The 57,352-nt window shown below is 72.0% G+C and carries 47 protein-coding genes (2 of these 47 only partly in view); 21 read left to right on the forward strand and 26 right to left on the reverse strand.

What is annotated here, in order from left to right:
• Window positions 1–783: the 5' portion of an arginine deiminase gene (locus KVT45_RS13585; protein ID WP_217547268.1), read on the reverse strand. 441 nt of this gene lie to the left of the window's left edge; 783 of the gene's 1,224 nt are visible here — the first part of the coding sequence; its start codon is at window positions 781–783; its stop codon lies beyond the left edge, outside the window.
• Window positions 784–911: 128 nt separating this feature from the next.
• On the opposite strand from KVT45_RS13585, the gene KVT45_RS13590 reads away from it, so the two are divergent.
• Window positions 912–1,946, forward strand: a complete 1,035-nt coding sequence (locus tag KVT45_RS13590) for an SPFH domain-containing protein (protein ID WP_217547270.1) — start codon at window positions 912–914, stop codon at window positions 1,944–1,946.
• On the forward strand, window positions 1,943–2,854 hold the full coding sequence (locus KVT45_RS13595; protein ID WP_217547272.1) for an NAD(+)/NADH kinase: 912 nt from the start codon (window positions 1,943–1,945) through the stop codon (window positions 2,852–2,854). Before KVT45_RS13590 ends, KVT45_RS13595 begins: the two co-directional genes overlap by 4 nt.
• A gap of 24 nt (window positions 2,855–2,878) precedes the next feature.
• On the opposite strand, the gene KVT45_RS13600 is transcribed toward KVT45_RS13595, so the two are convergent.
• Together KVT45_RS13600 and KVT45_RS13605 are read right to left on the reverse strand one after the other, a co-directional pair.
• On the reverse strand, window positions 2,879–5,425 hold the full coding sequence (locus tag KVT45_RS13600; RefSeq protein ID WP_217547274.1) for a polynucleotide kinase-phosphatase: 2,547 nt from the start codon (window positions 5,423–5,425) through the stop codon (window positions 2,879–2,881).
• Window positions 5,422–6,900: a 3' terminal RNA ribose 2'-O-methyltransferase Hen1 gene (locus KVT45_RS13605; protein ID WP_217547275.1), complete on the reverse strand. Its 1,479-nt coding sequence runs from the start codon at window positions 6,898–6,900 to the stop codon at window positions 5,422–5,424. Before KVT45_RS13605 ends, KVT45_RS13600 begins: the two co-directional genes overlap by 4 nt.
• A 140-nt stretch (window positions 6,901–7,040) precedes the next feature.
• Here KVT45_RS13605 and KVT45_RS13610 point away from each other — a divergent pair, with 140 nt between their 5' ends.
• Both KVT45_RS13610 and KVT45_RS13615 read left to right on the forward strand, forming a co-directional pair.
• Window positions 7,041–7,670, forward strand: a complete 630-nt coding sequence (locus tag KVT45_RS13610) for a TetR family transcriptional regulator (protein ID WP_217547367.1) — start codon at window positions 7,041–7,043, stop codon at window positions 7,668–7,670.
• Window positions 7,667–9,004, forward strand: a complete 1,338-nt coding sequence (locus KVT45_RS13615; RefSeq protein ID WP_217547277.1) for an FAD-binding oxidoreductase — start codon at window positions 7,667–7,669, stop codon at window positions 9,002–9,004. Before KVT45_RS13610 ends, KVT45_RS13615 begins: the two co-directional genes overlap by 4 nt.
• A 6-nt stretch (window positions 9,005–9,010) precedes the next feature.
• Here KVT45_RS13615 and KVT45_RS13620 read toward each other — a convergent pair whose 3' ends face one another.
• Window positions 9,011–9,682, reverse strand: coding sequence for an FMN-dependent NADH-azoreductase (locus KVT45_RS13620; RefSeq protein WP_217547278.1), 672 nt, complete (start codon window positions 9,680–9,682; stop codon window positions 9,011–9,013).
• Window positions 9,683–9,801: 119 nt separating this feature from the next.
• Between KVT45_RS13620 and KVT45_RS13625 the strand changes: the two genes are divergently transcribed.
• On the forward strand, window positions 9,802–10,749 hold the full coding sequence (locus tag KVT45_RS13625) for a LysR family transcriptional regulator (protein WP_254646710.1): 948 nt from the start codon (window positions 9,802–9,804) through the stop codon (window positions 10,747–10,749).
• Here KVT45_RS13625 and KVT45_RS13630 read toward each other — a convergent pair.
• The 4 genes from KVT45_RS13630 to KVT45_RS13645 form a co-directional block, all read right to left on the reverse strand.
• Window positions 10,736–11,143, reverse strand: a complete 408-nt coding sequence (locus tag KVT45_RS13630; protein ID WP_217547280.1) for a nuclear transport factor 2 family protein — start codon at window positions 11,141–11,143, stop codon at window positions 10,736–10,738. The two genes, KVT45_RS13625 and KVT45_RS13630, sit on opposite strands and share 14 nt — an antisense overlap.
• A 17-nt stretch (window positions 11,144–11,160) precedes the next feature.
• Window positions 11,161–12,084, reverse strand: coding sequence for an NAD(P)-dependent oxidoreductase (locus tag KVT45_RS13635; RefSeq protein ID WP_217547282.1), 924 nt, complete (start codon window positions 12,082–12,084; stop codon window positions 11,161–11,163).
• 17 nt (window positions 12,085–12,101) lie between these two features.
• A complete protein-coding gene (locus tag KVT45_RS13640) occupies window positions 12,102–14,858 on the reverse strand; it encodes a non-ribosomal peptide synthetase (RefSeq protein ID WP_217547284.1) in 2,757 nt (918 codons plus the stop codon).
• A 646-nt stretch (window positions 14,859–15,504) separates the two neighbouring features.
• Window positions 15,505–16,428, reverse strand: a complete 924-nt coding sequence (locus tag KVT45_RS13645; protein ID WP_217547285.1) for an LLM class F420-dependent oxidoreductase — start codon at window positions 16,426–16,428, stop codon at window positions 15,505–15,507.
• A 241-nt stretch (window positions 16,429–16,669) separates the two neighbouring features.
• Between KVT45_RS13645 and KVT45_RS13650 the strand changes: the two genes are divergently transcribed.
• Entirely contained in the window at window positions 16,670–16,831 is a 162-nt protein-coding gene (locus KVT45_RS13650) for a hypothetical protein (protein ID WP_217547287.1), read from the forward strand.
• Between the two features lie 10 nt (window positions 16,832–16,841).
• Here the strand turns inward: KVT45_RS13650 and KVT45_RS13655 are convergent, their stop codons facing one another.
• The 4 genes from KVT45_RS13655 to KVT45_RS13670 form a co-directional block, all read right to left on the reverse strand.
• Entirely contained in the window at window positions 16,842–17,300 is a 459-nt protein-coding gene (locus KVT45_RS13655) for a DUF6099 family protein (protein WP_217547289.1), read from the reverse strand.
• A gap of 184 nt (window positions 17,301–17,484) precedes the next feature.
• A complete protein-coding gene (locus KVT45_RS13660) occupies window positions 17,485–17,814 on the reverse strand; it encodes a nucleotide pyrophosphohydrolase (protein ID WP_217547291.1) in 330 nt (109 codons plus the stop codon).
• The gene (locus KVT45_RS13665; protein WP_217547370.1) at window positions 17,811–18,977 is read right to left on the reverse strand and encodes an AAA family ATPase; all 1,167 of its coding nucleotides are present in this window, start codon (window positions 18,975–18,977) and stop codon (window positions 17,811–17,813) included. Before KVT45_RS13665 ends, KVT45_RS13660 begins: the two co-directional genes overlap by 4 nt.
• Before the next feature lie 481 nt (window positions 18,978–19,458).
• Window positions 19,459–19,848: a cell division protein SepF gene (locus KVT45_RS13670; RefSeq protein ID WP_089104207.1), complete on the reverse strand. Its 390-nt coding sequence runs from the start codon at window positions 19,846–19,848 to the stop codon at window positions 19,459–19,461.
• Window positions 19,849–20,141: 293 nt separating this feature from the next.
• Between KVT45_RS13670 and KVT45_RS13675 the strand changes: the two genes are divergently transcribed.
• On the forward strand, window positions 20,142–21,839 hold the full coding sequence (locus tag KVT45_RS13675; RefSeq protein ID WP_217547372.1) for a hypothetical protein: 1,698 nt from the start codon (window positions 20,142–20,144) through the stop codon (window positions 21,837–21,839).
• A 160-nt stretch (window positions 21,840–21,999) separates the two neighbouring features.
• On the opposite strand, the gene KVT45_RS13680 is transcribed toward KVT45_RS13675, so the two are convergent.
• Window positions 22,000–22,515: a YceI family protein gene (locus tag KVT45_RS13680; protein ID WP_217547292.1), complete on the reverse strand. Its 516-nt coding sequence runs from the start codon at window positions 22,513–22,515 to the stop codon at window positions 22,000–22,002.
• Between the two features lie 99 nt (window positions 22,516–22,614).
• On the opposite strand from KVT45_RS13680, the gene KVT45_RS13685 reads away from it, so the two are divergent.
• The 4 genes from KVT45_RS13685 to meaB all read left to right on the forward strand — a co-directional run bounded on the left by KVT45_RS13685 (window position 22,615) and on the right by meaB (window position 28,200).
• Entirely contained in the window at window positions 22,615–23,112 is a 498-nt protein-coding gene (locus tag KVT45_RS13685) for a MarR family winged helix-turn-helix transcriptional regulator (RefSeq protein WP_217547294.1), read from the forward strand.
• A gap of 113 nt (window positions 23,113–23,225) precedes the next feature.
• Window positions 23,226–25,031 carry a methylmalonyl-CoA mutase family protein gene (locus KVT45_RS13690; protein ID WP_217547296.1) on the forward strand — a complete coding sequence of 602 codons (1,806 nt, stop codon included), beginning with the start codon at window positions 23,226–23,228 and terminating at the stop codon, window positions 25,029–25,031.
• On the forward strand, window positions 25,031–27,205 hold the full coding sequence (gene scpA / locus KVT45_RS13695) for a methylmalonyl-CoA mutase (protein ID WP_217547297.1): 2,175 nt from the start codon (window positions 25,031–25,033) through the stop codon (window positions 27,203–27,205). The genes KVT45_RS13690 and scpA overlap by 1 nt, the downstream gene beginning before the upstream one ends.
• Window positions 27,202–28,200, forward strand: a complete 999-nt coding sequence (meaB, locus tag KVT45_RS13700; protein WP_217547299.1) for a methylmalonyl Co-A mutase-associated GTPase MeaB — start codon at window positions 27,202–27,204, stop codon at window positions 28,198–28,200. Before scpA ends, meaB begins: the two co-directional genes overlap by 4 nt.
• Here the strand turns inward: meaB and KVT45_RS13705 are convergent.
• From KVT45_RS13705 to KVT45_RS13715, 3 genes are all read right to left on the reverse strand, one after another.
• Window positions 28,188–28,763 carry a sigma-70 family RNA polymerase sigma factor gene (locus tag KVT45_RS13705; protein WP_217547301.1) on the reverse strand — a complete coding sequence of 192 codons (576 nt, stop codon included), beginning with the start codon at window positions 28,761–28,763 and terminating at the stop codon, window positions 28,188–28,190. The two genes, meaB and KVT45_RS13705, sit on opposite strands and share 13 nt — an antisense overlap.
• A gap of 133 nt (window positions 28,764–28,896) precedes the next feature.
• The gene (locus KVT45_RS13710; RefSeq protein WP_217547302.1) at window positions 28,897–29,568 is read right to left on the reverse strand and encodes a hypothetical protein; all 672 of its coding nucleotides are present in this window, start codon (window positions 29,566–29,568) and stop codon (window positions 28,897–28,899) included.
• Between the two features lie 302 nt (window positions 29,569–29,870).
• A complete protein-coding gene (locus KVT45_RS13715) occupies window positions 29,871–30,626 on the reverse strand; it encodes a hypothetical protein (RefSeq protein ID WP_217547304.1) in 756 nt (251 codons plus the stop codon).
• A 278-nt stretch (window positions 30,627–30,904) separates the two neighbouring features.
• On the opposite strand from KVT45_RS13715, the gene KVT45_RS13720 reads away from it, so the two are divergent.
• Window positions 30,905–32,140, forward strand: coding sequence for an MFS transporter (locus KVT45_RS13720; RefSeq protein ID WP_308310717.1), 1,236 nt, complete (start codon window positions 30,905–30,907; stop codon window positions 32,138–32,140).
• Window positions 32,141–32,188: 48 nt separating this feature from the next.
• Window positions 32,189–33,112, forward strand: coding sequence for a LysR family transcriptional regulator (locus KVT45_RS13725; RefSeq protein ID WP_254646711.1), 924 nt, complete (start codon window positions 32,189–32,191; stop codon window positions 33,110–33,112).
• 74 nt (window positions 33,113–33,186) lie between these two features.
• Here the strand turns inward: KVT45_RS13725 and KVT45_RS13730 are convergent, their stop codons facing one another.
• The 4 genes from KVT45_RS13730 to KVT45_RS13745 form a co-directional block, all read right to left on the reverse strand.
• Window positions 33,187–33,651 carry a DUF5709 domain-containing protein gene (locus tag KVT45_RS13730; protein WP_217547305.1) on the reverse strand — a complete coding sequence of 155 codons (465 nt, stop codon included), beginning with the start codon at window positions 33,649–33,651 and terminating at the stop codon, window positions 33,187–33,189.
• 231 nt (window positions 33,652–33,882) lie between these two features.
• Window positions 33,883–35,127, reverse strand: a complete 1,245-nt coding sequence (locus KVT45_RS13735) for a serine hydrolase (RefSeq protein WP_217547307.1) — start codon at window positions 35,125–35,127, stop codon at window positions 33,883–33,885.
• A gap of 334 nt (window positions 35,128–35,461) precedes the next feature.
• Window positions 35,462–36,829, reverse strand: coding sequence for an aromatic acid/H+ symport family MFS transporter (locus KVT45_RS13740; RefSeq protein WP_254646712.1), 1,368 nt, complete (start codon window positions 36,827–36,829; stop codon window positions 35,462–35,464).
• A gap of 191 nt (window positions 36,830–37,020) precedes the next feature.
• Complete coding sequence (locus KVT45_RS13745) at window positions 37,021–37,740, reverse strand: TetR/AcrR family transcriptional regulator (RefSeq protein WP_217547311.1); 720 nt, start codon at window positions 37,738–37,740, stop codon at window positions 37,021–37,023.
• Between the two features lie 211 nt (window positions 37,741–37,951).
• Here KVT45_RS13745 and KVT45_RS13750 point away from each other — a divergent pair, with 211 nt between their 5' ends.
• The 3 genes from KVT45_RS13750 (at window position 37,952) to KVT45_RS13760 (ending at window position 41,920) form a co-directional block, all read left to right on the forward strand.
• A complete protein-coding gene (locus KVT45_RS13750) occupies window positions 37,952–39,214 on the forward strand; it encodes an alpha/beta hydrolase (RefSeq protein WP_254646713.1) in 1,263 nt (420 codons plus the stop codon).
• A gap of 243 nt (window positions 39,215–39,457) precedes the next feature.
• A complete protein-coding gene (locus KVT45_RS13755; protein WP_217547313.1) occupies window positions 39,458–40,792 on the forward strand; it encodes a PP2C family protein-serine/threonine phosphatase in 1,335 nt (444 codons plus the stop codon).
• Between the two features lie 102 nt (window positions 40,793–40,894).
• A complete protein-coding gene (locus KVT45_RS13760) occupies window positions 40,895–41,920 on the forward strand; it encodes an MASE1 domain-containing protein (protein ID WP_217547314.1) in 1,026 nt (341 codons plus the stop codon).
• Window positions 41,921–42,029: 109 nt separating this feature from the next.
• Here the strand turns inward: KVT45_RS13760 and KVT45_RS13765 are convergent, their stop codons facing one another.
• On the reverse strand, window positions 42,030–43,406 hold the full coding sequence (locus KVT45_RS13765) for a carboxypeptidase regulatory-like domain-containing protein (protein WP_254646761.1): 1,377 nt from the start codon (window positions 43,404–43,406) through the stop codon (window positions 42,030–42,032).
• A gap of 190 nt (window positions 43,407–43,596) precedes the next feature.
• On the opposite strand from KVT45_RS13765, the gene KVT45_RS13770 reads away from it, so the two are divergent.
• The 3 genes from KVT45_RS13770 to KVT45_RS13780 all read left to right on the forward strand — a co-directional run bounded on the left by KVT45_RS13770 (window position 43,597) and on the right by KVT45_RS13780 (window position 46,522).
• Window positions 43,597–44,223, forward strand: coding sequence for a TetR/AcrR family transcriptional regulator (locus tag KVT45_RS13770; RefSeq protein WP_217547317.1), 627 nt, complete (start codon window positions 43,597–43,599; stop codon window positions 44,221–44,223).
• 179 nt (window positions 44,224–44,402) lie between these two features.
• Entirely contained in the window at window positions 44,403–45,011 is a 609-nt protein-coding gene (locus tag KVT45_RS13775; protein WP_217547319.1) for a flavin reductase family protein, read from the forward strand.
• Between the two features lie 266 nt (window positions 45,012–45,277).
• The gene (locus KVT45_RS13780) at window positions 45,278–46,522 is read left to right on the forward strand and encodes an NADH:flavin oxidoreductase/NADH oxidase family protein (protein ID WP_217547321.1); all 1,245 of its coding nucleotides are present in this window, start codon (window positions 45,278–45,280) and stop codon (window positions 46,520–46,522) included.
• A gap of 207 nt (window positions 46,523–46,729) precedes the next feature.
• Here the strand turns inward: KVT45_RS13780 and KVT45_RS13785 are convergent, their stop codons facing one another.
• From KVT45_RS13785 to KVT45_RS13805, 5 genes are all read right to left on the reverse strand, one after another.
• The gene (locus KVT45_RS13785; protein ID WP_217547322.1) at window positions 46,730–48,901 is read right to left on the reverse strand and encodes a TerD family protein; all 2,172 of its coding nucleotides are present in this window, start codon (window positions 48,899–48,901) and stop codon (window positions 46,730–46,732) included.
• A gap of 72 nt (window positions 48,902–48,973) precedes the next feature.
• Complete coding sequence (locus KVT45_RS13790; protein ID WP_217547324.1) at window positions 48,974–50,350, reverse strand: MFS transporter; 1,377 nt, start codon at window positions 50,348–50,350, stop codon at window positions 48,974–48,976.
• Entirely contained in the window at window positions 50,347–51,558 is a 1,212-nt protein-coding gene (locus KVT45_RS13795) for a type III PLP-dependent enzyme (protein WP_217547326.1), read from the reverse strand. The genes KVT45_RS13790 and KVT45_RS13795 overlap by 4 nt, the downstream gene beginning before the upstream one ends.
• Window positions 51,555–53,255, reverse strand: a complete 1,701-nt coding sequence (locus KVT45_RS13800; protein ID WP_217547328.1) for an IucA/IucC family siderophore biosynthesis protein — start codon at window positions 53,253–53,255, stop codon at window positions 51,555–51,557. The genes KVT45_RS13795 and KVT45_RS13800 overlap by 4 nt, the downstream gene beginning before the upstream one ends.
• A gap of 17 nt (window positions 53,256–53,272) precedes the next feature.
• Window positions 53,273–54,874 (reverse strand): IucA/IucC family siderophore biosynthesis protein, encoded by a 1,602-nt coding sequence (locus KVT45_RS13805; RefSeq protein ID WP_217547329.1) that lies wholly within the window; start codon window positions 54,872–54,874, stop codon window positions 53,273–53,275.
• 535 nt (window positions 54,875–55,409) lie between these two features.
• On the opposite strand from KVT45_RS13805, the gene KVT45_RS13810 reads away from it, so the two are divergent.
• A complete protein-coding gene (locus KVT45_RS13810) occupies window positions 55,410–56,171 on the forward strand; it encodes a response regulator transcription factor (protein ID WP_217547331.1) in 762 nt (253 codons plus the stop codon).
• Window positions 56,168–57,352: the 5' portion of a HAMP domain-containing sensor histidine kinase gene (locus tag KVT45_RS13815; protein ID WP_217547333.1), read on the forward strand. 309 nt of this gene lie beyond the right edge of the window; the window shows 1,185 of its 1,494 coding nt (coding positions 1–1,185); it begins with the start codon at window positions 56,168–56,170; the stop codon falls past the right edge of the window. The genes KVT45_RS13810 and KVT45_RS13815 overlap by 4 nt, the downstream gene beginning before the upstream one ends.

Below are 57,352 nucleotides of genomic sequence, written 5' to 3' on the forward strand. Positions count from 1 at the left end.
GTCCAGGGCGACGATGGTCTGCGCCGAGCCGGCCGCGAACAGCTTGTGCGCGAGCATCTCGACGGCCTGCGGGGTGGTGCGCTCGCTCATGCCGATCAGGACCGCGCCGTTGCCGATCACCAGGACGTCGCCGCCCTCGATGGTGGAGGGGTAGGCGGCCTGCCCCTCAGACCAGACATGGAACGTTTCGCCACGGAAGAGGGGGTGGTGCCGGTAGATCGCCTCGAAGTGCACGGTCTCGCGCTGCCGGGCGGGCCAGCGCATGGCGTTGATGGAGACGCCGTCGTAGACCCAGGCGGAGGTGTCGCGGGTGAAGAGGTGGTTGGGGAGCGGTTCGAGGAGGAAGTCGTCGAGGTCCATGGCATGGAAGCGGACCGAGGTGGGCTCCTCGTGGGCGGCCAGGAACTCCCGCTTGGTCATGCCGCCCACCAGCGCCTCGGCCAGCTCGCCCGCCGGCAGCTTCTCGAAGGCGGTGCGCAGGTGGTCGGTGGCGAGGGGACCGTACTCCTTCTCGTCGAAGACCCGGTCCAGGACGAGGGTGCGGGCGGCCGGGATCCCCAGCGCCTCTTCGAGCAGGTCGCCGAAGAGATGGACGGCGACCCCGCGGTCGCGCAGCACGTCGGCGAACCCGTCGTGCTCGGCCCGGGCCCGGCGGACCCAGAGGACGTCGTCGAAGAGGAGGGCGTCCTTGTTGCTCGGGGTGAGCCTTTTGAGCTCCAGATCCGGCCGGTGCAGGATGACGCGGCGCAGCCGCCCGGCCTCGGAGTCGACGTGGAATCCCATGCCTCCATCCTGACCATCGCGGACCGTCTTCACCCCCTGCTCGACCGTTTCTTGTTCTCGTCCTCTTGACGACAACCAGGTTCCGAGATTATGGTCATCATGACTCTAAAGATGAGGGGGCGGATTCGATGACCGACATCACCCGGCGTCTGGGCTGGCGCCACCTGCGCGGGGCTCCGACGGCACACGTCAGACACCACCGGGACGGGAAGCTGCTGCACGACGGGCCGGGGCTCAGCTTCTGGTTCCGCGCGCTCACCGCGGCGATCTCCGAAGTACCGGTCGACGACCGCGAACTGGCGATGACCTTCCATGCCCGTACGGCCGACTTCCAGGACGTGGCGGTGCAGGCGACGGTCACCTACCGCATCGGCGACCCGGCGGTGGCGGCCGCCCGCCTCGACTTCTCGATCGACCCGGACACGGGTGTCTGGCGTGGCACCCCGCTGGAACAGCTGGGCACGCTGCTCACGGAGACGGCCCAGCAGCACGCGCTGGACGTGCTGGCCGGCACCCCGCTGTCGGAGGCGCTGGTCGACGGAACGGCCGCGGTCCGGGAGCGGATCGTGGCCGGCCTCGGAGCGGAGCCCCGCCTCCCCGCCACCGGCATCGAGGTGGTGGCCGTCCGGGTGATGGCACTGCGGCCCGAGCCGGAGGTGGAGCGCGCGCTGCGCACCCCGGCCCGCGAGCAGATCCAGCAGGAGGCCGACCGGGCGACCTACGAGCGGCGCGCGGTGGCCGTCGAGCGGGAGCGGGCGATCGCCGAGAACGAGCTGGCCAGCCAGATCGAACTCGCGCGCCGCGAGGAGCAGTTGGTCGACCAACGGGGCACCAACGCCCGCCGGGAGGCCGAGGAACACGCGGCGGCGGACGCGGTACGCGCGGACGCCGAGGCGGCACGCACGGTACGGCTGGCGGAGGCGGAGGCGGCCCGGGCGGTCACGCTCGCGCGGGCCGAGGCCGCGGGGGCGCGGGAGGTCGGCGAGGCGCGGGCCGCTGCACAGGAGGCCTGGCTGCGGGTGCACGGCGAGGCGGACGTGGCCACGCTGCACGCCCTCACCGGCACCCGGCTCGCCGAGAACCTGCCGCGCATCGACAGCGTGACCGTGTCGCCGGACGTGCTGACCGGGCTGCTCGCCAGGCTGGGAGGGGAGCGGGAGTGAGCCTCGCGCCGCGGGCCGTGCTCGTCCACCGGACCACGGAGTACGAGGAACTGGTGGCCCGGCACGGCACGCACGGCCAGGCCGCCTTCTTCCTCGCCTCCCGGGGCCGGGACATGGCCGAGGTCGCCGAACGGCACCGGCGCAGCCGGCGGGCGCTCGCGGAGGTGACCTCGGCGGTGCCGCTGGCCTGGCGCCAGGCCCGGGTGGAGCGGGCCGACCTGGACCGCTTCCTGTTCGCGCCGGAGGACGTGGTCGTGGTGGTCGGCCAGGACGGGTTGGTGGCGAACGTGGCCAAGTACCTGGACGGCCAGCCGGTGATCGGGATCGACACCGACCCGGGCCGCAATCCGGGGGTCCTGGTACGGCACCGGCCCGAGCAGGCGGCCGTACTGCTGGCCTCGGTCACGGCGACGGCCGTGGCCGCGGCCACGGGGGCCGACGAGCTGACGATGGTGGAGGCGGTCGCCGACGACACGCAGCGGCTCGTGGCGCTCAACGAGATCTATCTGGGTACCGCCGGTCATCAGACCGCCCGATACCGCCTGGGCCTCGAGAACGACGGGGGTGTCGTCGAGGCCCAGGCTTCCTCCGGGGTGCTGGTGGGCACCGGCACGGGGGCCACCGGCTGGCTGCGCTCGGTGTGGCAGGAGCGCGGCGCCCGGCTGCCGTTGCCCGCCCCCACGGAGGACCGCCTCCTCTGGTTCGTCCGGGAGGCCTGGCCCTCGCCGGCGACCGGGACCTCCCTGGTCGCCGGCGAGCTGACGGCCTCGGCGGCCCTGACCCTCACGGTCGAGTCGGACCGCCTGATCGCCTTCGGCGACGGCATCGAGTCCGACGCCCTGGAACTGACGTGGGGGCAGACGGTCCGGGTGGGGGCGTGCGCGCGGCGGCTGCGGCTGGTGGGCTGACCGGCCGGCCGGAGCCGCCGTCGTTCACAGCCGCGGGTCGACCGGTTCCGACTCCAGGGCCAGGACCCCGAAGACCGCCTCGTGCACGCGCCACAGCGGTTCGCCGTCCGCGAGGCGGTCCAGGGACTCCAGGCCGAGGGCGTACTCGCGGATCGCCAGGGACCGCTTGTGGTTGAGGAAGCGGCCCCGCAGGCGGGTGAGGTTGTCGGGGCGGGTGTACTCGGGGCCGTAGATGATCCGCAGGTACTCCCGGCCCCGGCACTTGATGCCGGGCTGGACCAGCCGGCCCTGCGGGTCGCGGACCACCGCGCCGGCCGGCTTGACGACCATGCCCTCGCCGCCCCGGCCGGTCATCTCCAGCCACCAGTCGACGCCGGACCGCACCGACTCCGGGTCGCCGGTGTCGACGTGCAGGCGGCGGGTGGTCTGCAGGAGACCCGTCGGGTCGTGCTCCACCAGCCGGTCCAGGAGGGCGAGTTGTTCGTCGTGCGGGAGCGCGGCGAGGCTGCGGCCCTGGACCGCGAGGATCTGGAAGGGGGCGAGGCGCACCCCGTCCAGGCCCTCGGTGGTCCAGCAGTAACGGCGGTAGGCGTCGGTGAACGCGGCCGCGTCGGCGGCGCGTTCGCGCTGCCGGGTCAGCAGACCGGTGACGTCGACGCCGCGGGCCGCCGCGCCCTCCAGGGCGGCCAGCGCGCCCGGGAAGACCGCGCCGGAGGCGGCGCCCACGGCCGCGTACTGGGTGCGCAGCAGCCCGGAGGCCTTGAGCGACCAGGGCAGCAGTTCGGCGTCGAGCAGCAGCCAGTCGGTGGCGAGTTCGTCCCAGAGGCCGGCCGCGTCGACCGAGGCGCGGATCCGGCCGAGGATCTCCTCGGTCACCGACTCGTCGTCGAAGAACGGGCGTCCGGTGCGGGTGTAGAGGGAGCCGGTCGGGCCGGGCGGGACACCGAAGCGCTTGTGCGCGACGTCCGCGTCCCGGCACACCAGCGCCACCGCCCGCGAGCCCATGTGCTTCTCCTCGCACACCACCCGGGCGACCCCGTCCGCGGCATACTGGGCGAAGGCCTCCGCCGGGTGCTCCAGGTAGCCCTCGACGTGCGAAGTGGCCGTCGGGGCCATGGTCGGCGGCAGGTACGGCAGCAGGCGCGGGTCGATCGCGAAGCGGCTCATCACCTCCAGGGCGGCCGCCGCGTTCTCCTCGCGGACCGCGATCCGGCCCTGGTGCCGCGTCTCGACGACCCGTCGGCCGTGCACGTCCGCCAGGTCCAGCGGGCGTCCGTCCTGGCCGCCGGGCGCCTCGGTGTGCAGCGGCCGGGCCGGTTCGTACCAGACCCGCTCGGCCGGTACGTCGACCAGCTCCCGCTCCGGCCAGCGCAGCGCGGTGAGCTTGCCGCCGAAGACGGCGCCGGTGTCCAGGCAGATGGTGTTGTTCAGCCAGCTGGCCTCCGGGACCGGGGTGTGGCCGTAGACGACGGCCGCGCGGCCCCGGTAGTCCTCGGCCCACGGGTAGCGCACGGGCAGGCCGAACTCGTCGGTCTCGCCGGTGGTGTCGCCGTACAGCGCGTGCGAGCGGACCCGGCCGGAGGTGCGGCCGTGGTACTTCTCGGGCAGCCCGGCGTGGCAGACGACCAGCTTCCCGCCGTCGAGGACGTAGTGGCTGACCAGCCCGTCGATGAACTCCCTTACCTGTGCCCTGAACTCCTCGCTCTCGCCGTCCATCTGCTCGATGGTCTCGGCGAGTCCGTGGGTGTGCTGGACCTTGCGGCCCTTGAGGTATCGGCCGTACTTGTTCTCGTGGTTGCCGGGCACGCACAGGGCGTTGCCCGACCCGACCATCGACATGACCCGGCGCAGCACGCCGGGGCTGTCCGGGCCGCGGTCGACGAGGTCGCCGACGAAGACCGCGGTACGGCCCTCCGGGTGGACGCCGTCCCGGTAGCCCAGCTTGGCGAGCAGGGACTCCAGTTCGCTCGCGCAGCCGTGGATGTCGCCGACGATGTCGAAAGGGCCGGTGAGGTGGGTCAGGTCGTTGAACCGCTTCTCGGTGACGACGGTCGCCGACTCGATCTCCTCGACGCCGCGCAGGACGTGCACCTTGCGGAAGCCCTCGCGCTCCAGGTGGCGGAGCGAGCGCCGGAGTTCGCGGATGTGGCGCTGGATGACCCGGCGGGGCATGTCGGCGCGGTCGGTGCGGGCCGCGTTGCGTTCGGCGCACACCTCCTCGGGCACGTCGAGGACGATGGCAATGGGCAGCACGTCGTACTGCTTGGCCAGGTCGATCAGCTGGCGCCGGGACTCCTGCTGCACGCTGGTCGCGTCGACGACCGTGCGGCGGCCGGCGGCCAGCCGCTTGCCGGCGATGTAGTGCAGGACGTCGAAGGCGTCCTTGGTCGCGCTCTGGTCGTTCTCGTCGTCGGAGACCAGGCCCCGGCAGAAGTCGGAGGAGATGATCTCGGTCGGCTTGAAGTGGCGCCGGGCGAAGGTGGACTTGCCGGAGCCGGAGGCGCCGACCAGGACGACCAGGGAGAGGTCGGTGACGGGCAGGACCCGTCCGGTGTGCTGTGACTCGGTCATGCCGCCTTCGCCTCCTTCGCGACGCATACGGTGGCCGTGCTTATTTCGAAAACGGCCATCTGGGTGGGCGGGCCGACCTCGGGGTCGTCCGGTCCGACGGGGGTGAACTCGACGTCGTAGCCGTGGAGTTCGGCGACCCGGTGGGCCCAGGCGCGGAACTCCTCGCGGGTCCACTCGAAGCGGTGGTCGCCGTGCCGGGTGTGGCCGGCGGGGAGGGTCTCCCAGCGGACGTTGTACTCGACGTTCGGGGTGGTCACGAGGACCGTGCGCGGGCGGGCGGCGCCGAACACGGCGTACTCCAGGGCGGGCAGCCTCGGCAGGTCGAGGTGTTCGATCACCTCGCTCAGCACGGCCGCGTCGTACCCCTTGAGCCGCTTGTCGGTGTAGGCCAGCGAGCCCTGGAAGAGCTTGACGCGGGCGGCCTGCCGCTCCCCCATGCGGTCCAGCTTGAGCCGCCGGGAGGCGATGGTGAGCGCCCGCATGGACACGTCGACGCCGACGATCTCGGTGAAGGACGGGTCCTTCAGCAGCGCCTGCACCAGCTGGCCCTGGCCGCAGCCGAGGTCGAGGACCCGGGCGGCACCGGCGCGCCGCAGCGCGTCGAGGATCGCCTCGCGGCGCTGCACGGCGAGCGGGGTCGGCTTCTCCTCCGTCTCGGTCTCCTCCGCGACCGCGTTGTCGATCTCCTCGACCTCGCTGTCGTCGGCCTCGGCGAGGCGCACCAGCTCCAGCCGCTCCATCGCCTCCCGGGTCAGCGACCAGCGGCGGGAGAGGTAGCGGCTGGTGATGAGCTTCTGCTCGGGGTGGCCGGGGAGCCAGCCCTCGCCCGCGCGCAGCAGCTTGTCGACCTCCTCGGAGGACACCCAGTAGTGCTTGGCGTCGTCGAGGACGGGGAGCAGGACGTAGAGGTGGCGCAGCGCCTCGGAGAGGGTCAGCGCCTCGGACTCCAGGACCAGGCCGACGTATCGCGAGTCGCCCCACTCCGGGAACTCGGCATCCAGGGCGACCGGCTCGGCGGTCACCGTCCAGCCGAGCGGCTCGAAGAGGTGCCGTACGAGGTCGGGGCCGCCGCGGGCGGGCAGCGCGGGCACCTCGACGCGCAACGGCCTCGGCTGTGCCGGGGCTTCGGGGCGGGCCTTGCAGACGCCGCGCATCGCGCTGGAGAAGACGTTGCCGATCGCCACGGCGAGCAGCGAGGAGGCTGCGTACGGGCGGTCGTTGACGTACTGCGCGAGCGCCGCGTCGGGTGCTCCGCCGCGTCCCTTGCCCTTGCCGCGCCGGACCAGCGCCACCGCGTCCACCTCCAGGAGCAGCGCCGCCGTGCAGCGCTCGGCGTCCGCCTCCGGGTAGAAGACGTGCGCGATGCCGTGCGAGGTGGTGAAGGTCTGCGCGTTGTCGGGGTGCTTGTGCAGCAGGAACCCGAGGTCGGTGGCCGGGGAGGCGGCGGTGCCGCTCGTGGAGATCGTCAGGAACACATGTCCGAGTCTCCCTGGTCCGGCGCCCCCTTGACCACTGGTTTTGTCCGTGCGCTGGTCCGCGGCACCGTCGGTTCGGCGGCGGGCCGCGCAGCCGCCGGGGGCCGCTAATGACCAGATGTACATTAGGGCCCGTGACCATGACGTCCAGCAGCAAGCCGCCCGCCCGGAAGCGGGTGCGGGCACCCGAGGCGCATCGCGAGGCGATCCTCGACGCGGCCCGCGCCGCGTTCGCCGAGCGGGGATACGCGCGGGCCACCATCCGGGAGATCGCCGGCCGCGCCGGAGTCACCCACGGCCTGGTGATGCGGCACTTCGGCTCCAAGGAACGGCTGTTCCTGGCCGCCGTGCCCGGCACCCGTGACCTGCCGGAACTGGTGCCCGGGCCGCCCGGGACCCTGCCGGACAGGATCGCGCGGGCCTTCGTCGAGCGCATGGAGCGCGCCGACAGCGGCGATCCGTTCCTCGCGCTGATCCGCAGCGCGGCCTCCGACGAGAGCGCCGCGACCGCCCTGTACACAGCGATGCGGCAGAGCAGCACGGAGGCCTACCGCACGGTGCTGACCGGGCCCGACGCCGACGAGCGCATCGACCTGCTCGGCGCGCATCTCATCGGGGTCGCCTTCAGCCGGTACGTGCTGCGCAGCGGGCCGGTGGCGGAGATGGAGCCGGAGCGGCTGGTGCGCTACCTGGCACGGTCCCTGCGCTGCGCGCTGGAGCCGCTCGGCGAGGCCGGATCCGAAGCCGAGGAAGGGAACTCCCCATCATGACGTCCATACTTCCGCCGGTCCCGCCGGTCCCACCGGTCCCGCCGTCCCTGGCCGGGCGGATCGTCGTACCGGACGACACCCGGTACGAGCGGTTACGGCACGGCTATGTGCACCGCGGCTCGCCTGCCGCCGTGCTGCTGCCCGAGGACGCCGGGCAGACCGCCGAGGCGCTGGCGTACGCGCGCTCGCTGGGCTCGGCGGTCTCGGTGCGCAGCGGCGGTCACGGCATCAGCGGCCGTTCCACCAACGACGGCGGTGCCGTCGTCGACATGTCCCGCCTCGACGAGGTGCGGGTGCTCGACCGGACCCGGCGGCGGATCCGGGTCGGGGCGGGCGCCCGCTGGGGCCGGGTGGCGCAGGCCCTCGCTCCGCACGGGCTGGCCGTCAGCTCCGGGGACACCGGTGACGTGGGGGTGGGCGGCCTGGTCACGGCGGGCGGCATGGGCTGGCTGGCGCGGCTGCACGGGCTGACCGTCGACCATGTGACGGCGGTCGAACTCGTCCTGGCCGACGGCACGTTCGTGCGGACGGACGCCGAGCGGGAGCCCGACCTGTTCTGGGCGGTGCGCGGGGCCGGCGGGAACTTCGGGGTGGTCACCGCCGTGGAACTGGAGGCCTACGAGACCGGTGACGTGGTCTTCGCCAACCTGGTCTTCGACGCGGGGGACGCGGCGGCGCTGATCGAGGCGTGGGGTGCGGTGCTGGAGGCGGCGCCGCGCGAGCTGACCAGTTTCCTAACGTTCATGCCGGGCGGGCCGGGCCGCCCGCACCTGGCGCATGTCGCCGCGGTGTACGCGGGGAGCGCGGAACAAGGCGCGGCCGAGCGGGCGCTGACGCCGCTGCTCGGCATCGGCCCGCCGGTCCAGCAGCGGGCGGTGCTCGCGCCGTACTCGGCGCTGGTGCCGGTGAGCGGCGTCGCGCACCACGGGCAACAGCAGCTCGCCGCCACCCGGTCCGGCCTGCTCGACCACCTCACCGCGGCCGCGGCACGGGCGGTCGCGGACGCGCTGGAGTCGGGGCAGGTGCTGATGCAGCAGTTCCGTTCGGTGGGCGGGGCGGTCAACGACGTGGACCCCGCGGCCACCGCCTACGCCCACCGCACCCAGAACTTCTCGCTGATGTCCGCGACAGTCCCCGAGCTGGAGAGCGGGCTCGACACGCACTGGGCACGGCTCGCCCCGCACCTGAACGGCATGTACCTCAGCTTCGACACCCGCCGTACCCGGCAGGTGCTGACGGAGGCGTTCCCCGAGCCGGCCCTGTCCCGGCTCCGCGCTCTGAAGGAGCGGTACGACCCGGAGAACGTCTTCGACCGCAACTTCCCCCTGAAGTGAGGAAGTTCAGGAGGCGCCTTGGGTGCGGGCACCCTCCAGCGCCTTCTGGTACGACGCCGCGGCCACCTCCTGGAACTGGGCGAGCCGGGGCACGTGCGCCGACTTGGTCAGCTCGGCGTGCAGGAAGGTGAGGTCGGTCGCGAGGCCGACCATGCCGAGGGCGGCCCTCAGGTACGGCTCCTGGTGGTCGGAGTCGTGGCGCGGCGTGCCGGGGCCGTAGGCGCCGCCGCGCGCCGAGGCCACCACGACCTTCTTGCCGGACAGCGGGCCCTCGCCGGTGGCCGGGTCGGCGATGAGCGGGGCGATCAGCACCCGGTCGAACCACGCCTTGAAGGTCGAGGGCACCGAGAAGTTGTACATCGGGACGCCGAGCAGAATGGTGTCGGCGGCGAGGAGTTCCTCGATCAGCGGCCAGGTGATCGCCCAACTGGCCTGCTCCTCGGGCGTGGTGGCCGCGTCGCGGGCCGCGGCGAGGTCGCGTACGCCCTCCTTCTCCAGTCGGTGCATCACCTCGATCTGCGCGTGGTCGACGTGCGGCACCGGGCCGGCGGCCAGGTCGCGGTAGATGTAGCTGCCGTCGGGGTTGGCCTTGCGCCAGGCCTCGGCGAACTCGCCCGAGATCTGGCGGGAGACGGAGCCCACGCGCGGGCTGGAGTCGAGGTGGAGCAGTGTGGCCATGGCGGAAAACCCCTGTCTGATCAGGTCGTTCATATCGGTCCGTGATCCATTGAAAGTCCGGGTGAGCGGGTTGTCCCGTAATCTGGCGTGGCAGTTCGTAACCGGAAGCGTTAGCGAGGATGACGGTGCTGGACGTACGGAAACTGGTTCTGCTGCGTGAGGTCGGCGCCCGGGGATCCATCGCCGCGGCGGCGCAGGCCCTGAACTACACCCGCTCGGCTGTTTCCCAACAGCTCTCCGCCCTTGAGTCGGAGACCGGTACCGCACTGCTGGACCGGGGCAGCAAGCGCGCCGAGCTCACCCCGGCCGGGCGGCTGCTGGTCGCGCACACCGACCGGATCGTCAACCAACTGGAGGCGGCCGAGGCCCAGTTGCTGGCCGGGGACGGCGAGATCGGCGGCGAACTGCGGGTGGGTGTCCCGCTGCACGAGGGGCCCGCGCTGCTGGTGCCGGCGCTGAACCGGCTGCGCGAGGAGCATCCGCAGCTGCGTATCACCCTGCACGGGGTGGCCCCGGACCAGGGGCGGCAGACGGTGCGGCTGGGCCGCCTCGACGCCGTCCTGGCCACCGGCTACCCGCGGGTGCCCGAGCCCCGGGTGCCCGGGCTGTACGAGGAGGAGGTGCTCAGCGACCGCGTCCGGCTGATCACCGCCCCGGGGCACCCGCTGGCCCAGGGCGGACGCCCCTGCCGGCTGGAGGAGTTCGCCGGGGAACCGTGGCTGCTCGACCGGACCTCGCAACTCGGCCGGCTCGCCCTGCACGCCTGCGCGGGGGCCGGATTCGTGCCCGACATAGTCTCCGACATCGGGGACATGCAGGCCGTGTTCGGGCTGGTCTCACTGGGCTGGGGCGTGGCGCTGGTGCCCGACCTGGTGCCGACCCGGCCGGGGCTTCCGGTCGCCCGGATCACCCCGGCCGGGCCCGAACTGACCCGCCGTATCACCCTCGTGGTGCGCGAGGGTGCCGTGCACAGCCCGCAGGTGGCCGTGCTGCTGCCGGCCGTGCGGGAGGCCGCGGCGGAGCTGACCCGGCGTCAGGACGCGGCCGGCCCGCTCAGCTCTCGATGACGCGGTGGAAGGCGACGGTGTCGAAGATGTCCTCCATCCGGACCGCACGCCCGTCGCGCAGCACCCAGGAGTGCGTGAACGGCAGTGACTCGGTGTGGCCGGAGAGGGAGACGACGTCCCGGTGGCCGAAGACGACCACCCGGTTCCCCTCGCGGACGAACTCCTCGGGGTGCAGCCGCATCCCGCCCAGCACGGTCGGCACGTGGGCCAGGAACTCCTTGACACCGGCGTGCCCGTGCTTGGTGCCGCCGAGGCCGTACTCGGCCATGCCGTCGGGGTGCACCCACTCGATGTCCGGGTGGAAGGCGTCGAGCAGCGCGCCCACGTCCCGGGTGGCGAAGGCCGCGTAGGCGGCGTGGATCGGGGCCAGTGGATCGTTGGCGTTCTCGGTCATGTCCTTCTCAGCCCTTCTCAGTCCTTGAGGTGCTCGGGATACAGCGCGGCCACGGTCCGCCGGATGCCCTCGCGCCAGGGCACCCGGCACGGGCCGGTGAGGGAGCGGCGCAGGGTGGGGTCGAACTGGTAGGTCTCCCGGGTGACCTCGCTCGGCACGAGGTTCGCCTCGACCCCGGTCAGCTCCTCCAGGTACCGGACGCAGTCGGTGATGCCGACCGGCTCGTCGCCGCCCCAGTTGGTCAGGGTCACCGGCACCGCGGCCGCGTGCCACAGGTGCGGGACCTGCTCCACGAGGTCGTCGGTGTAGAGCAGGGAGCACCAGTTCTGGCCCTCGACGGGGACCGGGATGGGCTCGCCGGCCAGCATCCGCTTGAAGTAGAGCATCGGGACTCCGCCGTAACCGCCGGGGCCGTAGGCGATGTTGAGGCGGGCGATGACGGTGGGCAGGCCGAGGGTGCGGGCGAAGGCGCGGACGGTGCCCTCGGCGGCGATCTTGACCACGGGGTAGGCGGGCAGCCAGTCGGCCTTGCCGTCCAGCGGGTCGGTCTCGGTGTACTTGTGGTCGAGGGTCTGCCGGGCGTAGAGGGCGCCCGTCGACACGTACAGGAAGGCCTCGGCGGTACGGCAGTGGGTCATCAGGCGCCCGGCGGCGACCGAGTTGACCTCGACGGCGGCGTTGAAGTCGCCGTCCTCGCCGCGCCGCACCGCCGAGTGGAAGACGTGCGTGAAGTCCTCGGGCAGGCCCTTGAGGGAGCCGTCGCCGGTGTCGTCCATGTCCCAGCGGAAGGTGCGGATGCCGTGCCGGGTGAGGTCGTCCTCGGCGCCGGGGGTGCCGAAGCGGCCGAGCGCCCAGACCTCGTTGTCCTGGGCCAGGGCCTTGGCCACCGGTCCGGCGACCTGTCCGGTGGCGCCGGTGACCAGGATCTTCTTGCCGTTCACTGATTCTCTCCCTGTGATCAGGCGTCGCCGAGGGCGCGGTCGAGTTCCTTGCGGAGGATGGACTGGAAGGTGGCCACGTGCTGCGGGCCCATCAGGGTGTAGTGCTCGCCGGGTACGTCGATGTAGCGGTTCTGCTCGGTGGTGTGCTCGTCCCAGCGGCGCAGCTCGTTGTTCAGCCAGTCCTCCTTGGTGCCGCGCAGCGGGATGGCGTAGAAGACGCTCATCGAGCGGACCTTGCCGCCGGGGGCGTATGTGCGGCCCAGGTTGGTGAGGCCGTCGGCGAGTTCGGCCCAGGCCCGGAACTTCTCGAAGGTCAGGTCGAGTTCGGCGAGCCGGCCCTCGGGCGCGTGGTCGACGAAGTACGCCAGCTGCTCGTCCTTCTCCAGGTGGCGCAGTTGCGCCGGGAGTTCGAGGGACTGCTTCTTGTCGATCAGCTCCAGGAAGAAGGCGAGGTTGGCGGCGGTCTCGACGAAGTCCAGTTCGTTCATGCGGTACTTGATGTGCGGGGGCAGGTTGAAGCTGCCGACGAAGTCGACGCGTTCGCCCTGGTCCTGGAGGACCTTGGCGATCTCGAAGGCGACGGCACCGCCGTAGGAGTACCCGGCGACCGCGTAGGGACCGTGCGGCTGCCGGGCCCGGATGGCCTTCACATAGGTGTCGACCATCTCGGCGAAGCTCTCGAAGGGCGTCTCGCCGGGGTTGAAGCCGCGGGCGCGCAGGGCGTAGAAGGGCCGGTCGCCGACGAAGTACTTGGCGAGGTTGACGAAGACGAGGACCTCGCCGACGCCCGGGTGGACGCAGAACAGCGGGGTCTTGTCGCCGCCCACCTGCATGGGCACGATCGGGTCGTACTCCTGCTCGCCGTGCGCGGCGCCGTCGAGGTGGGCGGCGAGGGCGCGGACGGTGGGGGCCCGCAGGACGGTGATGATCTGCAGGTCGGCGGCGCCGAGGCGCTGGGCGACCAGGGAGCGCAGCCGCAGGATGTCCAGCGAGGTGCCGCCGAGGTCGAAGAAGTTGGCGGTGGCGCTCAGCTTCTGCGGGTCGGTGTCGAACATCTCGGCGTAGATGCCCGCGAGGACCGTCTCGGTGTCGCCCTCCGGCGCGTTGTAGCCGCCGAGCCGGCGCAGCACCAGGTCGTCGACGGCGGCCCGGATCCCGTCGTAAGCCCCCGCCTCCAGGCGCCTGCGCATCAGCGAGCGCTGGATCTTGCCGAGGCTGGTCTTGGGGAAGGCGTCCGGGGGCAGCGGCAGGATGAGGGCGGGCCGGAAGCCCCAGTGCATCACGACGCTGCTGCGGACGGCGGTCAGCACCCGGTACAGGGCGAGTTCGTCGCCGTCGGCGCACTCCGGGTGGAAGGCGATCACCAGTTGCTCGGTGTCGCTGCCGGGGGCGCGGGTCGGGAAGGCGGCGACGTAGGAGCGGGCCACGTCGTCGAGGCCTTCGAGGACCGATTCGATGTCGTGGCTGAAGTAGTTGACGCCGTTGACGATGATGCTGTCCTTGCTGCGTCCGACGAGGGTGAGCCGGCCCTCGTCGAGGCGGCCGAGGTCGCCGCTGCGGAACCAGCCGTCGGGGGTGAAGGCGTCCTGGGTGGCCCGCTCGTTGTTGTAGTAACCGGAGGTGATCATCGGGCCGTTGAGCTGGAGCTCGCCCACCTCGCCGGAGGCCAGCTCGTGGTGGTCCTCCTCGTCGGCGATCCGGATCCGCAGTCCCTCGACGGGCCGGCCCAGGTTGGCGAACTCCTGGCCCTGGTCGGCGGCCGGGAACTCGACGGAGTAGATGCTCCCGGCGCAGGTCTCGGACATGCCGAAGGCGGGCCAGAGGGCGTCGGGACGCAGGCCGTAGCGGGCGAAGCGGCCGAGGAAGGTCTCGCCGGTGGTGCGGACGACGGCCTCGCCGCCGCTGATGATGTGCCGCAGCCGGGACAGGTCGAGGCCCGGGCCGTCCTCCTCGGCGAGCCGGTCGGCCTGCGGATTGATCAGCCCCAGCAGGAAGTTGGGGGTGAAGGTCATGGTGACGCCGAAGCCGGATATCAGCCGCAGGAAGTTGAGCGGTTCCTGGAGGACGACGGGTGCCTCGACGTGCAGTTGGGTGCTGCCCGCGTACAGCGGCAGCATGTGGCACTCCAGCAGGGCGGCGACATGGTCGAAGGAGACCCAGTTGAGGGTGGTGTCGGCGGCGGTCAGCCGGTGGTAGCCGTTCTTGCCTGCCATGGAGGCGAGCAGGTTGCCGTGCGAGAGCATCACGGCCTTGGAGTTGCCGGTGGAGCCGGAGGTCAGCACCAGGACGGCGGTGTCCTTCGGGTCGGCCTCGTGGAAGGCGTCGGCGGGCTCCGCGTACAGCTCCTCCAGGGCGACGACCGACAGGCCCTCGGTGCGCGGGAGTTCGGCGGCGAGGGTCTCGCTGGTGACGATCAGCGGGTGGTCGAGGAGGGTGTCGACATGGGTGAGCTGGGCGGCCCAGCGCTCCGGGTCGCCGCCGAGCGCGGCCATCGGGCAGGGCACGAAGCCGCCCAGCTGGCAGGCCCAGAACGCGGCGAGGAACTCCTTCGGCCGCTCAAGGAGCAGGACGGCCTTGTCTCCGGCCACGAGCCCGCGCTCGCGCAGGCCGCCGAGCACCGAGCGGGCCGCGTCGAGGAGTTCGGGATAGCTCTGGAAGGGCGCATCGGGGTCGGTCGCGGTCCGGGGGTAGCGCAGTCCGGACGCGGCGTGGTTCCGGGCGGCGTCGCGCAGCAGGTCCACGATGGTGCGGGTGGTGGATACGGCTGTGGTCATGACGGTGCCTTCTCTTCCTGTCGCGTCGACGGCCGGGTGTGGTGGCCGTATACGGGTGGCGGCCGGGGCTCGGGCCACGGGTGGCGGCCCTCGCGCCGCGGCGGTACGGCGGATCGAATGGCATACGGCGTGCCGGGCAGGGCCGTACGGCACACCGTTTCAGCCGGGTAAACCGGGCAGGTCAGCCGGAGAGGCCGGGCAGGTCGGCCGGGTAAGCCGGGCAGGTCGGCCGGGTAAGCCGGGCAGGGAGAAATCCGGGAAACCACACCGGAAGCACGCATGCCGGTGCTCAGAGGCTTCTGCGGGGCATCAGGAAGGGACGCCGGAAACAGAAATCGAGCGTTCCGGAACACCGATGGAACAAATACCTGTACATCGTCCCCCACCGACCAGGTCAGTACCGAGAGCCACGGCGCCGGGGCCCTGAATACACGCCGAGAATAGAAACCGGCACACCCGATTGTCAAAGGACCCGGGAAAGCAGAAAGTAAAAACCGGATGGCGCGGGAAAGTACGGTACCGGCCACTCGCTCCCGCAATTCCACCGCAATTTTTTCTTACACCCGGCGTCAGAAATCACGACGCCCGCAGAAACAACCGCCCCCGGCCCTTTCGGGTCGGGGGCGGACGTCGTGCGGGGCGAAGGTCACGACAGCTGCGACTGGACCTGGGCGGAGATCAGCTCCAGGTGGTCCAGGTCGGAGAGGTCCAGGACCTGGAGGTAGAGGCGCCGGGAGCCGATCTCGGCGTAGCGGCCGATCTTCTCGACGACCTCGGCGGGGGTGCCGGCCAGGCCGTTGGTCTTCAGCTCGTCGACCTCGCGGCCGATCACGGCGGCACGGCGGGCGACCTCCTGGTCGTCCTTGCCGACGCAGACCACGAGGGCGTTGGAGTACGTCAGCTCGTCCGCCCCGCGGCCGGCCGCCTCGACGGCGGCCCGTACCCGGCCGAACTGCCGCTCGCTGTCCTCGATCGAGGCGAACGGCATGTTGAACTCGTCGGCGTACCGCGCGGTCAGCTTCGGGGTCCGGGTGGCGCCGTGGCCGCCGATCAGCACCGGGATCCGGGCCTGGGCGGGCTTGGGCAGGGCGGGCGAGTCGGTGAGGTCGTAGTAGGTGCCGTGGAAGTCGAAGGTGTCGCCCAGCTTGGTCTCCCAGAGCCCGGTGACGATCGCCAGCTGCTCCTCCAGGCGGCCGAACTTCTCCTTCGGGAAGGGGATGCCGTACGCCTTGTGCTCCTGCTCGAACCAGCCCGCGCCGAGGCCCAGTTCGACCCGGCCGCCGGACATCTGGTCGACCTGGGCGACCTGGATGGCGAGCACACCGGGCAGCCGGAAGGTTCCTGCGGTCATGAGGGTGCCGAGGCGGATCCGCTTGGTCTCGCGGGCGAGTCCGGCAAGGGTGATCCAGGCGTCGGTAGGGCCGGGCAGGCCGTCCACGTCGCCCATCTTCAGATAGTGGTCGGACCGGAAGAAGGCGTCGAATCCGAGGTCCTCGGTGGCCTTGGCGACGGCGAGGAGGGTGTCGTAGCTCGCGCCCTGCTGGGGCTCGGTGAAGATACGAAGGTCCATACACCCATCCTGCACGGACCCCGCCCCGTCAACCGCATCGGCACCACCCGTCACGGGCGTCCACCCTCGGGTGAATATCGTCAACGGCGGGGCCGCGGGGCGGCGCGGGCCAGTGACCGGCCCCTGCGGTGATCGTTGGGTGGGTGCCGGGCCGTCCGGCACCCGCGCCGGACGGTCGCCGTCGCCGCGCGTCGTTCGTGGCCCGCCGCCGACGGCGGGCCGGGGGGCCGAGGAGGCCGTCTTGTCCGAAGAGTCCGTTCCACAGCAGGGTGGCCCCTCGTCCGGTCAGCCGAAGGGGCTGCTCCAGCAGATGGAGGAACTCATGGCGGCGTTGAACGCGGACATCTCCGCACTGGACGCGGACCTGCAACGCTCCCCGAGGGAAGAGGCCGACCTCGGCTAGGAACCGCCTCCTAGCCGTCGTGGACCTCCTCCCTGGCTGCCAGCTTGCGGAGCATCTCCAGCACCCTGTCCCGGGACTCGTCGGCCGCGTCGATGGCCTCCATGCACTGCCAGTACGTCGCCTCGTCGGCCGCGGCGCTGGCCATGCCGACCAGCGCGATGCCGACCTCGCCCAGGAGGCCGCCGAGGCTCAGCAGGGTCAGGCGCGCGTCGTCCAGTTCGGTGAGCTGGGCGGCGCGCAGGGTGCCGGGGTCCAGGTCCGGGGTGTCCAGCACGCCGCAGCCCCGGCCCGCCAGCTCGGTCAGGCCGAGGGCCTCACCCCGCAGCTCGGGCGGGCCGGAGACGGCCAGCCGGCTGCCGATCGCCTGGGCCAGGGCCTGGGCCTGCCACACCTCGGTCATCAACTCCGGAACGCCCGCGCCGTGCGCCAGCGCCCGTCTGCTCGCCACGATGAGCCGCATCGCGTCCATCCGTCGCCCCGTCCCCGTCGGTCCGAACTGCCTTGCCGCACTCAGTAGTTCACTACCCAGAGTGAGGGTTCCCAAGACGTGGAGCCAGAGGAAGACGGAAATCTGTGGACAACAATTCGGATTCGGGCGGGGTTTTGGCTACTGAGTGTTAAATCGGAGTGCCACGCTCCTACCTGACCGGCCGTCAGGCAGGCGGGAACCGCTTCTCGTTGCGGTCGATCTTCGCGGCCAGCGCGGCCAGCGGGTCGATGTCCAGGACGTCGCAGAGCTGGAGGAGGTAGGACAGCACGTCGGCGACCTCGTCCGTGACCCGGTGGGCGGTGCCGGGGTCCGCCATCACCCGGGACGACTCCTCCGGGGTCAACCACTGGAAGATCTCGACCAGTTCGGACGCCTCCACGCTCAGGGCGGCCACCAGGTTCTTGGGTGTGTGGTACTGCCGCCAGTCGCGGGCGGCGGCGAACTCGGCCAGCCTGCGCTGGAGTCCCGCCACGTCGAGAGGTTCGTCTGTCACGCGTCCAGGTGTACCACTGTGATCGCCTCCGCTCCGCCGGCCCAGGAGGCGTCGCTCACCGCGCCGACGAACCGGATGTGGCCGCGCTCCCCCATCAGGACTGCCGTGCGCAGGAGTTCGGCGCGCTGGCCCGGGTCGAGGCAGCGGTCGAAGCCGTCGGCGAGGACGGTGAGGCCGCGCATGGCATCGGGGACCTCGCCGGGTGCGTCGACGGCCAGGACGCCGGGGCCGGTGAAGAGGACCAGGGCCAGGGCGAGATAGCGCAGTTCGCCGTCGCCGAGCCGCTCCAGCTCGGTGCGGTGGCCGTCGCCGCGGTCGAGCAGCGCCCGTACCGTGCCGTCGCCGAGCGGTTCGGCGAGCACGTCGACGACGGGGCCGGCGCAGCCGGTGCGCACCGCGTCGACGAGCTGGGCGTGCCGGCGGCCGCATTCGAAGCGGGTGCGCCACAGGACGTCGGCGAGGTTGTCGCAGCCGCGCAGCAGCCGGCCGGAGCCGGTGAGGACGGGTGTGCGCATGCCCTCGGGCCGCGGATCGCAGGGGAACACCGACCGCAGGGCGACGACCATCTGCTCGGCGGCGGCGAGGACCTGCCGCTGGCCGTCCGTCTTCCCGGCGACGCGCAGCGGCAGCAGGGCGGTGCCGAGGCGGTCGTCGGGGAGCGGGGCCCGGGTCACCGGCGCGGTGCCCGCGGTGTGCCAGGCGGCCTGCACGGCCGGCCGGCTCGGGTCGCGCAACGCGGTCTCCAGAAGCACGAGCCCGCCCGCGGTCAGCCGCTCGCCGACGATGCGCAGTTCGGGTTCGGCCTGCACGGCGACGTCGAGCCGCACCGGCCCCTCGGCGCCGTCGGCCGTACACCCGATGCGGAACCCCCGCCGCCGCTGTGCGTCGGGCCGGGCCCGCTCCGGCACCAGCGCGCCCGGGTCCGGAAACACGTCGGCGAGCGCGGCCCCGCCCCCGAGCCGCGCGAGCGCCTCGTAGGCCGCGAGCACCGCGCTCTTCCCGCTGCCGCTGGGCCCGGCGAGCAACGTGACCTGCCCGACGGGAAAGTTCGCCCCACGATGCCGGGCGAAGGCGGAGAGCCGCAGCTCGGTGACGCGGGGGCGGGGGTCACGACGGGGGGTGGGGGCGGGGGGTGCGGAGGCGGACCGGGGTGCGGGCGGCAACGGGGCGTCCGGACGGCCCGAGCGGGCGCGCGGGACGGTCTCCGGTGACCGGGTGGGCGTGCCGGAACGTGACCGGCGGGGCCGTTCTGCCGACGGGCTACCGGGGGTCGTCGGCGCGTTCGTGGTCACCGACGGCACCGCACCTTCGGACGACGGCGGCTGCGACCGCGGCTGCGGCTGCGGCTGCGGCTGCGGCGGGGTATCGCCCGGGGCTGAACGGACGGAGGGAGCAGAGCGGGACGCGGACGAGGCGGAGGGCACGGGCATATGCGGACCGTAGGCCTCCGGCCGCCCGGCGAACCGTTCCGCCGCCGGGACCTTCCTACGATCGGGGGACGGACGCTCGACCGCACCGCAGTGGACACTGTCGACACCACAGCGGCCGAGCCGCCGCCGAGCCCCGCCCCGGACCGCCGCGACGCCCGCTCACCGCACGTCGCTCAGCCGTCGAAGGCACCCGCGCCTGGTCCGGCGAGGGCGCTCAGCCCCCCGAGACCCCCGCCCCCTCCATCAGCCCGCTGACCTCCGTGCCGGGCGGGGTGAGGAGGAAGACGTTGCGGTCGACCCGGTGCATGCCGCTGGCGAGGCCGAAGACCACGCCCGTGCTGAAGTCGAGGACGCGCTTGGCGACCTCCGTCTCGGCGCTGGTCAGGTCGAGCAGGACCGGTATGCCGGCCATCAGCGTCTCGGCGACGTCGCGGGCGTCGGCGAAGACATTGACCCGCAGGACGACGAAACGGCGGCGCGTCTCGGTCTCCGCGTCCGGCAGCGCACGGTGGCCCACCGCCGACGGCCAGGCGTCGCGGCCCCGCAGCGGCACGACCTGGGCGAGCCCCTCCCACTGTTCATCGGTGACGTCGTAACGGCTCACCGGCTCCCCCCGACCTGACTCGCACTCGATGCCTGCACCAGCCAATTCTTACGCCAAGTCACCCGTTCAGCCCAACAGCGACACGATGGGCGAGCGTGTCCGGGCCCTTGCGCACGAAAAGAAGCGATCTTTTCACTTTTCAGGCGATTGCCGCGCATTAGGGGCTTCTTACCGCCCTCACACCGGACTCTTCTCCTCCAGCGACGCCGCGCTCACCGCCCGCGATTACCGTCCGGTTCGTGCACTTGGCAGAAACACAACAGGTGGCACCCGGCCGGCGGACACAGTCGGCGGTGTCCGCCGCTCCGGGCGATGCCGGAGCCCCCGTACCCTGGCACCGCGTCCTGACCCTCCTCGCCGACATCGGGCTGTTCATCGGCACCCGGTCGGTGTGGACGCAGGCGGTGACGCACCACCTGGTCCTGGCGGCCCTGATCTCCCTCTGCTACGTCTCGATCCTGGTGACCGGCGTACTGACGCTGACGGTCCGCAGCACCCGGTCGCTGGCCCGCCTCGACCTGGTGGTCCTGGCCACGGCGGTGACGCTCGCGCTGTGCACCTGGGCCCTGAACCACAACGGCGGCGACGAGGGCGCCCTCACCACCCAGGCCGCCAGGGAACTGCTCGCCGGTCACCCCGTCTACGGGCAGGCCTGGCCGTGGCTGTTCCACAACACGGGCATCGCCCTCACGCCGACGATAGGCGGCGGCTACGACTACACGTACGGCTATCCCCCGCTGGCGCCGCTGCTGACCGTCCCGCTGCTGTGGCTCGGCCACCACGGTGCCCCGGCGACGGCGGTGTGCGCGGGCGCCCTGATCGCCGGCACGGTCGCGCTGTGGCGGATGCTCCCGGTGCCGTGGCGGTCGGCGGCGACGCTGTCCTGCCTGGGCTTCGGCTTCCTGTCGACGTACGCCCGGGTCGGCTACCCGGCGGTGATCGCCCTGGCGCTGCTGATCCCGGTGGTGGTGCGCTGGCCGCGGATCGGGCAGGGCGGCCGCCTCGGCGCGGCCGGGATCGCACGGGCCGCGTGCCTCGGGGCCGCGTGCGCGGCGCAGCAACTGCCGTGGTTCGTCACGCCGTTCCTGCTGGCCGGGATCTACGCGGTGCGGCGCGGGGAGCTCGGCGGCCGGGCCGCCACCGCGGTGGTCCTGCGGGTCGCCGGCGTGGCCGTCACGGTGTGGCTGCTGATCAACACGTACTTCATCGTGTCCGAACCCGGCCGCTGGCTGCGCGGGATCGCGCTGCCGCTGATCCAGGGCGCCGTGGTGCACGGCCAGGGCCTGGTGGACATCACGCTGTACTACACGAACGGCAGCGACCGCATCGACTGGTACTCGCACGCGAGCATGCTCCTCGCGGCGGCCCTGCTGGCCCTGTTCGTGCTGTTCGTGCGGCGTCTGGGCCCGGCCGCGACCGTGCTGCCGTGGCTCGCCTTCTTCCTGGCGACCCGCTCCCAGGACGGCTACTACCTGCTGATGACCCCGCTGTGGCTGGCGGCGGCCGTCACCGCTCCGCTGTCGGAGTTCGAGCACGCCTGGCAGCCGCGCCCGGCCCTGCTGACCGGGCCCCGCCGCCGCCCCGCCCTGATCGCGACGGTCGCCCTGCTGCTCACTCCGGCGCTGGCGAGCGCGGCACTCGCGGTGTCCGGCAAACCGCCGCTGCACATGGAGATCACCGCGCTGCGGCGCGCCAAGCACCAGGCCTCGGTGGTCAGGGCGATGACGCTGAAGGTGGTCAACACGGGGAGCGTCCCGCTCACCCCGCACTACACGCTGACCACCGGGCAGGGCATGAGCATGTACTGGCTGCTGGTGCGGGGTCCGGCGACGATTCCCGGGCACGGCACGGCGAGTGTCGAACTCAGGCCGGCCAACGGCCGGTTCGGCATCCCCGCCAAGCCGAGCACCCGGATCCGGCTGCGCGCCTTCACGGCGGACCCGCAGACGCTGTCCAGCCAGGACGTCAAGCTCCGCCGGACGGTCCGCTGAGCGCTCCGCTGGAAGTGCCGCGAGGCTCCGCTGGAAGTGCCGCGAGGCTCCGCTGGAAGTGCCGCGATCCGCCGTCTGCCGACTGCGGCGCCGTCGTGGCTGGTCGCGCCCGCGCGGCGGAGCCGCATAGTGATACAGCCCCGCGCCCCTTCGGGGCGCTTCAGGCCGCCGCGCGGGTGAAGCGCAGGGTGGCGGTCACGGTGGTCGGGCCGCCCATCATGCCCATCTGGTTGAACGTGACGCCGAACTCCTCGCGCACCACGGTGAACTCCACCTCCAGCGTCAGCCCGTCGGCGTCCGCCGAGACCAGCTTCGCGGTGGCCTGCTGCGGCCTGCTGATGCCCCGGACGGTCAGCTGACCGTCGACGTGCACCGCGTCGCCCGGACCCCGCTCGGCACCGCGCACCGCGAAGGTGATCTCCGGGTGGTTGGCGGCGTCGAAGAAGTCGGCCGAGCGCAGGTGCTCGTCGCGCTTCTTGTTCTTGGTGTCCAGGGAGGTCGCGTCGATCGTCACGCTGCCGGTGGCGGCGCCGTCGGCGGTGACCTCGCCCCGGCCGGTGACGCCCGCGAAGGTGCCCTTGACGGCGACCAGGCCCCAGAAGGTCTTGTGCCGGACGGCGACGGCGGAGGCGGTCGGGTCGAGCTGCCAGAGGCCGGTTTCCACGGTGACGGTCATGGACGTGCTCCGATCGATTGATGGTTCAAATTTGGATGACTACGGATGACTGCACGCTAGCCCAATATCCAAATTTGGACAACAGGTAGACTCGATGCCATGGCCGCCTCCCAGGAAGACCCCGCAGAGCTGCCCGAATGCCCCTCCTTCAAGGGCGGCGGGCTGCTCCCGGCCGAGCTGCGCGCCTGGATGCTGCTGCTGGCCGCGACAGGTGCGGTGGAGCAGCGGCTGCGGTCGGTCGTGAAGGAGACGCTGGACGTCTCGCACGACGAGTTCCTGATCCTGTGCCTGCTGGCCGAACAGCCGCGCGAGGGCCTGCGGATGACCCGGATAGCCGAGCTCCTGGGCCGCCCCAAGACCCGCCTCACCTACCAGATCGCCTGCCTCCAGCACGCCGGTCTTGTCACCCGCAAGGCCGCCTGCGGAGACAAGCGGGGCATCGAGGTCGCCCTCACCGACAAGGCCCGCCGCCAGATCCAGGACGCCTCCGCCGCCCTCGCCGAGACGGTCGGGCAGGCGGTCGGCCACGTCATCGGTCCGGAGCAGCGCGAGGCGCTGTGCGCGCTGATCCCGGAGCTCGCCGACGACACGCCCTGACCGTACGAATCCGGCCACTTCACCCCCGGGAGGCGCAGGCCACAGCCACGGGGAGGGCAAGGTCACAGCCCTGCCAACGGTGCGGTTCCGGCGGTCTGCCCTAGCATCCGAGCATGACGGTCCTGCCTGACGACGGGCTCTCACTGGCCGCCGAGTTCCCTGACGCGACGCAAGAGCAGTGGCAACGCCTGGTAGAGGGTGTGCTGCGCAAGTCGGGCAAGGAAGTTTCGGGCGAGGCCGCCGAGGACGCCCTGTCCACGACGCTGGAGGACGGGCTGCGCACCCGTCCCCTGTACACAGCGCGCGACACCGCGCCCGACCCCGGTCTGCCCGGCTTCGCGCCCTATGTGCGCGGCAGCCGTCCGGAGGGCGGCATCGCGGGCGGCTGGGACGTACGGCAGCGGCACGCGGCGGCTCCCGACGGCGCGGTCCTGACCGACCTGGAGAACGGCGTCACCTCGCTCTGGCTGCTCCTGGGCCGGGGCGGCATCCCGGTGCCCGGCCTCGCCCGCGCGCTCGACGGCGTCTACCTGGACCTGGCCCCGGTGGTCCTGGACGCGGGCCGGGACACCGAGGCGGCGGCGGCCGAACTGTTCCGGCTGTACGAAGAGAAGGGCATCGACCCCAAGGCGGTGCGCGGCAACCTGGGCGCCGACCCGCTGGGGTACGAGGCGCGCACGGGTGAGGCCCTGGACTTCGCCCCGGTGGCCGCGCTCACCCGGCGCGTGACCGAGGAGTTCCCGGGCCTGCGCACGCTGACCGTGGACGCGCTGCCGTACCACGAGGCGGGCGGCTCGGCCGCGCAGGAACTGGGTGCCTCGCTGGCCACCGGGGTGACCTACCTGCGTGAGCTGACCGAGGCCGGTCTTGGCGTCGAACAGGCCCTCGGGCAGCTGGAGTTCCGGTACGCGGCGACCGCGGACCAGTTCCTGACCATCGCCAAGCTGCGCGCGGCCCGCCGGCTGTGGGCGCGGGTCGCCGAGGTCAGCGGGACGGCCGACGCGGGCGCCCAGGTGCAGCACGCCGTCACCTCGCCGGTGATGATGAGCCGCCGCGACCCGTGGGTGAACATGCTCCGAACGACGGTCGCGACGCTGGCCGCCGGGGTGGGCGGCGCCGACTCCGTCACCGTGCTGCCCTTCGACCACGCGATCGGCCTGCCGGACGCGTTCGCCCGCCGGATCGCCCGCAACACCTCGACGATCCTCATCGAGGAGTCGCACCTGGCCCGGGTCATCGACCCGGCCGGCGGTTCCTGGTACGTGGAGAAGCTGACCGACGAACTCGCCCACGCGGCCTGGGAGTTCTTCCGGACCATCGAGCGGGACGGCGGCCAGGCGGCCGTGCTCCGCTCCGGCCGCCTGCGCACCGACCTCGCGACCACCTGGGCCGAGCGTTCCAAGAAGCTCGCCAAGCGCCGCGAACCCATCACGGGCGTCAGCGAGTTCCCGCTCCTGGCCGAGAAGCCGGTGGTGCGCGAGCCCGCACCCGAGTCGCCGTCCGGCGGCCTTCCCCGGGTCCGCCGTGACGAGGCCTACGAGGAGCTGCGCGCCCGCTCGGACGCCCACCTCGCGGCGACGGGCAGCCGCCCCCGGATCTACCTGGCGACGCTCGGCCCGGCCGCCGCGTACACCGCCCGTGCCACCTTCGCCGCCAACCTCTTCCAGGCCGGCGGCATCGAACCCGTCACCGACGGCGGTTTCGAGGAGAGCGGCGCCAGCGAGGCGGTGCTCTGCTCCAGCGACGCGCTCTACGCCGAACAGGCCTCGGGGACCGCCGAGTCCCTGAAGGCGGCCGGTGCCCGGCACGTGGTCCTCGCCGGCCGGGGCGAGTTCGCCGGTGTCGACTCCTGCGTCTTCGCGGGCTGCGACGCCGTGGCCGTGCTGTCCGAGACCCTCGACCGCATGGGAGTGTCCTGATGGGAATCCCCGACTTCTCCGGCATCGAGCTGGGCACCCCCGTCACCGAGGGCGGTGACACCGAGTGGCGTACGGCAGTCAAGCACGCCACGGGCAGCGAGGCCCCGGTGTGGGAGACCCCGGAGGGCATCGGGGTCAAGCCGCTCTACACCGGCCGCGACCTGGAGGGCCTCGACTTCCTCGGGACCTACCCGGGCATCGCGCCGTACCTGCGCGGCCCGTACCCCACGATGTACGTCAACCAGCCCTGGACCATCCGGCAGTACGCGGGCTTCTCCACCGCCGAGGAGTCCAACGCGTTCTACCGGCGCAACCTGGCCGCCGGCCAGAAGGGCCTGTCGGTCGCCTTCGACCTGCCCACGCACCGGGGTTACGACAGCGACCACCCGCGGGTGACCGGTGACGTCGGCATGGCGGGCGTGGCCATCGACTCGATCTACGACATGCGCCAGCTGTTCGACGGCATCCCGCTGGACAGGATGACCGTGTCGATGACGATGAACGGCGCGGTGCTCCCCGTGCTGGCGCTCTACATCGTGGCGGCGGAGGAACAGGGCGTACCGCCCGAGAAGTTGGCCGGGACCATTCAGAACGACATCCTCAAGGAGTTCATGGTCCGCAACACCTACATCTATCCGCCGAAGCCGTCGATGCGGATCATCTCCGACATCTTCGCCTACACCTCGCAGCGGATGCCGCGCTACAACTCGATCTCCATCTCCGGCTACCACATCCAGGAGGCCGGTGCCACGGCCGACCTGGAGCTGGCGTACACCCTCGCGGACGGCGTCGAGTACATCCGGGCGGGCCGGGAGGCGGGCCTGGACGTGGACGCGTTCGCACCCCGGCTCTCCTTCTTCTGGGCGATCGGCATGAACTTCTTCATGGAGATCGCCAAGATGCGGGCGGCCCGGCTCCTGTGGGCCAAGCTGGTCTCGCAGTTCGAGCCGAAGAACACCAAGTCGCTCTCCCTGCGCACCCATTCGCAGACCTCGGGCTGGTCGCTGACCGCACAGGACGTCTTCAACAACGTCACCCGTACGGCCGTGGAGGCGATGGCGGCGACCCAGGGCCACAGCCAGTCGCTGCACACCAACGCCCTCGACGAGGCCCTCGCCCTGCCCACCGACTTCTCGGCGCGCATCGCCCGCAACACCCAGCTGCTCATCCAGCAGGAGTCGGGCACGACCAGGGTCATCGACCCGTGGGGCGGCAGCGCCTACGTGGAGCGGCTGACGTACGACCTGGCCCGCAAGGCCTGGGCGCACATCCAGGAGGTCGAGCAGGCGGGCGGGATGGCGCAGGCCATCGACGCCGGTATCCCGAAGCTGCGCGTGGAGGAGGCGGCGGCCCGCACCCAGGCCCGGATCGACTCCGGGCGGCAGCCGGTGATCGGCGTCAACAAGTACCGGGTCGAGAGCGACGAGGCGATCGAGGTCCTCAAGGTCGACAACTCCTCCGTACGCGCCCAGCAGATCGAGAAGCTGCGGCGGCTGCGCGCGGAGCGGGACGAGACGGTGTGCCGGGACGCGCTCGACGCGCTGACCCGGGCGGCGGACGGCGACGGCAACCTGCTGGAGCTGGCCGTGCACGCGGCCCGCGCCAAGGCGACCGTCGGGGAGATCTCGGACGCCCTGGAGAAGGTGTACGGCCGGCACGCGAGCCAGATCCGTACGATCTCCGGTGTGTACCGCAACGAAGCAGGCGAGTCCCCGAACGTGGACCGCACCCGGGCCCTGGTCGACGCGTTCGACGAGGCCGAGGGGCGGCGCCCGCGCATCCTGGTCGCCAAGATGGGCCAGGACGGTCACGACCGCGGCCAGAAGGTGATCGCGACCGCCTTCGCCGACCTCGGCTTCGACGTCGACGTCGGCCCGCTGTTCCAGACCCCGGAGGAGGTCGCCCGCCAGGCGGTGGAGGCGGACGTCCACGTGGTCGGCGTCTCCTCGCTGGCGGCCGGCCACCTCACCCTCGTACCGGCGCTGCGCGAGAAGCTCGCCGAGGAGGGCCGGGCGGACATCATGATCGTGGTCGGCGGGGTCATCCCGCCGCAGGACGTGCCGACCCTGCTGGAGATGGGCGCCACGGCCGTGTTCCCGCCCGGGACGGTGATTCCGGACGCGGCCTACGACCTGGTCGAGCGGCTGTCGGCCGAACTCGGGCACGACCTGTGATCGATGTCGACACCTATGTGAAGGGTGTGCTCGACGGGAGGCGCGCGGTCATCGCCCGCGCCATCACCCTCGTCGAGTCCACCCGTCCACAACACCGGGCGCTGGCACAGGAGTTGCTCACCGAGCTGCTCCCGCACAGCGGCCGGGCCCGGCGGATCGGCATCAGCGGGGTGCCGGGCGTGGGCAAGTCGACGTTCATCGACGCGTTCGGCACGCTGCTGACGGGCCTCGGGCACCGGGTGGCCGTACTGGCCGTGGACCCGTCGTCCACGCGGACCGGGGGCTCGATCCTCGGCGACAAGACGCGGATGGAGCGGCTGGCGGTCGACCCCGCCGCCTTTGTCCGGCCCTCCCCCAGCGCCGGCACGCTCGGCGGAGTCGCCAAGGCGACCCGCGAGTCGATGGTCGTCATGGAGGCGGCCGGTTACGACGTGATCCTCGTCGAGACGGTCGGCGTCGGCCAGTCCGAGACCGCGGTCGCCGACATGGTCGACTCCTTCCTGCTGCTCAGCCTGGCCCGCACCGGCGACCAGCTCCAGGGCATCAAGAAGGGCGTCCTGGAGCTCGCCGACGTGATCGCCGTCAACAAGGCGGACGGCCCGCACGAGCGCGACGCCCGGTCCGCGGCACGGGAGTTGGCGGGCGCGCTGCGCCTGATGCACGGCAAGGACGCCTTCTGGACTCCCCCGGTGCTCAGTTGCAGCGCGCGTGAGTCGACCGGCCTTGAGCTGGTCTGGGAGCGCCTGGAGCAGCATCGGTCGCTGCTCGACTCCACCGGGCGGCTCGCCGAGAAGCGCCGCGACCAGCAGGTCGGCTGGACCTGGTCGATGGTCCGGGACGAACTGCTCGGCCGCCTCGCCGCCCACCCGGCGGTGCGCGCGGCCGCCCCTGGCCTCGAACAGCAGGTCAGGGACGGCACGTTGACGGCGACACTGGCCGCCGAGCACATCCTGAAGGCGTTCGGCGGATCCCCGGACGGCCCTCAGGCCAGCTGATCCCGGAGCGCCTCGCGGGCCCGGGCCACGCGGGAGCGGACCGTGCCGACGGGGCAGTCACTGACCTCGGCGGCCTCCGCGTACGGCAGTCCGACGAGTTGTGTCAGGACGAACGCCTCGCGCCGTTCCTCGGGCAGCGACTCCAGGAGGTCGAGGAGCGCGACGCCGTCGTCGAACCCGGGCAGCCCGTACGGCTGGGCCCGCTCGACGGCCTGTTGCCAGTCGGGGACGTCCGCCGGGCGGGGCCGGGCGGCGGCGTACCGATGACTGTCCACGACGGCCCGGCGGGCGATCGACAGCAGCCAGGTGCGGGCCGACGAGCGGCCCTCGAAGCGGTGCAGGCTGCCCAGCGCGCGCAGGAACGTGTCCTGCGCGAGGTCGTCGACCGCCTGCGGGTCGGCGCAGAGATGGGCGACGTATCGGAGGACGTCGCGGTGCAGAGCCCGTACGAACGCGTCCACGGCGGCCGTGTCCCCGGACCGGGCGGCGAGAGCCCAGGCCGTGATCGACGCGTCGCGTTTCTCGTCCGGCGCAGGGCGTGCGGGCAGGACGGAAGTGATCACTCGGTGTCCTTGTGAGAAAGGTGAGCGGGGGAGACGGCTCTGCGGCGCCTGCCTTGGCGTGGTGCTCAAGCGGGCGTGCGGCCGCCGTGTTCGTCCGGGGCGCGCAGAGGCGGCCCCGGAACACCAGCTGTCGTCAGGCGACAGCCGTCCGCACCGGCGGACCCCGGGAAGTGATCGCGTGGACGAGGAGAAGCAGCCGCGGCGCCCGGTCCGAACGGCGGCGGCGCAGCCGGGGACGGGGGCGCTCGGGGGTGGCCGGCAGGGCGAGCAGCAGCCGGAGCGGCGCGACGAGCCGGCCGGCGACGGCCCGGACGATACGGAACGCTGCGCGTTCGCCGTGGCCGAGCCAGAGTCCGCACAGCAGCGCGGCGAGGAGGTGGGCGGCGAACATGCCGGTGGAGGCGGTGCCGCCGGTGCCGAAGCCCAGGTATTCGACGGGGTCGGTATGGGCGGGGCCCATGTGCATCGACCCCATGTTCATGGCGGCCACGTCCCCGGCCATGTCCATATGCACGGACCCCATGGACGTCATGGGTGCCGTGCCGTTGGTCCACGCCTGGGCCGCGGAGAAGCCGGAGTGCAGTGCCGTCTGGGCGCCGACCGCGGCGGACACGACCAGCGACAGCCCGCGTTCGCGTCCGGACAGGGCCCAGCCCAGGGCGCCGGTGAGCACCAGGGCGGCGGCAAGTGCCCAGCCGGGCACCCGGTTCCCGGACATCATGACGTGGCCGAGGGCGGCGAGCAGCACGCAGACGGCCGCGAACACCGCGGACCGTATCGTGCGTGCACACCACCCTGCCGTCATGGCGCATCATCCTCGCATCCGGTCCGGTCCCGTCAGGGAGTGGTACGGCGATCCACAGCCAGCGCGCTCAACTCACAGGCGGGGTGGGGTGGTTCACAGCGTCGGTCGGCTGCGGGCCGGTGGGGGCTGGTCGCGCCCACGCGGCGGAGCCGCAAATCAAATACAGCCCCGCGCCCCTGACGGGGCGCTGCCCAGCCGCCTCCTACATAGCTGCGGGCAGGCGTGCCGCAGGGCGGCACGGGTGGGCGCAGCGGCACCCTGCAAGCGCCGGTAAGCGTCCCCACCCCCGGCCCCAGTCCCGCTCAGCCCTTCGCCCACGGTCCCTCCGGCACCGCCGTCCCAACCCTCGCCCTCGTCACGTCCACCACGATCGTCCGGTCGTCGTCCAGGTCCTCCCTGACCCGGCGCAGCCGCCCCGCCCCGTCGATCCAGTACCGCAGCGGCACATCACCGGCGGAGATGACGTCGTACCGACGGCCGTCGATGCGGTCCGTTCCCAGATGGCGTCGGCCCGACCGGGCGATCCGCCGCGCGTCTCCCGGGCGGTCGGCGGCGAGGGACAGCGTCAGCCGCAGCGCCGTGTCCAGCGAAGCCGGCCCGTACCGGCGGCGGATCCACGCCGCCGGCTTCAGCCGCGCAGCGTCCCGTACCGCCTCCGCCGTCGACGCCGGTCTCGCCAGCGGGCCCGCGCTGCCGTCGGTCTTCGGGCGGGCGACCGCCAGCCCGGCACCGTCCCAAGCCAGCAGCCCCCGCTCCGCCGCGTCCCCCGTGTCGAACCAGCCCACCGCCCGGTGCCGGTGCTCGTCGACCACCGCGCGGACCACGGCCGTACCGCCGGGCAGCGGCGCCCGTACCGTCACCTCGGCCGGGCTGTCCCGGTACACGCGGACCGGCGTGAGGGCCAGTCGCCGGGCCTCGTCCGCCGAAAGGGGGCGGGGACCGTCGCCGCCTGCGACGAGGAACGGCAGCGCCGCGCATGTTCCCGTCACGGCGGCGAGGGCCGCCCAGGTCCAGGGGGATCGCAGCCGTGCTCGTACGCGCGCCGGTGTCATCCGCATGGCACGTACCTACACGCGGACGGGCCGCACCCGGTCGACACCGGTGCGCGGCCCGCTCGGCATCACCCTTGCGGGGTGCGCCGTTTGCCCCACGGGGCGGGCAGTGACGTTCCGGCCGGTGCTCACGCCGGTTGTCCCCGGTTCCGGCGGTCACGGCGACGATGTCATCTCTGATCGAGATGACTGACATCCCGAACCATCGCCCTGCGCGGGGAAGCATGGCGGACGGCCGAGCGCTGGGGACTGGTGAGAGCAACGCCTCCTGTGAGGAAGGTCCCGTGTCCCAGTCGTCGTCGTCCGAAGTCCGTTCCCCGAGCCGGGAGGCGGCCGCCGAGGCCGCCCATGGGGTGCCGGGCTGGCTGATCGCACTGTTCGCCGTCGCCTCCGGCATGACGGTCGCGAACCTGTACTACGCGCAGCCCCTGCTGTCCGAACTGCGCGGTGTCTTCCACATCGGTGAGGCCACCGCGGGTCTGCTGATCACGCTCACCCAGGTCGGCTACGTGATCGGCATGATCTTCCTGGTCCCGCTCGGCGACCGGCTGGAGAAGCGGAGCCTGATCACAGCGCTGCTGACGGTCACCACGCTCGCCCTGGTGGCGGCGGGTCTCGCGACCGGGTTCCCGATGCTGCTGGTCGCCTCGCTGATCAGCGGGGCCACCTCGGTGGTGGCGCAGATCCTCGTCCCCTTCGCCGCGAGCCTGGCCCCCGACCACGCCCGCGGCCGGGTGGTGGGCCGGGTGATGAGCGGGCTGCTCACCGGCATCCTGCTGTCCCGAACGCTCAGCAGCCTGGTCTCCAGCGTCGCCGGCTGGCGGGTCGTCTACCTCGGCTCGGCCGTCCTGATGGCCCTGCTGGGCATAGCCCTGCGGCTGGCCCTGCCCCGGCACGCGCCGACCACCTCCGTCCCGTACCACCACGTGCTGCGCTCCACGGCGGCGCTGGTGCGCACGCACCCCGCGCTGGTGCGCCGGGGCCTCTACCAGGCGGCGATGTTCGGTGCCTTCAGCGCCTTCTGGACCACTGTGTCCTACGTCCTGACGGGGCCGCGCTTCCACTACTCCGCCGTCGGGGTCGGGGTGTTCGCGCTGGTCGGAGCGGCCGGTGCGGCCGTGGCTCCGTTTGCCGGGCACTGGGCCGACCGCGGGCTGACCCGGCCGATGACCGGTGCCGCGTTCGGCGTGGCCGCACTGGCCTTCGCCATAGCCGGCCTCGGCCAGCACAGCGTCATCCTGATCGCGCTGGCGGCCGTCGCCCTCGACATGGCCGTCCAGACCAGCCTGATCCTCGGCCAGCACACCGTCTACCAACTCGACCCCCTCGCCCGGGCCCGCCTCAACAGCGCCTTCATCGCGATCTTCTTCATCGGCGGCGCCCTCGGCTCGCAGCTCGGCTCGGTCGCCTACCGGGCCGGCGGCTGGAGCGCGGTCAGCCTCTTCGGGGCCGCCCTGCCGGTGCTGGGACTGCTGTACTGGCTGACCGAGCGCCGGACCCGCGCGGCGCGCTCGGCGTAGGGCGGCATGGGGTGGCACAGGGCGGCGCCTGCCTAGGATGCAGCGGAGATGGCCGCCTGGCCGAGGCGGGCGCTGCGCCACCGGGAGCGGATGATGGACCTGCGGCAGATGGAAGTCGTCGTCGCCGTGGCGGACGCGGGCGGGTTCACGGCGGCGGCGCGGCGGCTGCACGTGGTCCAGTCCGCCGTCTCCGGCACGGTCCGCGCCCTGGAACGCGAGCTGGGCACCGCGCTGTTCAGCCGGACCACGCACCGGGTCCGGCTCACCCCGGCCGGTGAGGCGTTCGTCCCGGCGGCCCGGCAGGCCCTGCGCGCCGCCGAACTGGCCCGGGAGGCGGTCGACGCGGCGAAGGGGGAGCTGCGCGGCCGGGTGACGGTCGGCACGATGCAGGGGGTCTGGGCGAACCTGCACCTCGCGCTGGCCGCGCTGCGGGCGGAACACCCGCGTGTGGTCGTCCGGTTGCGGCAGGCGGCGGTCACCGACCTGCGGCAGGCGCTGCGCGAGGGCACGGTGGACCTGGCGGTGGTGGCGCTGGACCGGCAGCAGCAGCGCGGGCTGGTGAGCAGGCTGCTGTCCCGGGAGGAGATGGTCCTGGTGGCCTCGCCCCGCCGGACCCTCGCCTCCGGCGGCACGAGCGGCACGAGCGGCACGGTGGACCTGGCGGACATCGCCGAGCTGCCGCAGGTGGAGTTCCCGCCCGGCTGGGCCATCCGGGACGCGGCCGACCGCTCGTTCCGCGCGGCGGGCGTCGAACGCGCCACGACCTTCGAGGTCAACGACATCGTGGCCGCGTCCGAACTGGTCCGCAACGACCTCGGCGTCTGCATCATGCCGCCGACCATCGCCGACCGTTTCCCGGACCTGACGACCTATCGGATCGCCCGGCACGCGCCGACCTGGAAGGTGATGGTGGTACGACCGCCGGGGGAACCCCCGGCGGCGGTCGCGGCACTGTTGCGCCACATCACATGAGGTGAGGTCTCGTCAGCCGGCAGCGGACAGCGGGCGCGGGGACGGCAACCGGCCCCGCGCCCGCCTGTGCCGGCTCAGAAGTCGTCGGACTCGGGGATCACGTGCATCGCGGCCTCCTCCGCCGACGCCCCGGCGCCGTCCAGGCCCCGGTCGGAGGCGAACAGGTCGGAGTCGGTGACCTCGTGCGCGCCCTCGTCCGGTGCGAGGAGCCGTCCGGCGCGGCCGTCGCCGACCTCGTCGTCGAGGAGTTCGCCGTCCGTGTCCCAGGCGTCGCCGAGGTCGTCGCCCTCCGGCACGGCGAGGTCCGGCACCTCCTCGGCGAGGCGCTCGTCCAGGGTCTCCCCGCGCCGTCCCTCCGCCGCCGTCACGCCGGTGTGCTCCACGGCCCAGGGCCGCTCCGGCGGCGAGTAGCCCTCGTCCAGGGCCTCCTCGCCGGCCCGGTAGTCCAGGGTGTCCGAGGCGTCCAGCAGACCCGCGTCGTCCTGCACCTCCGAACCGTCCGGCTGGTAGACCTCGTCACCCATCGCCTCGTCGGTCATGCGCGCTCCATCGTCACTCGGGCCATCAGCTCGATCCGGCCGTCAACCGGAAAGGGTAGGAGGTCGCGGTCGCCGTCGGGCGGTGCGATCACAAAAGCGGGGGCGGAAAGGGCGGCGGGGGCGGCGACGGCCCCCCGCCGCCTTCCGCGAACTCACGCCACGGCAACGCCGGATCACCGAACCGGCCGCACAGGGCCCGACCGGCCCCGGCATCCGCGGCCGCTAGGCCGGCTAGCTCTGCGGCGACCCCGTGGCGGGTCGGTCGCACAGGGCGTGGTCGATGAGGGTGCCTGTCGCGCGGTTGAGGGCGGCCAGGTCCGGTGGGGCGGTGGTGGTCGTGATGGAGATCGTCACCGCGCGCCTGCCGTCCGCGCTCACCGCGGGGCGGGTGTTGACGCCTGCCCCGTCGCCCTCGTGGGTGTAGTAGTAACCGCCGCAGGAGAGCGGGATCTTGCGCAGCCCGAGCCCGTAGGTGCCCTCGGGCATCTCGGCGACGTCCTCCGGGTCGTCGGTCCGCTCGACGGTCTGCCGCATCTCGCGCCACTGCTCGGCGGGGAGCAGCCGGCCGCCGGCCAGGGCGCGGAAGAAGGTGTCCAGGTCGGCGGTGGTGCTCACCACGCCGGAGTCCGCGGTGTGCTGCAAGCTGTGCTCGGTGACGTCGAGGCGGTTGCCGTCGGGGGTCGTCAGGTACGCGTTCACATGCGGGTCGGGCAGGTAGGGGTCGAGCCCGGGGATGGTGGTGTTCCGCAGTCCCAGTTCCGCGATCACCCGGTGCTCGACCAGGTCCTGCCAGCTCGCGCCGCCGGCCTTCTCGGCGATCATCCCGGCCAGCAGGTAGTTGGTGTTGGAGTACGCCCACCGGGTGGCCCCGCCGGGCTTCGGTACGAACAGCGGCCGGTGCTTCATCGCCACCGCGACCAGGTCGGCCGCGGGGGTGGTGTCGTAGCGGTTCTCGTCGAAGTGGTTGATCAGCCGGTCCTGGATCTCCGGGTCGTCGATGTAGTCGTACAGGCCGCTGGTCTGGCGGAGCAGGTCGCGGACGGTGATACGGCTGCCGTCGTTGCCGTTGCCGGAGACGACCCCCGGCAGCCAGTGCTCGACGGTGTCGTCCAGCGACAGCCGCTTCTCCGCGGCGAGTTGGAGGACCACGGTCGCCGTGAACGTCTTCGTCGTGCTCGCCACGCGGAAGTGCGCGTTCCACGGGATCGGGTCCGGGGAGCCGGCGGTCCGGGTGCCGATGCGCGCCATGAGCGGCGCGCCGTCGGCCCGGTCGACCCTGGCGAGCACGTTCACATCGCCTCCCCCGGCCTGCCGTACCGCCGCCAGGTCCTGCCGGAGCGTGTCCTCGCCGTAGGAGTGCCGTCCGGCCGGACGGTGCCCGGCGGTGACGGCGGTCGCGGTCAGGGGCGAGGCCAGCGCGAGCAGCGCTGCGGCCAGCACGGCGGCCCCGGCCCTCTTCGACGACGGCATCAGCATGTTCGAATCCCCCGTTGCTCTGAGTCTCGGTAGGTGACGACCACCAGCCAACCGGACCCGGAGGCACGTGAGGATGGGACTTCCCTCCGAATGAGGGGTGTACGTAACCCCACTTGCGAGTACGCCGACAACCGCCGGCAACCGCCGGCCGCCCATCGCCCGGTCCCTTGACCCGACACGTACAGCCGCCCGAGACGAAGCATTCTGGAGGATTTCGCCATGTCATGCGCCATGTAGTTCGCCCTGTCACCTGACGCGGGGCGGCGGCGAGCAACGGCTCGCCGCCGCGCGGGAGTTCGTACGGCCGCCGGTGCGGTCCGCGTCGGCGAAGGATTCAGGCCTGGCCGTCGGCCTCCGGTACCGGTCCGCGCACCGGGCCGGTGGCCGACGGAGCGGGGTCGTGACCGGCTCCCCGTGTCGTTCGTCGGGCGAGCGGTACGAGGGCGATGGCGATCGCGCCGCCCAGCCCGGCCAGGGCGAAGACGGTGAAGCCCCAGCTGTCGTGACCGTTGTCGGCCAGTGCGCCGACCAGCCAGGGACCGAGCACCGCGCCGCTGCGGCCGACCCCGGTCACCCAGCCGAGCCCGGTGGCCCGTGCGCTTTCCGGGTAGACGGTGCTGGTGGCGGCATAGACCATGACCTGTGCGCTGAAGAGCCAGATCCCGGTGACGGCGACCACGACGTAGGTGACGGCCAGCGACAGGTGCGCCTGGAGCAGCAGTGCGCCGACCGCCGTGAGGACGAACCAGATCGCCGAGACGCGCACCGCGCCGTAGCGGTCGGCCGTGCGGCCGGCGATCAGCATGCCGACGATTCCGCCCGCGTTGATCACGAGCAGGAAGCTGACCGAGGAGGTCATGCCGTAGCCGGAGGCCAGCATCATCTGCGGCAGCCAGGTGCTCACGCCGTAGACCAGGAGCAGACCGCAGAAGGACGCGAGCCACAGGAGCGGCGTGGCGAAGCGGGACTCGGGGGCGAACAGGGCGCGTACCGCGTCCAGTCGGCCCTTCGCCCCCGCGGCCGGGGCCGCGACCCGGGTGACGCGCGGCAGTCCGTACCGGTCGGCCGTCGCGTCGGCCCGGTCCCGCCGTCCCTGCGCGAGCAGGACGCCCGGCGACTCGGGCATCAGCCTGAGGAGCAGCGGTACGGCGATCACGGCGGGGATCACGCCGGCCCAGAACACCCAGCGCCAGCCCGCCGCCGGGGCGAGGGTCAGGCCGAGGCCGGTGGCGGCCATTCCGCCCACGTGGTAACTGGTCATCAGCAGGCCGGTCGCCAGGGCGAGTCGGCGGGGCGGGGCGAATTCCATGACGATGGCGAGGCACAGCGGCATCAGCCCGCCGAGCCCGAGGCCGGCGATGAACCGGCCGGTGCCGAACAGCGCGGGGTTCGCGGCCGAGGCGCACACGGCCGAGCCGGCGGAGAAGAGGCTCACGCTGACCACGAGCACGGGCCTGCGTCCGACCCAGTCGGTGATGTTTCCGGCGGTGAGCGCTCCGACGAGCATGCCGAACGTGGTCCAGCTGCCGATGGTTCCGGCGGTGGCCTTGCCGAGTCCGAGGCCGCCGTCCTCGAGCATGTGCGGCAGGACGGCGCCGTAGATGTTGACGTCCATGCCGTCGAAGAAGACCGCGAGCCAGCACAGGGCGAGGACCGGGGCGACGGTGCGCAGGGTGTGACGGGGTGTGTCGGGCGGAGACATGGATGTGCCGTGGAAGGTCATGGGGGCTCCAGGAGTGCGGTTCGTACGCGGCTCGGTCGCAGCACGGGGGCGGATCTGCCACGGCTACCGGCGCGCATGTTCGTCAAGTGAAGGTTTCTTCATTGACCGCGGCCATGAGTGTGTGGGGGTCGCGGGAGCGCAGTCAAGAGTGAAGCCGGAGGATTTTTCGCTCAGGCGGGCGACGAACCCGGGGCGTCCGCACCCGGCGACGGCGGGCCGGCCCAGTCCGGCCCCGGCGCGTCCGGACCCCGGCCGAAGTGACCGTCGGGCAGCGGTTCGGTCCGCCCGGGGACGGCTCGCAGGCCGTCGAGCAGCAGCCTCAGATAGCGCCGCCACAGATCGGGCCGGCCGCTCCGCTCGGTGACCGCGGCCAGCATCTGCTGGATCATGACGAGGTCCCAGGGGTCCGCGTCGGCGCGCAGCACGCCCTGCTCCTTGGCCCGTTCGACCGTGAGGTCGACGTTGCGCCTGATCTGCTCCTGGTACCGCTGCCCCGTCGGCACCGCGCGTTCGCTGTGGAACACGACCTCGCGCAGGCCCCGGTCGAGGGCCTGCAGTTCGGCCACCCGCTCCAGACCGACCGCCAGCCCGCGCCAGGCGTCGGCGTCCTCCGCGCCGGCCCGCGTGGCCTCCTCCACCCGCGCGAACATGTCGTCGACCAGCTCGTCGATCAGCGCCTGCTTGTTGGGGAAGTGGCGATACGCCGTGCCCACCCCGACCCCGGCATGGCGGGCCACGTCGTCCAGCGTCGCCTTGAGGCCGCGGTCGCGGAACACCTCCCGGGCGGCGGCGAGGAGCTTGCGGCGGTTCAGCTCGCGATCACGCCGCGGCCTGGGCGCAGACACCCCGTCGGGGCCGCCGGCCGCACCGGATGCGGAGGGTCCCGCCATGCAGAGGTCTCACTTTCCAGGAGCGCACGTTCGTCCGGCACATCGTACGACCGCGCCCTCCGCAGGTCGGGGCACGGGCAGGGTCGTCGCCCGAACCGCCACCGCTCAAACCGGAGATTGAATCTCCGCTTCGTGCTACGGTGACCGCACAACGAAACGGAGATTCAATCTCCGGATCTGACTCCATTCGAAACCGGCGGGAGAAGACGCGATGCATGGACACGATGTGGCCGCAGACCACGGCGAGGGGAAGCAGCGGCGGCGGCCCCGGCACCCGATGCGGATCGCGGCCGTAACGACGGTCGCCCTCATGGCCGCTGTCGGCCTGACCGCCTGCGGGGACGACGACTCCTCGGCCGCGTCGGCCACCGCGTCGGCGTCGCCCTCCGCGTGCCCGACGTCCGCTTCGGGAGCGGGACCGGGCCAGGGCAGCGGCATGCCCAGCGGTATGCCGTCCGGAAAGCCGGGCGGCGGCACCACGAACCTCGTACAGGCAAAGACGATCAAGAAGACCGACAACAGCACCAGCACGGTCATCGACCCGGCGGGCCCGGCGATCACCTGTGACACGTCGGCGATCACCACCACCGACGACATCACCTACTCCTCACCCACCACACACGGCACCAAGACCGACCTGAAACTCGACATCCAGGTGCCGAAGAGCTCGGGCAAGAAGCCCCTGGTCGTCTACCTCACCGGCGGCGGCTGGGTGATGGCGGACCGCACCGGCAACCTGGATCAGCGCACCTACGTCGCCGACCAGGGCTATGTGGTCGCCAGCGTCCAGTACCGCACCACGACCGCCGGCGCCACCTACAAGGACGCCCTCGCCGACGTGAAGTCCGCGATCCGCTACCTGCGCGCCAACGCCGACACCTACGGCATCGACACGGACCACGTCTTCGTCTGGGGCCAGTCGGCGGGCGGATACCTGGCCGCCATGACCGGCGTCACCAGCGGCGACCCGAAGTACGACGTCGGCGACCACCTCGACCAGAGCAGCAAGGTCCAGGGCGTGGTGGACGAGTTCGGCCCCGCCAACCTGTCGCAGCTCGCCGCCGACTACGACCAGGCCGCCAAGGACGGCAACTACGCCGCGGGCAACTCCGCCGCACAGTGGGTCTACGGCCCCGGGACCACCAAGTCCGTCGCGCAGTACACCAGCCAGGTGGCCGCCGCCGACCCGGCCACCCACATCACCTCCTCGACGCCGCCCTTCCTCCTGATGCACGGCAGCGCCGACCCCCTGGTCTCCCCCAGCCAGACGCTGAACCTGTTCACCGCCCTCAAGAACAAGGGCGTCGACGCCCAGCGTGTGGTGCTCACCGGGGCAGGCCATGGCGACGTCAGCGTGGCGGCCCTCACCGGCGCCTCGTCGAGCGCCTCCGCGGCCGGCGGCGGCGCGAAGCCCTGGTCCACCAAGGAGACGATGAGCCACATCACGGACTTCCTGGCAGGCCACACTTCCTGACCGGCGGGATACGGCCGGGGGCAGCGCCATCGCCTGAACATGCCATTCCGGGATCCGATAAATAACCTTATAGACTGTTTATTCGTTCTTGCTGTGGCCACGGTGGAACGGTGGCGCAGGGACGCGCCAGGAGGCCGGAATGCACCGCTCGATCGCATGGGCGGACCCGACGACGTCGATGCCGAACGACGATCGTCGGCCGAAGGTGACCGCGACCGGACCTTCCGCCACCGGACACCCGTGATGTCAGGAACCGGGGAAGGGAGACCCGAGAGGGAGCCTCACCTCCCCGACCTGCACCTGCGCCTGCGCTCCGAGCTGGGCCGGATCGACGACCAGTTGCACGCCCTGCTGACCGCCATGGACCGGCTGCAGGGCCTGCTGGACGCGGTGGTGGCCATCAGCCGGGAGGTCGAACTGCCCGCGGTGCTGGACCGTATCGTGACCACCGCCATGGACCTGGTGGGCGCCCGCTACGGGGCACTGGGAGTACTCGCCGAGTCGGGAGACCACCTGGAGCAGTTCATCTCCGCCGGTCTGTCCGAACAGGAACACGCCGACCTGGCCGGGACCGAATTCCCTCGCGGTCTGGGGGTCCTCGGGCACCTGATCCGCCACCCCGAGCCCCTGCGGGTCGAACGCATCACGGCCCATCCGTCGTCCGTCGGATTCCCGCCCGGCCACCCGCGTCTGCACACCCTGCTCGGCGTCGCCATCAGCGTCCGCGGTGAGGTCTACGGTGACCTCTACCTCTCCGAGCGGCGCGACGGACGACCCTTCGACGCCCACGACGAGAGCGTCGTCGTCGCCCTGGCCGGGGCGGCCGGCATCGCGATCGAGAACGTCCGCCTGTTCGAACGGGTGCGCATCGGAGCCGAGCAGTTCCAGCGTCTGCTGCTGCCCAAGCTGCCCGACCTCCGGCCTTTCACCGCCGCCGCCGTCTACCGGCCCGCCGCCGAGCCCAGCCGGCTCGGCGGGGACTGGTACGACGCGATCCCCCTGCCCGGCAACGTCGTCGCGGTCGTCATCGGCGACGTGGTCGGCCACGATCTCAGGGCCGCGGCCGCCATGGCCTCCATCCGCAACATGCTGCGCGCGCTGCTGTTCGAAGGGGGCGGGCCGCCCGGTGCGGTGCTCGCCCAGCTCGACCGCACTCTGCAGGCCATCACGGACAATCCCGTCACCACCACGACCCTGGCACGCATCGAGCCGGACGGGCCGGGCTGGCGGCTCCGGTGGAGCAGCGCGGGGCACGTCCCGCCACTGCTCATCACCCCTGGGCGCCGGGCGGAGTACCTGTTCGTCGAGCCCGGGCTGCCCCTCGGGGTCGACTCCGAGCAACCCCGTCCCGACCACTCCCGCTTCGTGCCGCCGGGCGCCACGCTGGTCTTCTTCACGGACGGGCTGATCGAGCGCCCGGACCGGCCCATCGACGCGAGCCTCGACGACCTCACCGGTCTCGCCACCGCGTACGCCGATCTGCCCCTGCCGGAGTTCGTCCGGGCCCTGGCCGACCACCATCCGAGCGACGGCCACGACGACATGGCCGTGCTCGCCCTGCGCACCCCGTGCGCCTGACCCGACGGCGCCGCCGAACGTCCAGCTCAGCGGTGCCATGGAGGATCGGAGGGATCCGGCGGATGATGGATCTCGGGGCGATGTCGATGCGGAGGTCGCCCGATGGCTGTCGCGCGGCGTGAACGGCTCCGGCGCGGCGGTGTGGCCGCCCTGGACATCCTCGTCGTCGCGGCGCTGTACTACGGCTCGGCGAAGCTGGGGCTCCGCGAGCAACTGGTGCGCGGCCAGGTCACGCCGCTGTGGCCGCCGACCGGCATCGCCCTGGCGGGCCTGCTCCTGCGCGGCCCGCGGGTCTGGCCGGGGATCGCGCTCGGCGCGCTCCTGGTCAACGTCTCCCTCGGACCGTCGGTCTGGGCCGTACTCGGGATCGCGGCGGGAAACACCCTGGCGCCCGTCTGCTCGTACGTACTGCTCCGCCGTACGGGATTCCGTATCGAACTGGACCGGCTGCGGGACGCGCTCGCCCTGATCTTTCTCGGTGCGTTCACCGGGATGCTGGTCAGCTCGACGACAGGCAGCGCGACCCTGGCCCTCGCCGGTGCACTGACCGCGGACCGGTTCTGGCCCACCTGGTCGGTCTGGTGGACCGGCGATGCGATGGGCGTACTGGTGGTGACGCCGGTCCTGCTCGCGCTGCGCTCGGCACGCCTGCCGAAGGGCGTTCCGGCTTCCCGTTGGGCGGAGGCGCTGCTGCTCCTCGCGGCCACGTACGGCGTCGGCCTTCTCGAGACCGGCAGCACGCCCCTCATGTTCCTCGGCTTCCCGTTGCTGATCTGGGCGGCCTTCCGCTTCCAACTGGCCGGGGCGGCGCCCTGCGCCCTGGCCGTGTCGACCTTCGCGGTCGTCGCGGCCGCCCGGGGGGCCGGTCCGTTCGCCGGTCACGACCTCCTCACCGACATGATCACCCTGCAGGCGTTCAACGGTTCCTCCGCACTCACCGCACTGCTCGTCGCAGCGGCCGTCAGCGAGCGCAACGAGACGCAGCGGGAGATCGCGCGAGCCTGCGGGCAGCTCGCCGCGATGGTGGCCAGGATCGCCGCAGGCGGCTACCCCGCGATGCCCCCCGACGACGCCGAGACGGAAGACGAGGAGGAAGAGCCCGGCGGACGCCCCGGAAGACCGCCCTGACCCCACGCCCGGCAACCGATACGGCCACGCTCCGCCCCGTGGTGTCCCGAAGGCGGGTCGCACCGGACGGCACCCCGCGGAACGACCGCGGGCCGGCCGCGCTGCTCCGTCACACCGACGGGCCGATCACCTGCACCGGTCTGGCGTGGCGTCCTTGCGCCATGCTGTGCAGGGCGAAGTCGGCCCGCGCCGTCATCCCGTTCTGCAGCAGCGTCTGATGCACCATCGGATGCAGTCCGGGTGCCGAGACCACGATGCTGAGGTACCCCTCGGGAAGTCCGGTCGCGGCGTACTCACCGGTCTCGCCGGTCACGCTGCGCACGAGCTGACGTCCCCGCGCGTCGATGACGGTGACCGCGGCGCCGCGGACCGGGCGGCCCTCGCGATCCTGGACCCGGCCGGTGAGCACCGGCACCTGCTCCCCGAAGTGGTGCGCGTGCACCGGGAGCGCCGCCGGCCTGGGCGTCTCCAGCGCCGGGTCCTCGACCGGGGGTTCCCCGACGAGCTCACCCTGCCCGTCGCCGTCGTCCACCTCGCCGGCCCGCGCGGCCTGCGCCCCGGCCCTGCGCCTGTGCAGCCGGAGGTCGAGCCCGAGCAGGGCGACGCCGCCCGCGAACCAGGCACACAGCACCAGGACCGGCTTGAGCACTCCGGCGCCGTCGAAGTAGAGGACGCCGCGCAGCGCGTCCAGGCCGTTGGCCAGCGGCATCGCCTCCCGGACGTGCTGGAAGAACATCGGCAGCATCGACGCGGGCACGGCGCCGCCGCTGGTCGGGATGCTCATCACGATGAACAGGCCCATGGCCACGGCCGGGAAGAACTGCCGGACGAACGGGGCGAGCCCCGAGGCGGCCGTCGCCACCGCCGTGGTGAGCAGGAAGGACACCCCCATGGCCGACGGCTTGTCGGGCAGGTAGCCCAGCCACACGCCGGCATAGAAGCCGATGACGCTGTACCCGGCGGCCACACCGGCGATGGTGAGGAGCTTCCTGCGCCGGCTGAAGGTCACCGCACGCAGCAGCGTGGTCGCCAGCACGTAGGCCGGGATGCTCCAGGCCAGTGAGAAGTACAGCAGGGTGGTGCCCAGCTCGTCCTTCCGTTCGGTGGGCGCCACGTCGGTGACGGTCAGGTGCCGGTGGCTCTCGGCGGCGACCTGGGTGAACACCTGGGTCAGGGTCTGCTCCAGGGAGGCGCCGTTGGCCTTCGCCACGTACAGCACCGCGTGCCCCCGTTCTTCGCGGAAACCCGCCACCGTGTCCCGGTCGAGCACCGACTGCCGAGCCGCCCGGCCGTCGGCGACCGCGGTGACGTCGAACCCGCCGGGCACCCTGGTGCCCAGCGCGCCGTCGACCCGCCGGGCCACCGCCGACTCGGCCACCGCGACCTTCACATGGTGCGGCTGCGGTGCGTGCAGAGCGGGCGCGAAGAAGAACAGCATGCCCAGGAACAGGGACACCGGGAACCACAGGGCTTCGGCCAGGGTCATGGCCACGGACTGGCCCCTGGATCGTTCCGTCCGTTCCGCCACGGGAACTCCAATTCGCCGGGGACGACCGGAGCGGGTCCCGTCCGGCGTACGACTGAGAGCGGTCATCGTAATAGATACTTGCAGTACTGCATTTTTGCAGTACTGTAGCAATTGTTGGGCCGCCGGCTCCCAGGGGTCCGACGAGCAGATGGAGAGCAACGAGCACATGGCGAGCGACCGCCCCGACGGGCTGCGCGAACGCAAGAAGCGAGCGACGCACCGAGCACTGCAGAGCGCCGCGGTGGCCCTCTTCCGCCGCCATGGCCCCGAAGCCGTCACGGTGGAGAGCATCTGCGCCGAGGCCGGAGTCTCCCCTCGCACCTTCTTCAACTACTTCGCCACCAAGGACGAGGCCGCCTTCGTGCTGGAGGAGGGGGCACCCGCGCTGATCGAGGCGCGGATCACCGCCCGCCCTCCGGAGGAGACCCCGCCGGAGGCGATCAGGGCCGTGTTCGTGGAGCGGCTGAGCGAGCTCGCCACCGGCAGGATCTGGCTGGAACGCGTGCTGCTGCTGCGTGAGCGTCCCGAGCTGCTGCCACGGATCATGCTGACCAATCGCACCGTGGAGGACGCGGTGACGAGGGCGGTGGCGGCACGCACCGGCCTGCCGGAGTACCACCTCTATGTACGGACGACCGCGGCCGCGGTCTTCGCGGCACTGCAGGCCGCCATCAGCTGCTGGCAGCCGGACTCCGGCCCGGAGGTGGTCGCCCTGGTGTCCGAGGCCGTGGACCTGGTGAGCCGGGGGCTGCCCGCTCCCCCACGGACCGGCTGAACCGACGGTGTGAATCACCGGTCCGACCGGCCGCGCCCGGCAGGCAGGCAGGTGGCTCAAGCGCGGATGTCACACGGCCGAGAAGCATGGATCCTGGGATCGCGGGCTTCGTCACCGGCCGGATCCGCCGCGTCGACGGCGGCGCGAGCCTCGGCCGCAACAGCACCTGAGAGGCCACCATGCGTGCGGAATACGACCCCGAGGCGATGAGCAGCGCGGATTTCTACAGGTTCCTGACATCGGTCGTCATTCCACGGCCGATCGCCTGGGTCTCCACGATCACACCCGACGGACGTACCGAGAACCTGGCCCCGCACTCCTTCTTCAGCATCGCCAGCACCGATCCCCCGATCGTCCAGTTCACCTCGATCGGCCGGAAGGACTCCCTGCGCAACGTCGAGGACACCGGGGAGTTCGTCGTCAACTTCTCGTCCGAACCGCTGCTGCGGCTGATCAACGCGACCGCCACCGACTTCCCCCGTTCGGTGAGCGAATTCGACACCGCGGGCATCGATCGCGAGCCCAGCAAGTGCGTGCGTCCCTCCAGAGTCGCCGCCTCCCATGTGGTTCTGGAGTGCCGTTCACACACCACCCTGCGCATGGGCAACTCCACACTCGTCTTCGGGCGGGTACTGCATGCCGCCGTCGACGAGAACTACCTCGCCGACGGCCGGCCCAGCAGCGAGCTGCTGCTTCCGCTCACCAAACTCGGCGCCGACGAATGGGGCACCCTGGGCGAGGTCCTGCACCTGAACCGCATCCCCTACGAGGAGCCCGGCACCCACTGACCGGGGGTCACCTCCTTGGCGGGGAGGCGTCACTGCACCCCGCTCTCGATCACCGGCCAGACGTTCCTCCGGGACGGCCCGGTACCGCCGCCCTCCTCCGGGAGTTCCCGCGCGGCACGTAGATGGCCGTGGTGCGTGGTGATGTGCGCCGCTCGCCTGCGACACAGGTCACACCCCTCCATGTTTACGTCGCTTACATCGCCGCCCTAATGTGAACGGTGCACACATCGTAAGTGATCGAGATCGAGATCGAGAGGGGAACTCGGATGACCAGCGAGCTGTTCTCGCCCTTGTCCCTGCCCTCCGGGCAGATGCTGAACAACCGGATCGCGAAGGCGGCCATGGAGGAGAACATGGCCGGCCACGGCCAGCTCCCGGACAAGGTGCTGTTCGGGCTGTACCGGCGGTGGGCCGCCGGCGGCACCGGGCTGCTGATCACCGGCAACGTCATGGTTCACGCCGAGGCGCTGACCGGTCCGGCCGGCGTGGTACTCGACGAGGCCGCGCCGCTGGAGCCCTTCATCGAGTGGGCCAGGGCCGGCAAGGCCGGCGGCGGGGCGATCTGGATGCAGATCAACCACCCCGGCCGCCAGATCGGGTCCGACATGCCCGGCGTCGTGTGGGGCCCGTCCGCGGTCGCCGTCGACCTGGGCAAGCACAGCAGCCGTTTCGGCCGCCCCGTGGCCATGACGCCCGAGCAGATCCAGGCCACCGTGACCCGGTACGCGGTCACGGCCCGGCGCGCCGAGCAGGCGGGCTTCGACGGTGTGGAGATCCACGCCGCGCACGGCTACCTGCTGTCGCAGTTCCTGTCCCCCCTGGTCAACAAGCGCACCGACCAGTGGGGCGGATCGCTGGAGAACCGGGCCCGGATGCTGCTGGACGTCGTCCGCGCGGTCCGCGCCGCCGTCTCCCCGGCCTTCGCGGTCGCGGTGAAGCTGAACTCCGCCGACTTCCAGCGTGGCGGGTTCGACGCCGACGACGCCCGCCAGGTGATCGAGATGCTCGCACCGCTCGGCGTCGACCTGGTCGAACTGTCCGGCGGCAGCTACGAGAGCCCGGCGATGGCGGGACGCCCCGCCGACACACGTACCCAGGCCCGCGAGGCGTACTTCCTCGATCTGGCGAAGGACCTGGTCAAGACCAGCCCACTGCCGCTGATGCTCACCGGAGGCATCACCCGGCGGGCCACCGCCGAGAAGGTCCTCGACAGTGGCGTGGCGATCACCGGGATGGGCACGGCCCTCGCGGTCACCCCGGACCTGCCCGACCGCTGGCGCCAGGGGCGCGAGGCGGACGCGCGGCTTCGGCCGGTGACGTGGTCCGACAAGGCCCTCGCCTCGGCCGCCGGCATGGCACAGGTCCGCCACCAGATGCGCCGCATCGCCCGCGGAAGCCGCACCACGCCCCGCACCCACCCGGCGCTCGCCCTCATCTCCGAGCAGCGCAGGCAGCGCCGGGCCCTGCGCCGCTACCGCGCCTGGCTCTCCGCGTCACAGGGCGCCGCGTAGGCATGCCGCGGCGGAGACGGCGTCAGGACCCGTCCTGCCGAGAGGGAAGCACGCGGCTGTCGCCGTACCGGCGCACACGAAAACTGGGAGGCGCCGGGCGGGCGCCTCCCAGTCGAGGTCAACGGCGAGGAAAGCGAAGGAACTTGTTTCTTTGCAGGAAGTGAGAAGGAAGCCCCTTCATGGCCTCGCCGTGGGAAACGCTAGCACTCAGCCCGGGATCAGGTCGCGCAGATTTTCGGGGGTGATGATCCGCGAGTCCGGATGCAGTCCCTCGGGGCGTTCGAGGCCGATGTACAGCACGGGCTCGTCCGGGACCGGCTCGCCGTCCCACAGGTCCACGGTCGTCGTGTCGCCGGACATCAGGTCGATCAGGTACCCCACCGTCAGCTGCTCGCGCTCCACGATGGCACGCACCACCGTCGACACGGACGCCTGGTTCTCCTCGACCCGGTTGGCCGCCGAGATGCCCTTCAGGTACAGGTGCAGCCACTTCGCGCGCCACCGGCCGTCGTCCCCCCGCTGGAACACCAGCGGCAGCGCCACCCGGCCCACCCCGCGCAGCTCCGACTTCATCCGCACGGTGCGCGGCTCGAACGGCCGGCCCTTCTGCTCACCGTCGCGCAGCATGAAGCCGAAGAACGACTCCTCGACCTCCTCGAAGCCTTCGCCGGCGTAGATGTTGACCTGCGGAACGACGAATGTGCTGCGCACCCGGTCCAGGGACAGGTTGATGAACTCCGAGGCCCCGTCGGGCGCCTCGGTGATGTCGCCCGAATGCTCGCCCCCGACGGCCTTGAGGGACGTGTAGGAGAGCCAGGAGTCGGTGCTGTAGTCGGCGTGGAGAAGCAGCGCCGACAGGTCGTAGTCGGTCCGGTCCTTGGTCTCTTTCCAGTACACGAAGAAGCGCAGCTGTTCGCCGTCGACCGCGGAGACCGACCCGCGCGGCAGTACGCCGAGCCCGGCCGCGGTTGCCCGGCCGCTGAGCGGAAGCGCCACGTCGAGGACATCGGGGTCGAGCAGCAGCCGGTCCGGCACCGGGAGCCGACGGCGCATCTCGGCGTCGAGGGCGGCGATCAGACGGTCGCGGTCGGCGGCCGGTACCGGCGGCCGGAAGTCGGGGGTCACCCAGGCGCGGCCCCGGCGGTTGACGAAGACCCGGAGTTCGTCGCTCTCACGTGCCCGGTTGTGGAGATGCTCGCGCACCGAGAGCACGACCCGGCCGGAGACGTCGGGAGCGACCTGCACCGCGGCGGCCACCACCGCGTCCCGTTCCTCCTGGTCGGCGGCGATGCGCAGCAGGAGGTCCAGGGCGCGGAAGAGCTTGCCGGGAGCGGACTTCAGCAGCTTCACCGCACCGAGGACGTCGAACGCGTCGAGCAGCTGCTCGATCCGGCTGTCGAAGGACCGTGCCTCCTTCTCGCCCCGCGCGACCGCGAACACGTCGGCGGCGTGCGGCCAGCGCGGGTACTCGTGCGGGTGGAGGCGCTCGCCGAGCCGCTTGAAGGGCTCGCGGTGCGCGTGCACATCGGCGAGCTTCGCGGGGTTCGCCGCGACCACGGCGTCCAGACCCGCGAGCAGTCCCCGGCGCAGCGGCCGCGACAGCGCCCGGAACCGGGTCGGCTCCTGCAGCGTCACGTCGCCGCCCGACAGCGCGCAGGCCAGTCGCAGTACATCGGTGACGGTGTCGAGGAGGAGGTCCGCCCCGACGCCGAGCCGGGCCTCGTTGACGACCGCCCGGTTCTCCCGGACCGGGATCGCCTCCGGCTGGGGGCCGAGCGCGCACCGCCCGGCGAGGGCCTTGAGGTCGCGCAGGTCGTCCTCGCCCAGCGGGGTCGTGCTGCCGGCCAGGGCCAGGTACAGGTCGGTGAGTTCGTCGTCCAGGTCGCGGCCGAGATGCAGGACGGTGACCCGGTCGCCCGCCGAGGCGATCAGTTCGTCCTGCGCCGCGAGCAGGTCCTCGTAGGTGTGCTGGTACCGGCCGTAGGTGGGGAGGCTGAGCAGGTTCAGCACCCCGTGCCTCAGCTGCGTCAGCACGTTCTCGCGCGACTTCTCGTCGCCGAGCGCCTTCGCCACGCACTGCATCCAGAACTCTTCGGTGTCCGGCACGTTCGCCGGGAAGTCGATGAAGTACGAGTTGTGCCGGACGTGGTCGCCCGCCATCTCGCTCACGGTGCGCAGCGTCCGCCTGGCGGTGTCCACGACCGCGGCCTCGGACAGCCCCGACAGCCGCTCCAGCAGCTCCGCCGAGAGCTTGAAGCCCACAGACGCCAGCGCCGCGTCGAACTGCCGTGCGGCGATGGCTCCTTCCCCGGCGGAGCCCTTGGGGGAGGAAAGGCGGTGGGTGTGCCGGATGACCAGCGATTCGAGACTGTGCGCCATCCGGGGATGATCGCAGAGGTGTGCGAACCGGTGCACAGGAGTTTTCGTACGCGGTCGATCCCGCCGTGGCCCTCACCCTGGCCGCGGCCCGCTGCTGCTGCTTCGGCTCCGGGACGGGCTGGTCAGGGTCTCGCCTGCGGTGCCGGCCCATATGTCGCGTGCCTCGGCGAGTGGTGCGCCGGCCGGGCCTGTCGCCTTTCGCCGCCGATCCGGTCCGGGCCGCCTGGCGGTCCGGGCACTGAGAGCGAGCGCGGAAGCCGCTGAGATCACACCGCCGAGGACCAGCGCGGAGCGGGGACCGAAGGCGTCGGAGACGACACCGACGAGGGGGGCGCCGATGGGGGTGCCGCCCAGGAGCACGAGGAAGTAGACGGACAGAACACGCCCGCGCAGGTGCGGGTCGACGTGCAGCTGTGTCAGGGCGTTGGCGGTCGTGGTGACGATCACCGCGGCGAAGCCGACGGGGACCAGCAGGGCCATGAACGTGCCGTAGCCGGGCATCAGGCCCAGCGCGGCCTCCAGTACGCCGAAGGCGACCGTGGCCGTGATCAGACGTCGGGGGGTGGGCGGTTGCCTCCCGTTGGCCGCGAGGAGCGCGCCCACGAGGCTGCCCGCGGCATAGGCGGCGGAGAGGCAGCCGAAGGCCGCCGCTCCGGAGTGGAAGACGGTGATGGCCAAGAGGGAGATGGTGACCTGGAAGTTGAGTCCGAAGGTGCCGACGAAGGCGATGAGCGTGATCGGCAGGAGTAGTTCCGGAGTGGTGGCGATGTGGCGGAAGGCGTCGGTCAGGCACTTGTCGCCGGGTTGGCGTCGGCCGGGGTGGCGGAGTTCACCGGACGGAATGGTGGACAGCCCGTACAGGACTGCCAGGTAGGAGACCGCGTTGACCAGGAATACCGGGCCGGTACCGACGGCGGCCACGGTCAGGCCCGCAGCGGCGGGCCCGAGGATGCGGGCGACGTTGAACTGGGCGGAGTTCAGGCTGACCGCGGCGGCCATGTGCTCGCGGGCGACCAGTTCCGGTATGAGGGCGTTGCGGGCGGGACTGTCCACGGCGGTGGCGGTGCCGAGGGCCGCGGCCAGGACGTAGACGGACGCCAGGCTCACCGTGCCGGTGACGGTCAGGACGCCGAGCAGCAGTGACTGCGCCGCCATGGTGGTCTGGGTGATCAGCAGCAGCCGGCGTCTGGGGTAGCGGTCGGCGAGGGCGCCCCCGGTGAGGCCGAACAGGGTCTGGGGCAGGAACTGCAGTGCGGTCACGATGCCGACCGCCCTGCCGCTGTTGCCGGTCAGCTGCAGTACCAGTAGGTCCTGGGCGGATCGCTGCATCCAGGTGCCGATGTTGGAGGTCAGCTGGCCGAGCAGGTAACGGCGGAAGGCCCGGACGGTGAGGGCGGCGAGCGCCGAACCGTGCTCCCTTCCGCGTGGCGGGCGGCACTGCAGGCTCATGTCGGCCGGCCCGCGTACGCGTCCGCGACGGGCGCGTCCAGGTCGTCGATGTGGTGGAAGGTCGGGTGGGGGTGCATGAGGAATGCGTGGTGGGAGATGTTCCACGCGTAGGCACCGGCCATGGCGAACGCGATCCGGTCGCCGATCCGCAGCCGGTCGACCATCACGCGGCGGGCCAGGACGTCCTTGGGTGTGCAGAGCTGCCCGACCAGTGTCACCGGCTCGCCGCGGACCTCCGGGCGGTGCCAGGAGTGGTGCCAGGACTGGTCGGGGATGACCTCGAAGGGCTGGTCGTGCTGTTTCGCGGCCGGTGTGCGCAGGTGGTGGGTACCGCCGCGCAGGACGGCGAACGCCTGGCTGCGGCTGCGTTTGATGTCCAGGACCTGAGTGACGTACCAGCCGCAGTAGGCCGTGACCGAGCGACCCGGTTCGATCCGCAGCGTGACACCGGGGTGGCGCTCCAGCGTCCGGCACAGCCCGACACCGAACGCGGCCCAGTCGAAGACCTCGTCGGGACGGGTGTAGTCGACGCCCATCCCGCCACCGATGTTGACCTCGGCGAGTGCGATCCCCTGTTGGTGCGCCCAGCGGTCCGCCCAGGCCATGACCTGTGCGACGAGGGCCAGGTGAGCGCGTGCGTCGAGGCCGCTGGCCACGTGGAAGTGCAGCCCGCGCAGCCGGATACGGCCGTCGTCCGTGATGATCTGCAGGCATCGGTCCAGGTGAGCGGGGTCCAGACCGAAAGGGCTGGGACAGCCGCCCATGACCAGGGAGACCGAACGGAGCATCACGGGTACGTTGACGCGCAGCAGCACGTCGGCCGTGCGGTCGCCCAGCACGGTCGTCAGCGTGCGCAGCTCGTGTTCGCTCTCGACATGCAGGCGCTCCACGCCCGCGTCCAGGGCCCCGGCCAGTTCCACCGGGGTCTTGCCGGGGCCGCCGAAGGCGATCCGGGCTTCGGGAAGGAGGCCGCGGATGTGGCGGATCTCGCCGCCGGACGCGACCTCGAACCCGTCGACGTGCTCCGCCAGGGTCTGCAGCAGACGGGGGTCGGAGTTGGCCTTCGCCGCATACAGCAGTTCGACGCGGCGGGGCAGCGCGGCCCGGACGGCGCGGACGTGCTCGCGCAGGCCCGGCAGGTCGTAGAGGTAGGCGGGCAGGTCGTCGTCGGCCAACTGGCCGACGTGGTGCAGAAGTGCGGGCCTCACAGCATCACCTCGCGGGGGAAGTCCGCGCCGAGCGGGCTGGGCAGGGGAACGTAGTGGGCGTGCCGGTCGGCCTGGCGGGCCCAGCGCAGCAGGAGGTTGGCCTTGGCGGGCAGCGGGACGCCGGAGAGCAGGGCCCGCAGGCGGGGCGGTTCGCCGGCGCTGCGGGCGTACGCGTCGATGCGGTCACGGACCAGGCCCCACAGCGCGGGTTCCAGCGCCGGCCGAAGGTCGGCCAGGGCGCCGAGCACCTCGGCGACGTGGTTGACCAGCAGGCAGTACGCGACCCGGTTCCAGCCGCGTTCGGCGTCGTAGGTCAACGGCCCGCGGACGTCCTCCGGCAGAGTGGACAGAAACCGCTCGTGATGACGGGGCAGGAGCTTGGTGCCCTCCAGGTCGCGGAACAGCATCTGCGCGGGCATGCCGTCCGCTCTCACGCCGACGACGACGTTCTGCAGGTGGGGTTCCAGGACGATGCCGTGTTCGAAGTACGCGGCCAGCACGGGTGGCAGCAGCAACCCGAGATACGCCTCCCACCAGGCCAGGAGGTCTCCGTCCCCTCGGGCCAGCAGGTGGGAGACGTGGGCCTGGCTGGTGGGGTACTCGTCCGCGATCGCGGCGGCGAGCAGCGGCGTGACGCCCGGACGGAGGTGGGGACGCAGGCCGGAGCGCACGATGACGCCGAAACCCTCGACCAGGTCGGTGTCGCCGCCGGCGGCGACTGTGCGGTAGCCGGGCTCGGCGAGCAGCGCGCAGCCGGGGAAGCGGTCGGCGAGCCGGGTCATCACGGGCTGGACCAGCCGGTTCAGGGCAACGGCACCCGACAGTTCGTAACTGGCGTTCTTGCGCAGGCAGTTGGTGATACGAACGTTCAGGCTGAACTTCAGGAAGGTGTCCGCGTCCGGCTGGTAGAGCGTACGCACCGACGCGGTGGGCACCCATTCGGGCCCGCTGACGCCCGCGTCCACGACGGCGCCGTCCGCCATCGCCGCGCGCAGCCCCTCGTGACCGCACAACAACCGGAACTGCCAGGGATGCACCGGGAGCGTCACGTAGTCCGGGTCCGCCGGCGGAAACAGCCTGTCCAGCTCGCCCGACTCGCCTTCCTCCCGCACCAGTTCGCGGCGTACGGCCAGGTGGTGCAGGCGGATGCGGGCTCCGGTCTCCGGTCCGTACGCCAGCCAGTCCGCGGGGTCCCCGGTGCGGGCCTTGGGCGTGGGGTGGAAGCGGTGTCCGAACACCAGCGCCTGCTCCGAAGCGAGGTAGAGGTCCGGTTGCGGTGCCGGACGGGCGCGGTGTTCCAGGGTGGTGCGGATGGTCTCGTGGCTGTCGGCGACCTGGTCCAGGAACTCGTCGTTGGCCGTGCCGGTGCGCAGTTCCAGTTCCTCCTGGACGTAGCCGGCCAGTTCCCGCCAGTCGACAGCGGCCCATACGTCGTCGTGGACTCTTTGGACGGGGCCCTGGAAGCGGTGGGCGCCGATCATCGAGACCCGGCGAAGTCGGGCCCGCAGCAGAAGGTCCCGGTGCGGCAGGCGCAGCAGGAGGTGGTCGTGGTCGACGGTCACCTGGTGCTCGGGGGCGGACACCTCGCGGACCAGGCAGTTGAGCAGGGTGTGGGCGGTGACGGCGTCGGCGGTCTCGTTCGGCTGATCGGTCTGTGCCGCGGTGGTGGTGCCGGGCGCGATGGCGGAGGTGGTCATGGGGTGGCTCCAGTGCGTCAGAAGTGGCGGTACCGGGTGAGGGGATTGGGGACGGGAATCCACAGGGCCTTGCCGGGGTCGTCGGCCAGGCGCATCGCGATGGTGGCCTTCAACGGCAGGGTGTCCCCGAAGAAGACGGCCTGGTCCCCGTGGTCCGGCAGTTCGGCGTACGCCCGGCGGCCGGCCTCGGCCACCGTCTCCCACAGCGTCCCGGGGTCGATGGCGCGGGTGCGGGCGAGGACGTCGACCAGTTCGCTGAAGACCCCGCTGAGAAGCGCGCCGAACAGCTTGGTGCGCAGCGCGTCCATGTCGTCGCCCGCCCGGGTGCCGGCCAGGGGTGGCAGAGTGAATCCCGAGGCGGCCAGCCTGCGCGGGCTGACCCGGACCCCGTCCAGGTCCCGGTAGAGCACGCGTACCGGCTTCCCGTCCCGGAGGACGACCAGGGTGTTCTGGCCGTGGGCCTCCAGCGCGACTCCCATGGACAGCAGGGTCAACGCGGGCGGCAGTACCAGCGTGGCGAAGTCCCGCAGCCAGCACACCGGATCACCCGCCACGACGGCGGCGCCGGTCGCGTGCACCGCCGTCAGCGGGACAGCGATCTCACCGTCGCCGAGGTGGGAGTCGGTGGACTCCCTGAGCATCGCGGACAAGCTGTCGGACGCTCGCCCGCCCACCCGGACCGCGCCGCCGCCCAGCTCACGGAGCGCCCGCAGGTTCTCACCGAACCCGGCTTTGTCGACGACGGCCGAGACCAGATCCGACAGGGCCGGTCCGTCGGCCACCTCCGCCGGCGAGATGGTCCTCCGATAGTTGGTGACCTGCACGTCGAGGGCGGTCTTGATGTGACAGCCGGGCAGGTCGGCCACCGGTGCGAGCGTACGCAGCGACAGCAGCGGCCGGGCCGGGATCGTCCGCCCCGTCACGGCGAGGTCGCGGTGGCGCGCCAGTACGTGGTCCCGCTGCCAGGGGTGGACCGGAACCAGGAACGTATCGCCGTCCCGCAGCTCGGCCGGCCAGGTGCCCGCGCTCTGCCAGCGGTCGGCCGGGACGGGCAGCAGGGCCAGTTCGACCACCGGGTGGTGTTCGGGCCCGTAGGCCAGGACCTCGGAGACGGACATGCCGGTACGGGTACGGCAGCACGGGTGCTGCGGGTGACCGTCGACCACCGCCTGCTCCGCATCGGCCGAATCGCGCAGCGTGCCCGGCCTTTCGGGATTCGCGGCGCGGGCCAGCGCGAGGTTGACGACGCTGTTGTCCAGCTCGGCGGCGAGCCGGCCTACGGCCGATCCGGACAGGCCCAGCCGGGCGAGGAGTTGCGCTGGCCCGCGAACCGGCCCCGCGGGCCCCGACACGGTGAAGTCCTCGGGCGTCCGGGCGAACCGCTGGGCACACGCGTCAGGCGCCGTGAGCCGGTCACCGCTGCGCAGCGTTACGACGAGTGTGTCCGCCTCGCGCTGCCGGACGGCCACGCCGGGCAGCGGCTCCCGCGCGAGGGCGCCCCACAGCCGCCCCAGGACGGTGGCCCGCGCTCCTGGGAAGGCTGCCGCGAACGGCTCCGCCAGATCCGGGCGCACCCGCCGCAGTTCGTCGATCGTCGTGTCGGGGGTACCTGAGGGCATGGCGAATTCCCGGAAGTCGAGTGGTTTTTCCAGCACGCGGCGGACCTGGACCGGACCGCCCATCGGACACTACGGGAAGGCGTGTAAGCGCCAATCAAGCGTAAACACAGGTGGTTTCCGTAAAACCCCGCGACGAAAACCCGGAGACGCCGGAAAACCGGGTCGCGCATGAGTGTTGCCGCGACCTTGTGACGGCCGCACAGCCAGGGCCCACAGCAGGGAGCAGTCATGCCTGCCATGCGGCAAGCCACAGGTCATGGGCTACTTCCGGCTGCCCGCAACACACGCTTCCGCAGAATCACGGCGAGCCCGGTGTTCTGTTTCTTAACCATCTCCTAACCAGGAGCTGGCAACACACTGGATGTCCTGGCACGGCCCTCGTCTGCGAATGCGCCATCCGGCTGAATTCCGCGCGCGCCCATCGACGACCTCGTGCGTGCCGCCGTCACACGAGAAACCCGGAGGGTCACTGATACGAGGGAACAGTGCGGCGGTTGTACAACGCGGCAGGGCTGCTGTTTGTGAGCCTGTCGGCATGCATCTGCTGCTGATCGAGGACGACGACCGGGTGGCCGAGCCCCTGCTGGAGGGACTGGGCCGTTTCGGGTTCACCGTGGAACACGCGCGAACCGGTGCCGACGGCCTGTCCGCCGCGGAGCCGGCGATGGTGCTCCTGGACCTGGGGCTCCCCGACATGGACGGCATCGACGTCTGCCGGGAGCTACGAGCCCGCTCCGCGGTCCCGATCATCATGATCACCGCGCGGGATTCCGAGGCCGACCGGGTGCTCGGTCTGGAACTGGGCGCGGACGACTACGTGTCGAAGCCGTTCGGTGTCCGGGAGCTGGTGGCGCGGATCCGGGCCGTGGCCCGCCGGACCCGGGCCGTGCCCGGCGACGCGGGCGATCCGGTCACAGGAGCCGCCGGCGGCCGGGACCTGGCCGGTGCGGCCGGCGCCCAGCAGATCGGTCCCCTCAGCGTGGACCGCCGAACCCGTCAGGTTCGCGTGGGCCGGGTGCCGATCGCCCTGGCTCCCAAGGAGTTCTCGCTGCTCGTCTGTCTCGCCGAAGATCCCGGAGCCGTCTTCTCCCGCCAGCAGATCCTCGACACGGTGTGGGAGCCGGACTATTTCGGCCCCACGAAGACCCTCGATGTGCACATCGCCGCCCTGCGCCGCAAACTGGGCGACCCCTCCTGGATCGAGAACATCCGCGGCATCGGGTTCCGTCTTGTTCCGCCCGCAGGTCCCGGCCCGGCCCCGGCCGCACCGGATCAGCCCCGCAGCGGCGTCCGATGACGCGCCGTCTGCTGCTCAGCTACCTCAGCCTCATGGCGCTCGTCCTGCTGGCCCTGGAAGTTCCCTTCGGCTTCGTCTACGCCCGCAACGAGCTGAACCGCTTCTCCCACACCGCGGAGCTGGGCGCGGTCACGCTCGCCTCCGTGTGCGAGGAGAAACTCGAACACGGGCGGGCGTCGGACCTGCCGGAATTCGCCCGCGACTACGCTCGGCGCACCGGCAGCAGTGTGGTGATCACCGACCGGGGCGGCACGGTCCTCACCGACTCCGCCGACACCACCGCCGCGGGCACGAACCTCTCCTCCCAGCCGGACATCGCCACCGCCCTCCACGACCGGCCCGCCACCGGGATCCGCGACGACCTCGTCCCGGGCGTCAAGGTCCTGTTCGCAACCGTGCCGGGCGGGTCCGGCGACACTGTCCCCTGCGTCGTCCGGACCCTCTACCCGCTGACCCCGATCGCCGAGAAGGTGCATGCCACCTGGGTCGCACTCGGCGTCGTCGGCCTGGGCGTGCTGACGGTGGTCGCGCTGATCGGTTTCGCGCTCGCCCGCTGGATCACCCGCCCTCTGCGGGCTCTGGAACGCGCCACGACGCAACTTGCCGACGGCCGCCTGACCGACCCTCCGGCCACCGACCGCGGACCACCCGAACTACGCCGGGTGACGGCCGCGTTCACCCGCACGGCAACCCGGCTCCAGCACCTGCTGCACGCCCAGCAAGCCTTCACCTCCGAGGCATCCCACCAGCTCAAGACGCCCTTGACCTCCCTGCGGCTGCGGCTGGAGAACTTCGAGCCCCACCTCGCCGCCTGCGCCCAGGACAGTCTCGGCGACGCGATCGACGAAGTCGCCCGTCTCAGCCGCATGGTCCAGGGGCTGCTCGCCCTCGCCCGGCTGGAGAACTCGGCGATCACCCCGGAGATCGTGGACCTCGACGCCGTCGTCGCCGACCGCGCGGCCATCTGGACAGCGTTCGCCGGCGATCAGCGCGTCGGCATTGCGGTGTCCGGCACGAAAGTCGGGCAGGTGTGGGCGGTCGCGGGCGCACTCGAACAGATCCTCGACAACCTGCTGTCCAACGCGCTGAGCGTCTCCCCGCCCGGCACCACGATCACCCTGGCGACCGCCACCGCGACGGCAGACGACGGCTGCACGGTCGAACTGCATGTGATCGACCAG

It is taken from the genome of Streptomyces sp. GbtcB6, assembly GCF_019091475.1.
Lineage (GTDB): Bacteria > Actinomycetota > Actinomycetes > Streptomycetales > Streptomycetaceae > Streptomyces > Streptomyces hyaluromycini.

Coding starts and splice junctions, on each gene's coding strand:
- KVT45_RS13800 (WP_217547328.1), bottom strand. CDS start 53,255: ATGACCACCTCCGCCATCGCGCCCGGCACCACCACCGCGGCACAGACC.
- KVT45_RS13610 (WP_217547367.1), top strand. CDS start 7,041: ATGACGTCCAGCAGCAAGCCGCCCGCCCGGAAGCGGGTGCGGGCACCC.
- KVT45_RS13790 (WP_217547324.1), bottom strand. CDS start 50,350: ATGAGCCTGCAGTGCCGCCCGCCACGCGGAAGGGAGCACGGTTCGGCG.
- KVT45_RS13745 (WP_217547311.1), bottom strand. CDS start 37,740: ATGGCGGGACCCTCCGCATCCGGTGCGGCCGGCGGCCCCGACGGGGTG.
- KVT45_RS13750 (WP_254646713.1), top strand. CDS start 37,952: ATGCATGGACACGATGTGGCCGCAGACCACGGCGAGGGGAAGCAGCGG.
- KVT45_RS13775 (WP_217547319.1), top strand. CDS start 44,403: ATGCGTGCGGAATACGACCCCGAGGCGATGAGCAGCGCGGATTTCTAC.
- KVT45_RS13620 (WP_217547278.1), bottom strand. CDS start 9,682: ATGGCCACACTGCTCCACCTCGACTCCAGCCCGCGCGTGGGCTCCGTC.
- KVT45_RS13710 (WP_217547302.1), bottom strand. CDS start 29,568: ATGACGGCAGGGTGGTGTGCACGCACGATACGGTCCGCGGTGTTCGCG.
- KVT45_RS13655 (WP_217547289.1), bottom strand. CDS start 17,300: ATGGACGCGATGCGGCTCATCGTGGCGAGCAGACGGGCGCTGGCGCAC.
- KVT45_RS13715 (WP_217547304.1), bottom strand. CDS start 30,626: ATGCGGATGACACCGGCGCGCGTACGAGCACGGCTGCGATCCCCCTGG.
- scpA (WP_217547297.1), top strand. CDS start 25,031: ATGGGAATCCCCGACTTCTCCGGCATCGAGCTGGGCACCCCCGTCACC.
- KVT45_RS13805 (WP_217547329.1), bottom strand. CDS start 54,874: ATGCCCTCAGGTACCCCCGACACGACGATCGACGAACTGCGGCGGGTG.
- KVT45_RS13765 (WP_254646761.1), bottom strand. CDS start 43,406: ATGACCCTGGCCGAAGCCCTGTGGTTCCCGGTGTCCCTGTTCCTGGGC.
- KVT45_RS13735 (WP_217547307.1), bottom strand. CDS start 35,127: ATGCTGATGCCGTCGTCGAAGAGGGCCGGGGCCGCCGTGCTGGCCGCA.
- KVT45_RS13770 (WP_217547317.1), top strand. CDS start 43,597: ATGGAGAGCAACGAGCACATGGCGAGCGACCGCCCCGACGGGCTGCGC.
- KVT45_RS13630 (WP_217547280.1), bottom strand. CDS start 11,143: ATGACCGAGAACGCCAACGATCCACTGGCCCCGATCCACGCCGCCTAC.
- KVT45_RS13760 (WP_217547314.1), top strand. CDS start 40,895: ATGGCTGTCGCGCGGCGTGAACGGCTCCGGCGCGGCGGTGTGGCCGCC.
- KVT45_RS13690 (WP_217547296.1), top strand. CDS start 23,226: ATGACGGTCCTGCCTGACGACGGGCTCTCACTGGCCGCCGAGTTCCCT.
- KVT45_RS13725 (WP_254646711.1), top strand. CDS start 32,189: ATGGCCGCCTGGCCGAGGCGGGCGCTGCGCCACCGGGAGCGGATGATG.
- KVT45_RS13600 (WP_217547274.1), bottom strand. CDS start 5,425: ATGACCGAGTCACAGCACACCGGACGGGTCCTGCCCGTCACCGACCTC.
- KVT45_RS13590 (WP_217547270.1), top strand. CDS start 912: ATGACCGACATCACCCGGCGTCTGGGCTGGCGCCACCTGCGCGGGGCT.
- KVT45_RS13780 (WP_217547321.1), top strand. CDS start 45,278: ATGACCAGCGAGCTGTTCTCGCCCTTGTCCCTGCCCTCCGGGCAGATG.
- KVT45_RS13640 (WP_217547284.1), bottom strand. CDS start 14,858: ATGACCACAGCCGTATCCACCACCCGCACCATCGTGGACCTGCTGCGC.
- KVT45_RS13755 (WP_217547313.1), top strand. CDS start 39,458: ATGTCAGGAACCGGGGAAGGGAGACCCGAGAGGGAGCCTCACCTCCCC.
- KVT45_RS13685 (WP_217547294.1), top strand. CDS start 22,615: ATGGCCGCCTCCCAGGAAGACCCCGCAGAGCTGCCCGAATGCCCCTCC.
- KVT45_RS13785 (WP_217547322.1), bottom strand. CDS start 48,901: ATGGCGCACAGTCTCGAATCGCTGGTCATCCGGCACACCCACCGCCTT.
- KVT45_RS13730 (WP_217547305.1), bottom strand. CDS start 33,651: ATGACCGACGAGGCGATGGGTGACGAGGTCTACCAGCCGGACGGTTCG.
- KVT45_RS13625 (WP_254646710.1), top strand. CDS start 9,802: ATGACGGTGCTGGACGTACGGAAACTGGTTCTGCTGCGTGAGGTCGGC.
- KVT45_RS13645 (WP_217547285.1), bottom strand. CDS start 16,428: ATGGACCTTCGTATCTTCACCGAGCCCCAGCAGGGCGCGAGCTACGAC.
- KVT45_RS13740 (WP_254646712.1), bottom strand. CDS start 36,829: ATGTCTCCGCCCGACACACCCCGTCACACCCTGCGCACCGTCGCCCCG.
- KVT45_RS13810 (WP_217547331.1), top strand. CDS start 55,410: ATGCATCTGCTGCTGATCGAGGACGACGACCGGGTGGCCGAGCCCCTG.
- KVT45_RS13680 (WP_217547292.1), bottom strand. CDS start 22,515: ATGACCGTCACCGTGGAAACCGGCCTCTGGCAGCTCGACCCGACCGCC.
- KVT45_RS13615 (WP_217547277.1), top strand. CDS start 7,667: ATGACGTCCATACTTCCGCCGGTCCCGCCGGTCCCACCGGTCCCGCCG.